At 69.6% G+C, this 57,496-nt stretch carries 47 protein-coding genes (2 of these 47 cut by a window edge); 28 read left to right on the top strand and 19 right to left on the bottom strand.

What is annotated here, in order from left to right:
* Nucleotides 1-2,906: the 3' portion of an NAD-glutamate dehydrogenase gene (locus tag ACIA5H_RS02510; protein WP_397073338.1), read on the top strand. Its footprint begins 2,035 nt before the window's first position; the window shows 2,906 of its 4,941 coding nt (coding positions 2,036-4,941); the start codon falls outside the window, past its left edge; it ends in the stop codon at nt 2,904-2,906.
* A gap of 35 nt (nt 2,907-2,941) precedes the next feature.
* On the opposite strand, the gene ACIA5H_RS02505 is transcribed toward ACIA5H_RS02510, so the two are convergent.
* Nucleotides 2,942-4,006 (bottom strand): SPFH domain-containing protein, encoded by a 1,065-nt coding sequence (locus ACIA5H_RS02505; RefSeq protein ID WP_397073336.1) that lies wholly within the window; start codon nt 4,004-4,006, stop codon nt 2,942-2,944.
* 212 nt (nt 4,007-4,218) lie between these two features.
* Here ACIA5H_RS02505 and ACIA5H_RS02500 point away from each other — a divergent pair, with 212 nt between their 5' ends.
* The gene (locus ACIA5H_RS02500) at nt 4,219-5,751 is read left to right on the top strand and encodes an amino acid permease (protein ID WP_355072213.1); all 1,533 of its coding nucleotides are present in this window, start codon (nt 4,219-4,221) and stop codon (nt 5,749-5,751) included.
* Between the two features lie 258 nt (nt 5,752-6,009).
* The gene (locus tag ACIA5H_RS02495) at nt 6,010-8,313 is read left to right on the top strand and encodes a tetratricopeptide repeat protein (RefSeq protein WP_379254592.1); all 2,304 of its coding nucleotides are present in this window, start codon (nt 6,010-6,012) and stop codon (nt 8,311-8,313) included.
* Between the two features lie 6 nt (nt 8,314-8,319).
* Here ACIA5H_RS02495 and ACIA5H_RS02490 read toward each other — a convergent pair whose 3' ends face one another.
* Nucleotides 8,320-8,676, bottom strand: coding sequence for a DUF1707 domain-containing protein (locus ACIA5H_RS02490; protein WP_379254593.1), 357 nt, complete (start codon nt 8,674-8,676; stop codon nt 8,320-8,322).
* Between the two features lie 204 nt (nt 8,677-8,880).
* Here ACIA5H_RS02490 and ACIA5H_RS02485 point away from each other — a divergent pair, with 204 nt between their 5' ends.
* The 4 genes from ACIA5H_RS02485 (at nt 8,881) to ACIA5H_RS02470 (ending at nt 15,736) form a co-directional block, all read left to right on the top strand.
* Nucleotides 8,881-9,615, top strand: coding sequence for a MerR family transcriptional regulator (locus ACIA5H_RS02485; RefSeq protein ID WP_355072219.1), 735 nt, complete (start codon nt 8,881-8,883; stop codon nt 9,613-9,615).
* A gap of 241 nt (nt 9,616-9,856) precedes the next feature.
* On the top strand, nt 9,857-10,432 hold the full coding sequence (locus tag ACIA5H_RS02480) for a dihydrofolate reductase family protein (protein ID WP_355072221.1): 576 nt from the start codon (nt 9,857-9,859) through the stop codon (nt 10,430-10,432).
* Between the two features lie 115 nt (nt 10,433-10,547).
* Nucleotides 10,548-13,076, top strand: coding sequence for an ATP-binding protein (locus tag ACIA5H_RS02475; RefSeq protein WP_379254594.1), 2,529 nt, complete (start codon nt 10,548-10,550; stop codon nt 13,074-13,076).
* Nucleotides 13,077-13,183: 107 nt separating this feature from the next.
* Nucleotides 13,184-15,736 carry an ATP-binding protein gene (locus ACIA5H_RS02470; protein WP_397073332.1) on the top strand — a complete coding sequence of 851 codons (2,553 nt, stop codon included), beginning with the start codon at nt 13,184-13,186 and terminating at the stop codon, nt 15,734-15,736.
* Nucleotides 15,737-15,782: 46 nt separating this feature from the next.
* Here ACIA5H_RS02470 and ACIA5H_RS02465 read toward each other — a convergent pair whose 3' ends face one another.
* The 5 genes from ACIA5H_RS02465 to ACIA5H_RS02445 all read right to left on the bottom strand — a co-directional run bounded on the left by ACIA5H_RS02465 (nt 15,783) and on the right by ACIA5H_RS02445 (nt 21,845).
* On the bottom strand, nt 15,783-16,325 hold the full coding sequence (locus tag ACIA5H_RS02465) for a hypothetical protein (RefSeq protein WP_379254597.1): 543 nt from the start codon (nt 16,323-16,325) through the stop codon (nt 15,783-15,785).
* A 149-nt stretch (nt 16,326-16,474) separates the two neighbouring features.
* Nucleotides 16,475-16,849 (bottom strand): hypothetical protein, encoded by a 375-nt coding sequence (locus tag ACIA5H_RS02460; protein ID WP_356966534.1) that lies wholly within the window; start codon nt 16,847-16,849, stop codon nt 16,475-16,477.
* A 935-nt stretch (nt 16,850-17,784) separates the two neighbouring features.
* The gene (locus tag ACIA5H_RS02455) at nt 17,785-18,534 is read right to left on the bottom strand and encodes a DUF6008 family protein (protein WP_397073329.1); all 750 of its coding nucleotides are present in this window, start codon (nt 18,532-18,534) and stop codon (nt 17,785-17,787) included.
* A 182-nt stretch (nt 18,535-18,716) separates the two neighbouring features.
* Nucleotides 18,717-19,337 (bottom strand): TetR/AcrR family transcriptional regulator, encoded by a 621-nt coding sequence (locus ACIA5H_RS02450; RefSeq protein WP_379254599.1) that lies wholly within the window; start codon nt 19,335-19,337, stop codon nt 18,717-18,719.
* A 39-nt stretch (nt 19,338-19,376) separates the two neighbouring features.
* Nucleotides 19,377-21,845, bottom strand: coding sequence for a phosphoketolase (locus ACIA5H_RS02445; RefSeq protein ID WP_397073326.1), 2,469 nt, complete (start codon nt 21,843-21,845; stop codon nt 19,377-19,379).
* Nucleotides 21,846-22,053: 208 nt separating this feature from the next.
* On the opposite strand from ACIA5H_RS02445, the gene ACIA5H_RS02440 reads away from it, so the two are divergent.
* The 7 genes from ACIA5H_RS02440 (at nt 22,054) to ACIA5H_RS02410 (ending at nt 28,394) form a co-directional block, all read left to right on the top strand.
* Nucleotides 22,054-22,629, top strand: a complete 576-nt coding sequence (locus tag ACIA5H_RS02440) for an FKBP-type peptidyl-prolyl cis-trans isomerase (protein WP_379254602.1) — start codon at nt 22,054-22,056, stop codon at nt 22,627-22,629.
* A gap of 263 nt (nt 22,630-22,892) precedes the next feature.
* On the top strand, nt 22,893-24,269 hold the full coding sequence (tig, locus tag ACIA5H_RS02435; RefSeq protein ID WP_397073324.1) for a trigger factor: 1,377 nt from the start codon (nt 22,893-22,895) through the stop codon (nt 24,267-24,269).
* Nucleotides 24,270-24,504: 235 nt separating this feature from the next.
* The gene (locus tag ACIA5H_RS02430) at nt 24,505-25,092 is read left to right on the top strand and encodes an ATP-dependent Clp protease proteolytic subunit (RefSeq protein WP_228827310.1); all 588 of its coding nucleotides are present in this window, start codon (nt 24,505-24,507) and stop codon (nt 25,090-25,092) included.
* Between the two features lie 70 nt (nt 25,093-25,162).
* Complete coding sequence (locus ACIA5H_RS02425; RefSeq protein ID WP_397073321.1) at nt 25,163-25,831, top strand: ATP-dependent Clp protease proteolytic subunit; 669 nt, start codon at nt 25,163-25,165, stop codon at nt 25,829-25,831.
* Between the two features lie 429 nt (nt 25,832-26,260).
* Nucleotides 26,261-27,541 (top strand): ATP-dependent Clp protease ATP-binding subunit ClpX, encoded by a 1,281-nt coding sequence (clpX, locus tag ACIA5H_RS02420; RefSeq protein WP_195131826.1) that lies wholly within the window; start codon nt 26,261-26,263, stop codon nt 27,539-27,541.
* Between the two features lie 148 nt (nt 27,542-27,689).
* A complete protein-coding gene (locus ACIA5H_RS02415; RefSeq protein ID WP_379254605.1) occupies nt 27,690-28,100 on the top strand; it encodes an STAS domain-containing protein in 411 nt (136 codons plus the stop codon).
* A 27-nt stretch (nt 28,101-28,127) separates the two neighbouring features.
* Nucleotides 28,128-28,394: a ribosomal protein L7/L12 gene (locus ACIA5H_RS02410; RefSeq protein WP_397073318.1), complete on the top strand. Its 267-nt coding sequence runs from the start codon at nt 28,128-28,130 to the stop codon at nt 28,392-28,394.
* Nucleotides 28,395-28,493: 99 nt separating this feature from the next.
* On the opposite strand, the gene ACIA5H_RS02405 is transcribed toward ACIA5H_RS02410, so the two are convergent.
* The 4 genes from ACIA5H_RS02405 to ACIA5H_RS02390 form a co-directional block, all read right to left on the bottom strand.
* Complete coding sequence (locus ACIA5H_RS02405) at nt 28,494-29,375, bottom strand: hypothetical protein (protein WP_355072249.1); 882 nt, start codon at nt 29,373-29,375, stop codon at nt 28,494-28,496.
* A 218-nt stretch (nt 29,376-29,593) separates the two neighbouring features.
* Nucleotides 29,594-30,163 (bottom strand): carboxymuconolactone decarboxylase family protein, encoded by a 570-nt coding sequence (locus tag ACIA5H_RS02400; protein ID WP_355072251.1) that lies wholly within the window; start codon nt 30,161-30,163, stop codon nt 29,594-29,596.
* A 106-nt stretch (nt 30,164-30,269) separates the two neighbouring features.
* Nucleotides 30,270-30,647: a nuclear transport factor 2 family protein gene (locus ACIA5H_RS02395; protein WP_356966518.1), complete on the bottom strand. Its 378-nt coding sequence runs from the start codon at nt 30,645-30,647 to the stop codon at nt 30,270-30,272.
* A gap of 39 nt (nt 30,648-30,686) precedes the next feature.
* The gene (locus tag ACIA5H_RS02390; RefSeq protein WP_379254608.1) at nt 30,687-31,481 is read right to left on the bottom strand and encodes a helix-turn-helix domain-containing protein; all 795 of its coding nucleotides are present in this window, start codon (nt 31,479-31,481) and stop codon (nt 30,687-30,689) included.
* Between the two features lie 487 nt (nt 31,482-31,968).
* Between ACIA5H_RS02390 and mihF the strand changes: the two genes are divergently transcribed.
* Nucleotides 31,969-32,283 (top strand): integration host factor, actinobacterial type, encoded by a 315-nt coding sequence (mihF, locus tag ACIA5H_RS02385; RefSeq protein WP_039796616.1) that lies wholly within the window; start codon nt 31,969-31,971, stop codon nt 32,281-32,283.
* Between the two features lie 104 nt (nt 32,284-32,387).
* Here the strand turns inward: mihF and ACIA5H_RS02380 are convergent, their stop codons facing one another.
* The 4 genes from ACIA5H_RS02380 to ACIA5H_RS02365 form a co-directional block, all read right to left on the bottom strand.
* A complete protein-coding gene (locus tag ACIA5H_RS02380; RefSeq protein ID WP_379254610.1) occupies nt 32,388-32,927 on the bottom strand; it encodes a hypothetical protein in 540 nt (179 codons plus the stop codon).
* A gap of 80 nt (nt 32,928-33,007) precedes the next feature.
* Nucleotides 33,008-33,847 (bottom strand): formate dehydrogenase accessory sulfurtransferase FdhD, encoded by an 840-nt coding sequence (fdhD, locus tag ACIA5H_RS02375; RefSeq protein ID WP_397073315.1) that lies wholly within the window; start codon nt 33,845-33,847, stop codon nt 33,008-33,010.
* 49 nt (nt 33,848-33,896) lie between these two features.
* Complete coding sequence (locus tag ACIA5H_RS02370) at nt 33,897-36,194, bottom strand: FdhF/YdeP family oxidoreductase (RefSeq protein ID WP_397073312.1); 2,298 nt, start codon at nt 36,192-36,194, stop codon at nt 33,897-33,899.
* Between the two features lie 401 nt (nt 36,195-36,595).
* Nucleotides 36,596-37,852, bottom strand: coding sequence for an FHA domain-containing protein (locus ACIA5H_RS02365; protein ID WP_397073310.1), 1,257 nt, complete (start codon nt 37,850-37,852; stop codon nt 36,596-36,598).
* 337 nt (nt 37,853-38,189) lie between these two features.
* On the opposite strand from ACIA5H_RS02365, the gene ACIA5H_RS02360 reads away from it, so the two are divergent.
* Nucleotides 38,190-38,861 carry a TetR/AcrR family transcriptional regulator gene (locus tag ACIA5H_RS02360; protein WP_379254616.1) on the top strand — a complete coding sequence of 224 codons (672 nt, stop codon included), beginning with the start codon at nt 38,190-38,192 and terminating at the stop codon, nt 38,859-38,861.
* A 43-nt stretch (nt 38,862-38,904) separates the two neighbouring features.
* Nucleotides 38,905-39,423 (top strand): GNAT family N-acetyltransferase, encoded by a 519-nt coding sequence (locus ACIA5H_RS02355; RefSeq protein WP_397073308.1) that lies wholly within the window; start codon nt 38,905-38,907, stop codon nt 39,421-39,423.
* A gap of 22 nt (nt 39,424-39,445) precedes the next feature.
* On the opposite strand, the gene ACIA5H_RS02350 is transcribed toward ACIA5H_RS02355, so the two are convergent.
* Both ACIA5H_RS02350 and ACIA5H_RS02345 read right to left on the bottom strand, forming a co-directional pair.
* Entirely contained in the window at nt 39,446-40,987 is a 1,542-nt protein-coding gene (locus tag ACIA5H_RS02350; RefSeq protein ID WP_397073306.1) for a glycerol-3-phosphate dehydrogenase/oxidase, read from the bottom strand.
* A 42-nt stretch (nt 40,988-41,029) separates the two neighbouring features.
* Nucleotides 41,030-41,665: a helix-turn-helix domain-containing protein gene (locus ACIA5H_RS02345; protein ID WP_356966500.1), complete on the bottom strand. Its 636-nt coding sequence runs from the start codon at nt 41,663-41,665 to the stop codon at nt 41,030-41,032.
* A 179-nt stretch (nt 41,666-41,844) separates the two neighbouring features.
* Between ACIA5H_RS02345 and ACIA5H_RS02340 the strand changes: the two genes are divergently transcribed.
* Complete coding sequence (locus tag ACIA5H_RS02340; protein WP_397073431.1) at nt 41,845-43,422, top strand: FAD-binding oxidoreductase; 1,578 nt, start codon at nt 41,845-41,847, stop codon at nt 43,420-43,422.
* Nucleotides 43,419-44,363, top strand: a complete 945-nt coding sequence (locus ACIA5H_RS02335; protein WP_379254620.1) for a diacylglycerol kinase — start codon at nt 43,419-43,421, stop codon at nt 44,361-44,363. The genes ACIA5H_RS02340 and ACIA5H_RS02335 overlap by 4 nt, the downstream gene beginning before the upstream one ends.
* A gap of 28 nt (nt 44,364-44,391) precedes the next feature.
* Here ACIA5H_RS02335 and ACIA5H_RS02330 read toward each other — a convergent pair whose 3' ends face one another.
* Together ACIA5H_RS02330 and ACIA5H_RS02325 are read right to left on the bottom strand one after the other, a co-directional pair.
* Nucleotides 44,392-45,090, bottom strand: coding sequence for a hypothetical protein (locus tag ACIA5H_RS02330; RefSeq protein ID WP_397073303.1), 699 nt, complete (start codon nt 45,088-45,090; stop codon nt 44,392-44,394).
* Between the two features lie 122 nt (nt 45,091-45,212).
* Complete coding sequence (locus ACIA5H_RS02325) at nt 45,213-45,806, bottom strand: helix-turn-helix domain-containing protein (protein ID WP_397073301.1); 594 nt, start codon at nt 45,804-45,806, stop codon at nt 45,213-45,215.
* A gap of 91 nt (nt 45,807-45,897) precedes the next feature.
* Between ACIA5H_RS02325 and ACIA5H_RS02320 the strand changes: the two genes are divergently transcribed.
* The 9 genes from ACIA5H_RS02320 to obgE form a co-directional block, all read left to right on the top strand.
* Entirely contained in the window at nt 45,898-46,824 is a 927-nt protein-coding gene (locus ACIA5H_RS02320; protein ID WP_397073299.1) for an NAD(P)/FAD-dependent oxidoreductase, read from the top strand.
* 300 nt (nt 46,825-47,124) lie between these two features.
* A complete protein-coding gene (locus ACIA5H_RS02315) occupies nt 47,125-49,803 on the top strand; it encodes a valine--tRNA ligase (RefSeq protein WP_397073296.1) in 2,679 nt (892 codons plus the stop codon).
* A 92-nt stretch (nt 49,804-49,895) separates the two neighbouring features.
* Nucleotides 49,896-51,266, top strand: a complete 1,371-nt coding sequence (locus ACIA5H_RS02310; RefSeq protein ID WP_397073429.1) for a bifunctional folylpolyglutamate synthase/dihydrofolate synthase — start codon at nt 49,896-49,898, stop codon at nt 51,264-51,266.
* A 106-nt stretch (nt 51,267-51,372) separates the two neighbouring features.
* Nucleotides 51,373-51,789: a DUF4233 domain-containing protein gene (locus ACIA5H_RS02305; protein ID WP_379254626.1), complete on the top strand. Its 417-nt coding sequence runs from the start codon at nt 51,373-51,375 to the stop codon at nt 51,787-51,789.
* 130 nt (nt 51,790-51,919) lie between these two features.
* The gene (gene ndk / locus ACIA5H_RS02300) at nt 51,920-52,336 is read left to right on the top strand and encodes a nucleoside-diphosphate kinase (RefSeq protein ID WP_039796656.1); all 417 of its coding nucleotides are present in this window, start codon (nt 51,920-51,922) and stop codon (nt 52,334-52,336) included.
* 469 nt (nt 52,337-52,805) lie between these two features.
* Nucleotides 52,806-56,027: a translation initiation factor IF-2 N-terminal domain-containing protein gene (locus tag ACIA5H_RS02295; protein ID WP_397073294.1), complete on the top strand. Its 3,222-nt coding sequence runs from the start codon at nt 52,806-52,808 to the stop codon at nt 56,025-56,027.
* Between the two features lie 332 nt (nt 56,028-56,359).
* Entirely contained in the window at nt 56,360-56,671 is a 312-nt protein-coding gene (gene rplU, locus ACIA5H_RS02290) for a 50S ribosomal protein L21 (RefSeq protein ID WP_039796660.1), read from the top strand.
* Between the two features lie 22 nt (nt 56,672-56,693).
* The gene (gene rpmA, locus ACIA5H_RS02285) at nt 56,694-56,960 is read left to right on the top strand and encodes a 50S ribosomal protein L27 (protein ID WP_379254628.1); all 267 of its coding nucleotides are present in this window, start codon (nt 56,694-56,696) and stop codon (nt 56,958-56,960) included.
* 122 nt (nt 56,961-57,082) lie between these two features.
* A protein-coding gene (obgE, locus tag ACIA5H_RS02280; protein ID WP_379254629.1) for a GTPase ObgE crosses the window boundary here: on the top strand, nt 57,083-57,496 show its 5' end (the start). Its footprint extends 1,041 nt past the window's final position; the window shows 414 of its 1,455 coding nt (coding positions 1-414); its start codon is at nt 57,083-57,085; its stop codon lies off the right edge, out of view.

Below are 57,496 nucleotides of genomic sequence, written 5' to 3'. Positions count from 1 at the left end.
ACTGGCGTGAGGTGGCCTTGCTGCGGGCCTACGCGAAGTACCTGCAGCAGGCCGGATTCGCCTACACCTTCGGCAACATCACCCGCGTGCTGCTGACCCATCCGGCGACGGCGCGGTCGTGCATCGACCTGTTCGCCGCGTACTTCGACCCGGACGGCGTCGGGACGGAGGCGGACGACCGCGCGGCGGAGATCGCCGCGCGGGTGCAGGCCGAGATCGACGCGGTGGTCAGTCTGGACACCGACCGCATCCTGCGCGCCCTCTTCGGCCTGATCGAGGCGACCCTGCGCACCAACTACTACCGGCGTGACGAGGCCGGAGCCGCGCTGGACTACCTGTCGGTCAAGCTGAATCCGCACGCGATCGCCGAATTGCCCAAGCCGAAGCCGCAGTTCGAGATCTTCGTGTACTCGCCGCGGGTGGAAGGCGTGCACCTGCGCTTCGGCTCGGTCGCGCGTGGCGGTTTGCGGTGGTCGGATCGTTTGGAGGACTTCCGCACCGAAATCTTGGGCCTGGTCAAGGCCCAGGCGGTGAAGAACGCGGTCATCGTGCCCGTCGGCGCGAAGGGTGGCTTCGTGGTCAAGCAACCACCCGCGGCCACCGGCGATCCCGCTGCCGACCGGCAGGCGTTCGGAGCGGAGGGTGTCGCCTGCTATCGCACGTTCATCTCGGGCCTGCTGGACATCACCGACAACGTGGACCGCGCGACGGGCGAAGTCCTTCCGCCTGCACAAGTGGTACGGCGTGACGGTGACGATACCTACCTGGTCGTGGCGGCCGACAAGGGCACCGCGACGTTCTCCGATATCGCCAACGACGTGGCCCAGAGCTACGGTTTCTGGCTCGGTGACGCGTTCGCTTCCGGTGGTTCGGCGGGTTATGACCACAAGGCGATGGGCATCACCGCCAAGGGTGCGTGGGAAAGCGTCAAGCGGCATTTCCGTGAGATGGAGATCGATACCCAGACCCAGGACTTCACGGTGGTCGGTGTCGGTGACATGAGTGGCGACGTGTTCGGCAACGGCATGTTGTTGTCCGAGCACATTCGTCTGGTGGCCGCGTTCGACCACCGCCACATCTTCCTCGACCCGATTCCCGACGCGGCGCGGTCGTACCGGGAGCGGCAGCGGATGTTCGCACTGCCGAGGTCGTCGTGGGCGGATTACGACACGTCACTGATCAGCCCCGGTGGCGGCGTCTACGACCGCTCCGCCAAGGCGATCCCGGTCACGCCCGAGGTGCGCGCGGCACTCGACCTGCCCGCGAGCGTGACCACCCTGTCGCCGCCGGAGATGATCAAGGCCATTCTCCTGGCTCCGGTCGACCTGCTCTGGAACGGCGGTATCGGCACCTACGTCAAGGCGAGCACCGAGACCAACGCCGAGGTGGGCGACAAGTCCAACGACGCGGTCCGGGTGAATGCCGACCAGCTCCGGGTCAAAGTGATCGGCGAGGGCGGCAACCTGGGCGCGACGGCGCTGGGCCGGATCGAGTTCTCGCGCAACGGCGGACGGATGAACACCGACGCGCTGGACAACTCGGCGGGCGTGGACTGCTCCGACCACGAGGTCAACATCAAGATCCTGCTCGACGCCGTGGTCTCCAGCGGTGAACTCGCCGTCGACGAGCGCAACCCGCTGCTGGCCTCCATGACCGACGAGGTCTCCGAGCTCGTGCTGCGCGACAACATCTCGCAGAACTTCCGGCTCGGGATGTCGCGGGCCGACGCGGCGGGCATGTCCGGGGTACACGGCAGGCTGATCAACGACCTGGAGCAGCGCCGCGGTCTGGACCGCGAACTCGAGGCGCTGCCGACCGAGGCGGAACTGGCCCGCCGCGCCGCCGACGGGATCGGGCTCAGCTCGCCCGAGCTGGCGAATCTGATGGCGCACGTCAAACTCTCGCTCAAGGCCGACCTGCTGGCCGGCGATCTGCTCGACAGCGCGGCGTTCGCGTCGGTGCTGCCCGCCTACTTCCCCGCGCCGCTGCGGGAGCGGTTCGCCACGGCGATCGGCAGGCACCCGCTGCGGCGCGAGATCGTGGCCACCGTCGTGATCAACGAGATGGTGGATTACGGCGGCATCACCTACGCCTTCCGGCTCGCGGAAGAGGCCGGGGCGACCACCGACGACGCGGTGCGCGCGTACAAGGCGGCGGTGGAGATCTTCGATCTGCACGCGCTGTGGGAGCGGATCAGGCAGACGCCGATGTCCACGGCGGCGCGCAACGAGCTGGAGGTGGAGACCAAGCGCACGCTGGATCGGGCCGCGCGCTGGTTGCTGTCCAACCGGCCGCAACCGATCGCGATCGGCGCGGACATCGCCAGGTACCGCGACGGCGTGCGCGCCCTCTCCGGCCAGGTGCCCGGGTGGCTGACCGGCTACCTCAGCGATGACCTCGCCGAGCGTTCGCGGCGGTCGATCACCCGCGGCGCGCCGCGGGAACTGGCCGAGGAAGCGTTCGGCTTGATCCACCGCTTCCCGCTGCTGGACGTGATCGACCTGGCCGACATCACCGATCGCGATCCCGCCGAGGTCGCGGTGCTGTACTACGCGCTCAACGAGCACTTCCAGATCGAACGGCTGGTGACCGCGGTGGGCGAGCTGGAGCGCGGCGGGCGCTGGCGGGCGCTGGCCCGGCTGGCGGTCCGCGAGGATCTCTACGATTCGCTGCGGTCGCTGACCCGGGACGTACTGACCGCGACCGAACCGCAGGACAGCACCGCGGAGAAGATCGCGTACTGGGAATCGACCAACCGGTCTCGGCTGTCCCGTGCCGGCGCGGCGCTGGCGCAGATCTTCGCGTCCGAGACGCACGATCTCGCGGCGCTCTCGGTGGCGGCGCGGCAGGTGCGCGGCATGGTCAGCGGCGGTGAGTCGACCGTCGCGCCGACGGTCGCGGGCTGATCTTCCACCCGATGCCCGGAGGCAGGCGCTCGGCGTCAGCCTCCGGGCATCGGCGTTCCGCAGTTGCCGCAGAACTTGGCGCCGGGCGTCGCTTCCGAACCGCAGTTCGGGCAGTGCCGCGGTTGCGGGGCGAGACGCGCCCCGCAGTTCATGCAGAACTTCGCGCCCGGGGGATTCGCGGACTGGCAAGCGGCGCACGACGTCTGGACCGTCTCGGGCGCGGCGGCGGGCAATTGCGGCGCGGGGGAGGGGTTGCCGACGTGATGGCCGATCGCGTTCAAACTCAGCGCCGCGCCGAGGAATCCGCCTTCGACGCCGTGGTGGTGCCCGCGCGCGAAGCCTTGGCTCGCGCCGAGTGCGAGCTCGCCCGCGGCATAGCGCTGGAAATCGCCGGTGAGGTTGATGTACTTGACGTCTTTGGCCAGCCGCTTCAGCCGGTCGGCGTCCTCCGGCGCGAGGCTGATGTCGAAGTTACCCATCCGCGGGATGCGCAGCCCGTATTCGTAGAGCGCGGTGTTGGTCTGGCGCAACACGGCCTGCTCGATGGGTTGCAGCTGTGCCGAGAGGCCCAGCACCGGCCAGTCGCCGCCTGCGACCCCTCTGGTCACCGCCATCTTCATGGATTTGAGCAGCAGGTCGGCGCACCAGTTCTGCACTCGTTCCTGGTCGGTGAGATCGGCCGTGCCCGCGAGCGCGGTGAGCAGTTCGGCCGGATCGCGGACGCTCAGTGCGAATTCGCCGAAGACGCGCAGCGTCACCACCTGCTCGCTGACCGGGTCGAGGATGTCGTCCAGTCGGCCGCCGAAGCGAATCCCCGGAAACTCGCGCGTGGAGACGAAATACAGTTCGGCGCGATAGTAATTGCCGCCGGTGAGGGTGTCGACGAGCGCGCCGAGCACCGGTAGCTCGTCGGCGTCGATGCGGTGGCGTCCCGGGCCCATCGCGCCGACCACGCGCCCGGACTTCAGGAAGAGGGCGATCTGGTCGGCGTTGACCATCGCGCGGCTGTACCGGCGGATGTTGACGTCCGGCCACTTGTAGACCAGTTGGTTCTTGCGGTCCTCGGGGACCGCGATGAATTCCCGCTCGAACCAGGCCATCTGCGCTCCCTCATCCGATTTGTCTCATCTAGCGTACCGATACGCGGTGGCACGATCAACGAATGTCACGGCGATCGTCGCTGCTCGGACGCCCTTTTTTCAAAGTCTTTGATGTCCAGCGTGTTACAAGTCGCGACTCGCTATTGAACGTGCCGCTACATAACGGTACATTGAGCAAAGTTATGATCGCCGTCACGTGAAAGGCCACCGCCATGACCACAGTTCGACCACCCGCGGATGCGCCCGCGCAGGCTGCCGCGCTCGAAGACGAGGACTCGGGCTATCACAAGTCGCTGCGCCCGCGTCAGCTGCAGATGATCGCGATCGGTGGGGCGATCGGCACCGGCCTGTTCCTCGGCGCGGGTGGCCGGCTGGCCAGCGCGGGCCCCGGCCTGTTCCTGGTGTACGCCATCTGTGGCGTGTTCGTGTTCTTCATCCTGCGGGCGCTCGGTGAGCTGGTGCTGCATCGCCCCTCCTCGGGATCGTTCGTCTCCTACGCCCGCGAGTTCTACGGCGAGAAACTGGCGTTCGCGGTCGGGTGGATGTACTTCTTCCACTGGTGCATGACCGGGATCGTAGACATCACCGCGATCGCGACGTATGTCCATTACTGGGGAGCGTTCGAGGCGATACCGCAGTGGACGATCGCCCTGGTCTCGCTCGCGATCGTGGTCAGCATCAATCTCGTCTCGGTGAAGTGGTTCGGCGAGCTCGAGTTCTGGGCCGCGCTGATCAAGGTGGTCGCGCTGGTGACCTTCCTGATCGTCGGCACGGTGTTCCTCGCGGGTCGCTTCAAGATCGACGGCCAGACCACCGGTCCGAGCGTGATCGCCGACCACGGCGGGCTGTTCCCGACCGGGCTCCTCCCGCTGGTCCTGGTCACCACCGGTGTCGTATTCGCCTACGCCGCAGTGGAACTGGTCGGCACCGCGGCCGGTGAGGCGGAGAACCCGGAGAAGATCATGCCGCGCGCGATCAACTCGGTGATCGCCCGGATCGCGCTGTTCTACGTGGGTTCGCTGGTCCTGCTCGCGCTGCTGCTGCCCTACACCGCGTTCAAGAACGGCGAGAGCCCCTTCGTCACCTTCTTCTCGCGGCTCGGCGTGGAGGGCGCGGGCTCCGTGATGAACCTGGTCGTGCTGACCGCGGCGTTCTCCAGCCTGAACGCCGGTCTCTACTCGACCGGCCGCATCCTGCGCTCGATGTCGATGAACGGCAGCGCGCCCACCATCGCGGCGCGGATGTCCAGCGGCGGCGTGCCCTACGTCGGCATCCTCGCCACCGGCGCGGTCGCGCTCATCGGCGTCGGCCTGAACGCGGTGGTGCCGGATCAGGCCTTCGAGATCGTGCTGAACATGTCGGCGCTGGGCACCATCTTCGCGTGGACCGCCATCGTGGTCTGCCAGCTGCAGCTGTGGCGCTGGTCGCGCACCGGCCGCGCGCAGCGTCCGTCGTTCCGGCTGATCGGCGCGCCGTACACGAGCTTCGCGACGCTGGTGTTCCTCGCCGTCGTGGTCGGGCTGATGGCCTTCAGCGACGACCACGTGCAGCGCGGTGCGGTGATCGCGATGGTCGTCATCATGGCCCCCGCGCTGGTGGGCGGCTGGTTCCTCGCCCGAAAGCGGGTGCTGCAGATCGCGGAGATCCGCCAGGGCATCACCGGTCAGTTCCCGGTCCTGGCCGAGCGCCCGCGCCGCGAATCGGGCGATCCGGTGGTGATCCTCGACAAGCCCGACGAAGAGTAAGGCAGTATCCGCCCCGGGCCGTTCGTCCGGGGCGGATCTATTCCCAATGTCGGGAACAAAACCAGCGCGCATCGACAGGCGACGGACCAGAATGAAACCGCGATCACACGGCGGGTCTGAGAGGTTCGTATGCCGGAGCACCCCAGCGCATCCGACCGTCCACTTGCGCACCCTTGGGCGAATCGGCGCATGCGCGGTACCGACGTGCCCCGGCGAACTGCTCACCCCTGGGCAACTCGGCACCTGCTCAAGACCGAAGTGCCTCCTCTACCACCCAATCCGTGGTCGACTCCACGGTATGTCGAGAAACCACGTGCCGTGGCAGTCGACTCGGTTCCGAGCGCCGTCGAACCGGCCGACCGGGACGGCGACGAGCACACCATCGGGACCGCCGAGTTGTTGCTCGGCGCACTCGAGTCCGACCCCGGTTCCGGGCGCAGCGCGCGCTCGCGGCCGAGCGGGCGCAGACTGGGCGGCGGCCTGGTGTCCATGCCCAAGGTGAGCCCGCTCGACCCGCGCACCGCGGTGATGCAGAACCCGGAAGTACCCGAGCACAAACGGTTTTGCTGGAAATGTCAGCAGCCGGTCGGCCGTACCACCGAAGCGCGGCCCGGCGCCGTCGAGGGCGAATGCGGAAGATGCGCTTCGCCGTTCAACTTCCGGCCCCTGCTCCAGCCGGGGGAGATGGTCGCCGACCAGTACGAGGTGCAGGGCTGCCTGGCCCACGGCGGGCTCGGATGGATCTATCTGGCGATCGATCGCAATGTGAGCGACCGCTGGGTGGTGTTGAAAGGGTTGCAGAACCCGCTCGACTTCGAGGCGCACGTGGTGGCCCTCGCCGAACGCCAATTCCTTTCCGAGGTGGCCTATCCCGGCATCGTCAAGATCCACAACTTCGTCAAGCATCGTTCCGGGCGCGACGTGGCCGACGGCTACATCGTCATGGAGTACGTCGGCGGACGCTCGCTGAAGAAGATGCTGGATCTGCGTGCGCCGGAACGTATTCCGGCGTCCGAGGCGATCGCCTTCATGATGGAGATCCTGCCCGCGCTGGACTATCTGCACTCGTTCGGCCTGGCCTACAACGATCTCAAGCCCGACAACATCATGGTCAGCGAGGACGAGGTCAAGCTGATCGACCTCGGCGCGGTGGCCGCGATGGAGTCCTACGGCAGCATCTACGGCACCCCGGGCTATCAGGCGCCCGAGATCACCGAGACCGGCCCGACGGTCGCCTCGGACATCTACACCGTGGGGCGGACGCTGGCCGCGCTGGTGCTGGACATGCCCAAGAACGCCGACGGACACCAACTGCCCGGCGTCCCTTCGCCGGACGATCAGCCACTGCTGCGGGAATATCCGGCGTTGCGCAGGCTGCTGTGCCGGGCGACCGATCCGGATCCGCGGCGCCGCTTCCCGACCGCCTACGCGATGTACGGCCAGCTCGCCGGCGTGCTGCGGATGGTGCTGGCCTACGACACCGGCAAGGAACATCCGCAGGCGTCGCTGGAATTCGGCGCGATGCGGGGCGATTTCGGGATCGAGACGTTGATCGGCCAGACCGACGGCATGACCGACGGGCGGCATCGCCTGCCCGCGCTGGACGCGCCGAGCGTCGTCGCCGCCCTGCCGGTGCCGCTGATCGACAGCGAGGATCCCAGCGCCGATCTGCTGTCCACGCTGCTGCACGGCGATCCGAGGCACGCCCTGGACGCGTTGCGCCGCACCGCCGACCGGATCGTCTCCGGGACCATCCCGGAGCCGGAGACGTTCGAACTGGAGGGCACGCTCACCGCGGTGCGCGCGCACCTCGACCTGGGCGAGGTGGTGCCCGCCTGCGACCGGCTCGCCGATCTGCGGCCCGACTACGGCACCGACTGGCGCATCGAGTGGTACTCGGCCGTCGCCGCCCTGCTGGACGGGCAGTACGAGCGCGCCTACGAGTACTTCGACCTGGTGCACGGCATGCTGCCCGGTGAGATCGCCCCCGCGCTGGCGCTGGCGGCCACCGCCGAGCTCACCCTCCAGCATCTCGGGGATGCCGCGGGCGACCACTGGCATCGGCTCGCCGAGGAGTACTACCGCACGGTCTGGCGGACCAATCACGGCGTGGTGAGCGCGGCGTTCGGCCTGGCCCGCAGGCTCGCCGCCGACGGCGGCCTGCTGGAAGCCGTCGAGGTGCTCGATCAGGTGCCGGAGGCGTCGCGGTATCAGAACGTGGCGCGCATGACCGGGTGTCTGCTGCTGGTCTCGCAACCGATCCCGGAGACCACCGAGGCCGACCTGCTGGAGGCGGCCGCGCGGCTGGACGCCGCGCCGGACGAACCGCGGGCGCTGCAACTGCAGGTGATCGTGGTGGGCGCGGCGCTGGAGTGGGTGCGCGCGGGCGGTCAGGCCGCCACTGCGGAGGCCACCCTGCTCGGTTTCCCGTTCACCCCGCTGGGTCTGCAACGCGGGCTCGAGTCGAGCCTCCGGGCGCTGGCCCGGATCGCCCCGCACCGGCTGCACCGTTACCGCCTGGTCGACCTGGCCAACTACGTGCGGCCGAAGTCGAGGTGGTGAGCGGTCTCAGGTAGTGCGCGCGGTGAGCATGAAAAGCGCTGGCGCGGCCAATATCATCAGCAGCCACAGCCAGTTGCCCGTGGTCACCGCGAGCACCACCGAGAAGACCACGGCCGCGCCGGCCAGCACCACCAGGCGCGGCAGCGGGTTGACCGGGGTGACCTCGGCCGGGGGCGGTGTGCTGCCCGGCAGGTCGGCGAACAGTTCGGCCAGTTGACTCTTGCTGGTCGCGGCCGCGACGGCCGCGCTGAGTTCGTCGAACTCGGCCAGGCTCAACCGTCCGGTGCCCAGGTGGTGGGTCAGCTCGCGCATCGCGCGCTCGCGGTCGGCGAGACTGGCCGGAGGACCCGCGGATTCACCCATGCCGGAAGGATAGGCGCGGCGGCGGAACCGGGCGTCGGATGGATTTCCAGAGGCGGGAAGGACGGCTGGTGGGCGCGCCCTCGGGAGGCCGCGTCGCCGCACTCCAGTGATGTTTGCTGAAATGTCGCTAGAGACCGGTCGGTCGTCCCGGCAATGGCCGCGCACCGGCGGTCGTCACGTGTTGCGATGTGGTTTCCTTGAGGTATGACTGCGGGTGTGGAATACACGATCGACGAGCTGGCGCGGGAGGCCGGTACGACCGTGCGCAGCCTGCGCGTTTACCACGAACGCGGTGTGCTGCCGCCCCCGCAGGTCAAGGGGCGTACCGGGTTCTACGGTGCCGACCACCTCAATCGGGTGCGCACCATCAGCAGGTTGCTCGATCGTGGGATCAAGCTCAACGGCATCAAGGAATTGCTCAACGCCTGGGACCGTGGCGACGACCTGGGGGACATTCTCGGTGTCGGCGAGCCCGGCGCGACCGAGCCGCTCGTCGTGGACGCCGGGGAAACGATCGCGGCGACCGAACTGGCGGAGCGCTATCGCGACGTGCCCAACGGTCTGGCCCGGGTCGTCGCCGCGGGTCTGTACGAGCCCGTCGACGCCGCGACCTACCGGATCGCGGACCGCCGTCTGACCCAGAGCCTCGACCAGATGGCGGCCGCGGGCATCCCGGCCGACGAGGTCCTCGGCGAGTTGGAGAAGCTGCGCGCCGATGCGGAGCGAATCGCCCGCCGCTACGTGGACCTGTTCCGGCGCACGGCGTGGGCGTCGTTCCAGGACTCCGAACGCGGTCCGGCGCAGGTCGCCGAGCTCGCCCAGCGCCTGGCGGCGACCAGGCCGGTCCCGGCGGAGACCACCGCCGAACTCGTGAACCGGCTCGTCGCAAGGTATCTCGACCAGGACGCCGAGCTGGCCGAGGCGCTGCCGGAAGCCTGATCCGACTGCCTGGCGTCGCCGACCGAAGAATTTCTGTTTCAGATTCCCATCATTGGCGATACGTGGCGGTAACGTGCCGTTGATCAACGGTATATTGGCACCATCCGGCGCGCGATCGCGGCGCCCAGTCGCCTGACATCCCCTACTTAGGTATGTCTGCGGGCAACCTACCGATGCGCCGAAGTGTCGCTCCCCCCGACAATCTGAATGTCGCACAAGGGCAGCAGATGGGTGTGGGCACATGGGAAGCGTGACACTGTGGATGCAGATGTCGCTCGACGGCTTCGCGGAAGGGCCGGATCAGGAGGTCCACTGGCCGGTGGTGGACGAGGAACTGTGCGAGTCGTTCCTGGACGAATTGCGCTCGGCCGACTTGTTCCTCTACGGCCGCAAGACCTACGAGATCATGGCGTCGTTCTGGCCGACCGCCGACGTGGATCCGGCGATCTCGGAGTTCTACGTGGACTTCGCGCGGTGCTGGAAAGAGACGCCGAAACTGGTCTTCTCGCGCACCATGGCCTGCGCGGGGTGGAACACCCGCGTGGTCAGGGAGGACCTCGTCGAGGAGGTCACGGCGTTGCGCGCGCAGCCGGGATGCGACATGGTCCTGTTCGGCGGCGCGGAGACGGCGTCGGCGTTCATGAAGCACGACCTGATCGACGAGTACCGGTTGTTCGTGCATCCCATCCTGCTCGGTGGCGGGATTCCGCTGTTCCCGACGCCCGCGGTGGTGTCGGGCTTGCAACTGGTGGACGTGATGACCTTCGACAGCGCGGTGGTCCAGATGCACTACCAGCAGATGGCCTCCGCCAGGTAGGAACCGGCGCGGGAAGCGCGTACCGGACCGGCGACCGCGCGAGCGGACGGCTTCACCGTCGACGTAACCTCTGATTGTCGAGCGCTTTGCCGCGTCGTCGGCTAACTTTCGTTTTATGTCCCTGGTTCAGGCACGTGGCGACGTGCTGCCTGCATCCACCAGTGAATTCGTCGGCCGGGAAACGGAATTGGACCGGCTGGGCACGCTGCTGGACGGCGGCGCCCGCCTGATCACCCTGGTCGGCCCGGGCGGAATCGGCAAAACCCGATTAGCCGCGGAGGCGCTACGCCGTGGCGTCCGCGTGCGGGGCAGGCCGGTGTACTGGGCGCGACTGGCGGGGCTGGAGGCCGACAGCACCGCCACCGCGCAGGACGTGATGCAGTCGGCCGTGTGCGCCGATGCCGGTTCGCCACCGGCCCGCGACGCGCTGGTGCGCACCTTCACCAGCGGAGACCGTCGCACCGAGCGCGCCGTGCTCGTCCTGGACAACTGCGAACACCTGCTCGGCGCGGTGGCGGCGATGATCGCCGAATTGCTGGAAGGCACACCGGGACTGACCATCCTGGCCACCAGCCGCGAACCGATCGGCTGGGCCGACGAGTACATCCTGCCCGTACCGCCGCTGTCGCCGCGGCAGTCGCTCGAATTGTTCCGGCAGCGGGCCGAACTCATCGGACGCGCGATCCCGGACGAGCGCGAGGCGACGGCCGTTGCCGCGCGGATCTGCCGCCGGGTCGACCACAACCCGCTGTTCATCCGACTTGCCGCGGCGCGCCTGCGGCATCAACCGCCGATCATGGTGCTGCACGAACTCACCGGCGACGCGGATGACAAGCGGTTGCACTGGACCCACGGAGCGCGTGCGGGCGCCGAGCGGCGCCACCGCGGCGTCTACGACGTGATCGCGTGGTCGTTCGCGCTGTGCGGGCCCTCCGAGCAGTTGCTGCTCGAGCGGCTGTCGGTCTTCGCCGCCGGGTACGAGACCGACGACGAGTCGCTGCGCGGGGGCATCGACCTCGACGCCGCGATCGCGGTATGCGCCGATGACGACCTGCCCGCCGGTGAGATCGAACATCTGCTGGAGCGGCTCACCGAACAGTCGCTGTTGTCCGCGCACCTCACCGCGACCACGGTCAGCTGGTACCTGGTGGGCAGCGTCCGGGTGTTCGCCAGGGAGCGGCTGTGCCGCCGGGGCCGCGCCGAGCTCGACCGGCTCGCCGGACGGCACCGCCGGTATCTGCGGGACAAGGTGGTCGCCGGACAGGCCCTCTGGCTCGGTCCGCAGGATCAGACCTGGCTGGCATGGGCGCGGTCGGCGTGGAACGACATCGTGCTCGGCATCGAATCCGGGTTGGCGGACCCGGCCGAAGCCGTGGTCGCCCTCGAGATCGCCACCGTCCTGCTCTCGATGAAGGTGCCGTACGTCAAGTCCGGCGCCGGCGCGCTGACCCGGTTGACCGAACGCGCGCTGGAGGCCACCCGCGGCTCCGGCCCCGGCACCTCCGGGCTCGCCGACCTGGCCACCGCTCTGCTCGGCTGGAACTCGCTGTGGCAGGGGCGGACCGATCACATCCCGCAACTGCTCGCCGACCGCGCGGCCCTGCCGTCGGATGCGGGCCCGCGATACACCGACACAGATTTCGGGCTGCCCGCGCCGGTCGAGTGGATGTGGGGCCTCGAACTGATGCTCGTGCGCGGCGACCGGCGCGCGATCACCGTCCTCACCCGGGCCCGCCACAAGTTCGCCGAACAGGGCGATCGCATCGGCGCGGAGCGCAGTGACGTGTTCGTGGTGTTCTGCGCCGCTCTCGTCGGCGACCGGACGCAGGCGCTGGAGCACACCGCGCGGTTCCTGGCGCGGTCGGCATCGTCGGGCTCGACGTTGTCGCGAGCCTGGGCCGAGATCGCGCGCGCGGTGGCGCTGGCCAAGCACGGGTCCGCCGCCGAGGCGCTGACGCTGACCCATGGTGTGCTCACGCGGCACCGCGGTGAACAGGACACTTGGACGGCGAGCTGGGCGGTGGGCGCGCACATCGTCGCGCTGGCCCAGGTCCTGCTCGCGCAGCGCGCCGAGGGCCGCGATCGTGCCGCGTGCACCGACACCGCGACGGAGATCGCGTATCTGGTCGGCAGTTTCAAGACGCGGCAGCGTTCGATGGGCATCTCCGTCGAACGCGTTCCGCTGATCGCCGCCGAACTCCGCGGCGCGGCGGAGGCCGCCCGCGCGGTGCTCGGCGACCGGGCCTATGCCGCCGCCGAGCGCAGAACGCGACTGCGGCCCGAACTGGACGCACTGTGGTGTTCCACCGCGGATCCGGTCCCGGCCTCCCGGCGCCCGGATCGCCCGGCGGCCTCCCGGCCGGTGTCGCGGCGGCCCGCTTCCCGCTGGAACGATCTGTCGGACGCCGAGCGCGATGTCGCCGTCTTCGCGGCGGCCGGCTGGCCCAACAGCGCCATCGCCGGGCGGCGGCGCAGCTCCATCCGCACGGTCGACGCGCAGGTCGCCGCCATCCGGCAGAAGCTGGAGATCGCCTCGCGCGCCGACATCGCGGCCCACATCCCCGATGAACTCGCCGATCGGGTGCGCTACGAATCCGAACGGCGGCCCAGCCGTCGCCGTCGAGGGGGGAGCCGGGATCGATAGACGACTGCCTCCCCGGCGACCGGGCCGGAGGCGTGCGAAACCCTTCCCCCGGCCGCGCCCATTAGGCTGCTCGAGCGGTGATTGTCTGGATCGGTAGGTGCGTCGGCATGTCGGAGGTGAACAGCGGTGGTGACAACGGTCCCGCCGCGCCCGTCGAGTTCGTGGGCAGGCATGCCGAACTGCGGCGGATAGAAGCCCTGCTGAGCTCGTCCAGCGCCCGGTTGATCACCCTGGTCGGGCCCGGCGGCATCGGCAAGACGACGTTGGCGGTGGAAGCCGTACGGCGCTATCGCGGCGCGGCGCGGCACCCGGTGTATTGGACGCGCCTGGCCCGGCTGGTGCCCGGCGCGGAGACCGGGGCGGTCGCCGAGGAGGTGCTGCTGTCCGTCGCGAAGAACGGCATCGCGGGCCGCTCCGCCTGGGACGGTTTGGTGGAGATCTTCGCCGACGGTCTCGCCGATGGCGAGACGCACCGGACCATCCTGGTGCTGGACAACTGCGAACACGTGCTGGCCGGAGTCGGCCCGCTGATCATCGGTCTGCTCCAAGCGGCCCCCGGCTTGACCATCGTCGCGACCAGCCGGGAGCCGATCGGCTGGATCGACGAGCAGCTGGTGGCCGTGCCCCCGCTGTCCAGCGTGCACGCCCTCGAACTGTTCCGGCGGCGAGCCGAGCGCACCGGGCGGCCGATCTCCGAGGATCCGGGCCAGCTCGCCATCGCCACCCGCATCTGCGGGCACGTCGACAACAACCCGCTGTTCATCCGCCTGGCCGCGGCGCGGCTGCTGCACCGGCCACCGGCGATCCTGTTGCGCGAGTTGTCCGGCGACACCGACGATCGCCGCCTGCAGTGGACGCACGGGGCCAGGGGCGGCATCGGCGAACGGCACCGCAGCGTGCGTGACGTGATCGCCTGGTCCTACGGCCTGTGTACCGCGTCCGAGCAGTTGCTGCTGGACCGCTTGTCCGTGTTCGCCACCGGTTGCGACGCCGAGGACGACGAGACGCCTTGCGGCGGGGCCGACGTGGACGCGATCGTCGCGGTGTGCGCGGACGCGACGTTGCCCGCGGAGCGAATCGAGGGGCTGCTCGAGCGCCTGGTGGAACGCTCGCTGCTGTCGGCCCGTATCACCACCTCGACGGTGCGCTACTACCTGTTGGAAAGCGTTCGGGTGTTCGTGCGCGACCGGCTGTCGGCCCGCGGCGATCACCTGGACGAGGCGCGGCTGTTCGCCCGGCATCGGCGGCACTATCGCGACCGCGTGGCCGCGGGCCCGGCCACCTGGTACGGCCCGCGGGAGCAGGAGTGGATCGCCTGGGCCCGGGCGGCCTGGGACAACATCCTCATCGCCGTCGAGACCAGTCTCGCCGATCCGGAGGAGGCCGTGGTCGGGCTGGAGACCGCCGCGACGCTGATGGCGTTGCGGGTGCCGTTCATCACCGGGTCCAACCGCGCCATCACCAGCCTGACCGAACAGGCGCTGGAAGTCACCGCGCAGGTGGAGCCGCCGCCGACCCGGCTGCGGATCAACGCGACCGCGCTGGTGGGCTGGATCGCCATCTGGCAGGGCAGACACGCCTATACCGCGCAGTTGTTGGACGAATGCGCCGCGGAGTGCCTGTCCGACGCGGAACTGCGGCGCGGCTGGCGGGAGACGACGGCGACCGATGTCGGCCTGCCCGCCGCGGTGGAGTTCACCTGGGGACTCGAACTGCTGCTGATCCATCTCGACATCCGGGCGGTGGACGTGCTGGCCAGGGCGCGCAGGAAATTCGCCACCTTGGGCGACCGGGCCGGAGAGCAGCGCAGCGAATTGTTCGAGGCGCTCACGTACGCGAACCTCGGTGACGCGGACGTCGCGCTCGGGGCCGCGCGCAGGCATCTGGACCGGGCCGTCGCTTCCGACGCGGGCTGGGCGACCTCATGGGCGGAGCTGGCCTGGATGATCGCGGTGTCCCGGCACGGCGATCCGCGAGAGGCTGTCACGCTCGGGCGGTCCACCCTGGAACGCCTGCTGATCACGGGGGACACCTGGACGGCGGGTTGGGTCGCGCATTTCATGATGATGGCGCTGACCTACCTGCTGTCCGCCCGGATCGAGGCGGGGGACACCGACAGCGCCGAAGCGATCGCCGCCGCCACCGAGATCGCCCATCTGCAAGGTGGGATCGCCACGCTGCACCGCTCCATGGGCATCGTCGCCGACCGGGTGACCCTGGTGGCCAGGGGCACCGCTCAGGCGGTCGCGGCGGTCACCGCGGTCCTCGGCGCCGAGGCGCACGAGGCGGCGGTCCAGCGCGGCGCCCGCCTGCGTCCCGAACGCGACGAACTGCAATTACTGCTGCTGGGCAGGTTGCCCGCCGATCGGCTGCTGCCTGCGCGGCGGTCGCAGACCAGGTCGACGGCCTCGCGCTGGGACGAGTTGACGCCCGCGGAACGCGAGGTCGCCGTGCTGGCCGCCGCGGGCTGGGCCAACAGCGCCATCGCCGCGCGCAGGGGCAGCTCGATCCGGACGGTCGATGCACAGGTGGCGACCGTATGCAGAAAGCTGATGGCGGCTACCAGAGCCGACATCAGCTGGCACGTACCGGATCACCTCGAGGAGCGGATCCGGCTGGAATCGGAGCGAAGGCCCGCGCGAACGCGAACACGCCCGTAACCGCGGCGGCGGTCACGGGCGTGCCGGTAGGAAGGTCGGTCAGGGGTCAGGTCAGGGAGCCGTCGTAGCACAGGCTCGACGACCGCCAGGAATGCTGCGGCCCGGTGCCGGGATCGAAGGCCCACTGGTCGATCGATCCCGCGGCCTTCCACCACACGGAGCCGCGTCCGTCCGAGACGACCTGGTAGACGTCCTCGGAACCCTCGATGAGCTGGCTTCCGACGCAGTAGTCGTTGTATTCCGTGCCGTACTGGCGGGCGCCGGGGCTGAACAGGCCCGCGGGGTGGGTGTACGCGCCCGGGTTGGGCACGGTGCTGGCCTGCCGCACGTTGTGTCCGCGGTGCCAGTAGGGCGCGCCGACCGCATCGGTGCCGCAGGTGAAGGTCGAGCCTCCCGCGACGACGGTGGTGCCCTGGCCGTAGGCGCCACCGGCCCAGAGGCAGGCAGCGCCCTGAGCCTCGGCGGTGCCCGCGCCGAGGCTCAGGCCGCCCGCCGCCACCGCTGCCGCCGCCAGCAGGGTGAGCGTCCGTGCCGTGCCGCGCTTGTCGTTACACGCGGTCGTCCGGCGAAGCCCGTTAATCTTGATCATTGGTGTTTCTCTTTCGTGCGCTATCCCGGCCGGAGTGGATTTCCGGGATTGGTGATACTTCAAGTAATGTGCCGCTAGACAGCGGTACGATCAGTCCAGAAGGACGTCGCGGAAGGTTGTGGGTGCGAGTGAGTGAGCCGGTCCGGCGATCACTGGCACCAGCGGGCCTGCGGGCGGCACACGGTGTAGCCGCTGCCGTCCGGGCGGGCGACGCGCGACCAGCTGGGGCTGACGGAATTGTTGCCCGTGGTGGTGTCGGCCGGCGCAGGGGTGCTCTGGCGCTGGTGGTAGTCGCGGATGGCGTCGTCGTGCTCGTCCGCGCGGAGCGGGTCGTTGTCGCGGTGGTTGTAGCCCATCGGGTCGATCTGGTGCCAGCCGTTGGTGTCGCCGGTGCCGTTGCGCGGGTCGGAGGGGCCCGAGTGGGACTCGGCGCCCGCGATGCCGACGGCGCCGGCGGTGAGGATGCCGACGATCGCGGTACAGGCGAGCAGTCGCCGTGCGGCGGAGTGGGTCGTGGCGGTCATCGTAAGTCTCCGTTCGGAATTCGAGCCGTGCGCGGCGACACGGTTCGAGCGGCGGCGGTGCGGCGAACGTCGATGGTCGGGGTTGCCGCGCGAGGTGGGGGCGGGGAAGGGATCGGGGCGGCATCCGTCGCGGACGTCTGGTCCGCGGGCCGGTGCCGGTCGGCTCGGTCCCGGTTGTCGGGATGGGAAGAGCCCGGCCTGTCGTCTCCGTGGCGGCCCGGGTCTGCGGGGCGCGGTGCCGCGACGATCGCGTCGGGCCCGGCCAGCGCTTCGGCCGGCGCCGGGGTTTCCGGCGTGGCCGCTATCGCGCTCACGATCAGCGGGCGGACGAGCCAGGTCTGTGTCCGTCGCTGGTGCGGCGTGATGCCGGTCATCGTTCGCGTCCGTTCATCTCGCCACCTCGGGATCGGAGATCGGCCCGGTGTGGTCCGATCGGCGGGTCCCTATCTATCGTGCCGTTGGATAACGTCACATTAATCGACGGGTCGATACCTTGTCGAGTGCTTTCCCATACTTGGGAAGAATTGCGGAGTTTCCGGCGTGGGTCGGCGTCGTGACCAGGGGTAATGTCGACCGCCTGTAACCCCGGGGCTTTGCGAAACCTGCTCGACGCGATGCTTTTTCGGGACGGTGCGGCCTTCAGGCGGCCCGGTAGGGTGCGCGGCAGTGATGCGGCGCTCTCGCCGAAAGTGGCGTGGGTAGCACGACCGGCCGGGGGTACGGGGGCTGTGTCTTCGTTGCACTCACCCCGCCAGGGCCGTGCTGACCGCGGAGGTCGAGCCGGCGTGCGCGCGGGTTGGGGGCGAATGAAGGGCGGCGGCAGTGCCGCGCGGCTCGCCGCTGTGGGCTGATGAACGGGCTGCGACGGAAAGTCCTTCGCGCATACGCGAAAAGGGCGCCTGCCGCGATGGCAGACGCCCTTTAGGGTTGCTGGATCAGGCTTCGGTGACCGCCGCGTATGCCGGGGCCCCTGAACCCGTGGCCGCCGCGGGTGCGCGGCTCGGCTTCGCGGCGGCGGGGTCGCGGAACGGGGCTTCGATCACGGCGCGCTCCTGCCACAGGTAGTACAGCGCCATGGCGAAGATGCTCGTGCCGATCACGTTGGCCAGGAAATGCCACCAGATGCGGTAGGTCGACGCACCGGCTCCCGGGTCGAGCAGGCCGAAGAAGGTCGACAGGCCGATCGCTTTGGTGCCGAACGCGACCGTCAGGGTGAGCGCGAGATGCTCGAGTCCGTGGATGCCCTGCATCAGTACGCCCATGCGGCCCCACTTGCGCGCCTTGCTCTCCAGGGCGTGGTGGGTGACCAGTGCGACACCGACCAGTCCGGCGAGGAAGTGGAAATTGCCGACCAGGTGCAGGATTTCCATCCCGAGCGACGGCTTCATATGGTTGACCTGGCCGAATCCCTTGGCCAAGCCGGTGCCCCACGGCGTCATCCACGCCGGTGAGTTCGGGTGCTGGACCCAGTATCCGACCTGTGCCACGTGCTCCTGGAAGTGACCTATCTGGGCGATGACGCCCAACGCGATCACACCGAGCGCGGTGCGGAACATCCATGGTCGCAACGGTTTGCGCATCGCGATGGCGAGCACGCCGACGGCCGCCCACATGACGACCATCCAGGCCATCATCAAGATCGCACCTAGGATTTCGAACCCGGTCGCCTCGGCTGTGTGGTTCATGGGGAACCGCCCTTCTGCGCGCCCTCCGGCAACGGCGACGGATGGGGGGAGTTGCTTCGGAAACGCGCGGAACGCGTTGTTCGCAAGATACAAGGTCGTGCGGGCTCGTGTCCGAGATTTCCGAATGTCCTGGTATCCCCGACAATTCGATTCGAGTCATACCCAACGCGTATAGCGCGTGTTCACGATGGTCGCAGAAAGCCTTCGACGATGCGGTGGGCGCGGTCGGCGGCCTCCGGATCACCGATCCGCAGCGCGGTATTCGTCGCGCAGAGCACCGCATCGATCTGGAAGGCGACCAGATCGGCGTCCAGTTCGGGGATCTCACCGGCGGACGCCGCCGCGCGCAGCTCCCGCGCCAGCAGCCGAACCCACGCTCCCTGATCGCGGAGCAGGGCGTCGCGCACCGGGCCCGGCTTGCTGTCGTGCTCGGCCATGGTCGCGACGCGGAAGCATCCGCCCGCGAACAGCGGCGTCGTGGCATAGACCATCCAGTGCTCCACCAAGGCCCGCAGACGGGCGACGCCGTGCGGCGCGGACCGTGCGGGGTCGACGACCGCTTCCACGAAGCGGTCGCGTGCGTGATCGATGGTGGCCAGTTGGAGTGCTTCCTTGGTGCGGAAGAGGGTCTGGATTCCGGCCTTGCTCAGACCGGTGTCTTCGGCCAGCCTGCCGAAACTCAGGCCGTCCAATCCGTCGAGCGAGGCGATGTCGACCGCATGCCGCAGCACCGTGGCACGCGTCTTCGCACCGCGCAGCAGGCGCTTGTCGGTGATCTCGGCGGTTCGCTGACCACTTTCCATACGGTCGATCGTACTTTCTGCCGCCGAGTTCGTGGGGGCTCAGCTCCGCTGGTAAGGCCAGTTCCAGTCGGCGACCTCGGGGAGGTCCTCGCCGTGTTCCCTGGTCCACGCACGGGCCGTCCACCGCGCGTCGACCATCTCTTGCCGCAGCCCCGCGGCCCGCTCGCGCAGGGACGGCACCCGATCGATCACGTCCATCACCAAGTGGTAGCGGTCCAGATCGTTCAGCATCACCATGTCGAACGGCGTGGTCGTGGTGCCGCGCTCCCGATAGCCGCGGACGTGCAGTTCGTCGTGGTTGGTGCGCCGATAGGTCAGCCGGTGGATCAGCCACGGATAGCCGTGGAAAGCGAAGATCACCGGCCGGTCCTGGGTGAAGAGCGTGTCGAACTCACTGTCCGGCAGGCCGTGCGGGTGCTCGTCCTGCGTTTGCAGCCGCATCAGGTCGACTACGTTCACCACCCGGACGCGCAGGTCGGGCAGACGTTCGCGCAGGATCGCGGCCGCGGCGAGGGTCTCCAGCGTCGGTATGTCGCCCGCGCAGGCGAGCACCACGTCCGGCATGGCGCCCACCTCGTCGCCGTGGCCCGCCCACGGCCAGATCCCGATCCCGCGTGCGCAGTGCTCGGCGGCCTCGGTCACCGACAACCAGTCGGCCTGCGGCTGCTTGCCCGCGACCACCACGTTCACGTAGTGGCGGGAGCGCAGGCAGTGGTCGTAGGTGGACAGCAGCGTGTTCGCGTCCGGCGGCAGGTACACCCGCACGATCGAGGCCTTCTTGTTCAGCACCACGTCCAGGAATCCGGGGTCCTGGTGGGTGAAGCCGTTGTGGTCCTGGCGCCACACGTGCGAGGACAACAGGTAGTTCAGGCTGGGGATCGGACGCCGCCACGGCACCGCCGAACTGGCGTCGAGCCATTTGGCGTGCTGGTTGAACATGGCGTCCACGATGTGGATGAACGCCTCGTAGCAGGTGAACACGCCGTGCCTGCCGGTCAGCAGATAGCCCTCCAGCAGTCCCTGGCACATGTGCTCGGACAGCACCTCGATCACCCGGCCGCCGCGGTCGAGTTTCTGGTCGCGGCGGTCGATCTCCGCCTGCCAGTTGCGGCCGGTGACCTCGAGGATGTCCTGCAAGCGGTTGCTGGCCAGTTCGTCCGGCGCGAAGGTGAGGAAGTTGTCCGGATTGCGCCTGGTGACCTCACGCAGCCAGCCACCGAGCACCCTGGTGGCCTCGTGCCGGGTCGCGCCCGGCGCGGTGACCTCGACGCCGAAGTCGCGCCAGTCCGGCAGGTCCAGGTCGCGCAGTAGCGTACCGCCGTTGGCGACCGGGTTGGCGCTCATCCGCCGTTCGCCGACGGGTACCTGAGCGGTCAGCTCCGGCACCGGCTTGCCGTCGTCGTCGAACAGTTCCTCCGGACGGTAGGAACGCAGCCACTGTTCCAGCACCGCGCGGTGGTCGGCGTCGGTGCGCGCGCCCGGCAACGGCACCTGGTGCGCGCGGAAGGTGCCCTCGACCTGGTCGCCGTCCACCACCGGCGGACAGGTCCAGCCCTTGGGGGTGCGCAGCACGATCATCGGCCAGCTGGGCCGTGCCCCATCGGCGCCGTCGCGTGCGGCGCCCTGGATCCGCCCGATGCGTTCCATGCTCGTGTCCACCGCCGTGGCCATCGCCTGGTGGACGGTCGCGGGATCGTCGCCGGCGACGACGATCGGCTCGTAACCGTAGCCACGCAGCAGCGACAGCAACTCCGGCTCCGGGATGCGCGCCAGGATGGTCGGATTGGCGATCTTGTACTCGTTCAGGGCCAGGATCGGCAGCACCGCGCCGTCGCGCGCCGGATTGAGGAACTTGTTCGCATGCCAGCTCGTGGCCAGCGGACCCGTTTCCGCCTCGCCGTCGCCGACCACGCAGAACACGGTGAGATCGGGGTTGTCCAGGGCGGCGCCGAACGCGTGCAGCAGCGAATAGCCGAGTTCGCCGCCCTCGTGGAAGGAGCCCGGCGTCTCCGGTGCGCAGTGACTCGGCACCCCGCCGGGAAAGGAGAACTGGCGGAACAGCGCGCCCATGCCCGCGGCGTCCTGCGGAATGTGGCTGTAGACCTCGGAGTACGTCCCCTCCAGCCAGCCGCACGCGTTCGGGCCCGGACCGCCGTGCCCGGGGCCCGCGACGAAGACGGCGTTCAGGCCGCGTTGCCGGATCGCGCGATTGGCATGCACCCACACGAGATTCAGGCCGGGCACCGTGCCGAAGTGCCCGAGCAGCCTGGGTTTGACGTGCTCGGCGCGCAGCGGTTCGCGCAGCAGCGGATTAGCCGTCAGGTAGATCTGGCCGACCGCGAGATAGTTCGCGGCGCGCCACCACGCGTCGATCGCCGCCAGCTCGTCGCGTGCCAGTGGCCCCGGCACGTCCGCCAGCCGGTAGGGACGCGGTGCGACGGTCCGGCCGCCGGTGCTGCCGACGTTGTCCGCCGAAGTATCGCCACCCGCACTCGCCATGTGGGTCATGTGCCGACTCTCCTCACGCTCATGGCATCGGGGACGGCGGCGCCACGACCGGCCGCCGTCGAGGTCCTGCGAAGGTTGCCGATCGGAATCGACAACGCCGGATGGAGAATTCACCGCCAGCCTAGCCGCAGCGGGCCGCGCGGCGGTCCGAGCGTGTCGCGAGAAGCTCGTCCCACCCGGGGCCCGTTCGTGGTCTAGGGTCCGCGGCATGCACATTCTCGGCAGGATCATCGGTATCGGCGCCGTCGCCGCGACCACCATCGCGCTGGCGGCCTGCGGCTCGGACGACGAGTCCGCTCCCGCCGTCTCGACGACGCGGACCACCGCGGCGGCGGGACCTTCCGCGCAGCGCCCGGCTACCCAGAGCAAGGGCCGCGAGTGCACCGCCGACGACATCCGCGTCACCGGAGATTTCGGCGCCGCGCCGAAGATCACCCTCCCCGACGACTGCGACCCGCCCAAGCAGCTGATCGTCAAGGATCTGAAGGAGGGCAGCGGGCCCGGCGCCGCGCCCGGCCAGCAGCTGACCATGAATTACGCGCTGGTCACCTGGTCGGACAAGAAGACGCTGGACAGCTCGTTCCAGCGCGGCAAGCCGTTCCAGCTCACCCTCGGCGGGGGACAGGTCATCCCCGGCTGGGATCAGGGACTCGTCGGCGTCAAGGAGGGCGCGCGCCGCTTGCTGATCGTGCCGCCGGAGCTGGGCTACGGCGCGGGCGGGCGTGGCATCGCCCCGTACGAGACGCTGGTCTTCGTCACCGACGCGGTCTCGGTGGGGAAGTAGCCCGGCCGCTCGCGTCGCCCGCCGGGCACCGCCGGATGCAGGTCCGCTCGGCCGGTCAACTAACCTGGTCGGGATGCGTGGCGTACGCCGCACCCCTCGTCGTCTCGGCCGAGGCCGGGACTCCGGTTCGGATCGGCGCCGGTGGGGGAATGCGGCAGCCGGCGTAGGGCCGCCTCGCCCGCCGTTCCGATCCCGGAATGCCGGGGGCGGGGCGCCGCAAGACGAACGTCAACCAGTACGAACAACGAACAAGGAGCATGTCCGTGAAGAGCACCGTCGAGCAGCTGAGCCCGACCCGGGTCCGGATCAACGTCGAGGTGCCCTTCGAGGAGCTGAAGCCGGATTTCGACCGCGCGTACAAGGCACTGGCCAAGCAGGTCCGCATCCCCGGCTTCCGTCCCGGTAAGGCGCCAGCGAAGCTGCTCGAGGCCCGTCTCGGCCGTGGCGCGATCCTGGAGCAGGTCGTCAACGACGCGCTGCCCGGTCGCTACAGCGAGGCCGTCACCACCTCCGAGGTGAAGGTCATCGGTCAGCCCGAGATCGAGATCACCAAGATCGAGGACGGCCAGGAGCTGGCCTTCACCGCCGAGGTCGACGTGCGGCCGGAGATCACGCTGCCGGACTACGCGAGCATTGCGGTCACCGTCGACGCGTTCACCGTCGGCGACGAGGACATCGAGGAGCAGTTGCAGTCGCTGCGCCAGCGCTTCGGCACCCTGACCGGGGTGGAGCGTCCGGTGCAGGACGGCGACTTCGTCTCCATCGACCTGTCGGCGACCGTGGACGGCCAGGAGGTGGCCGAGGCCGCCACGACCGGCCTGTCCCACGAGGTCGGTTCCGGTCAGCTCATCGAGGGCCTGGACGAGGCGCTGGTCGGATTGTCGGCGGGCGAGTCGAAGGAGTTCACCTCGAAGCTGGTCGCGGGCGAGCACGCGGGCAAGGACGCGGTCATCACCGTGACCGTGCAGACCGTCAAGGAACGTGAGCTGCCCGAGGCCGACGACGAGTTCGCGCAGCTGGCCAGCGAATTCGACACGCTGGAGGAGCTGAAGGACGATCTGCGCGGCCGCGTCGAGCGGGTCAAGAAGGTGCAGCAGGCGGGCGAGATCCGCGACAAGGTGCTGGACACCCTGCTCGAGCAGGTCGAGGTGCCGCTGCCCGAGGCCGTGGTGAAGGCCGAGATCGACGCGGTGACCCACGACGCGGTGCACGGCTTCGACCACGACGAGGCCAAGTTCGCCGAGGCGCTCGAGGCGCAGGGCAGCACCCGCGAGGAGTTCGACGCCGACACCAAGCAGGCCGCGGAGAAGTCGGTCAAGACCCAGCTGCTGCTGGACGCGATCGCCGAGGCGGAGGGCACCCAGGTCGGCCAGGAGGAGCTCACCGAGCGGATCCTGTTCCAGTCGCAGCGCTACGGCCTGTCGCCGGAGCAGTTCATCCAGCAGGTGCAGCAGGCGGGCCAGCTGGGCGCGATCTTCGCCGACGTGCGGCGCGGCAAGGCGCTGGCGGGCGTGGTCGGCCAGGTGACCGTCACCGACTCCGCGGGCAACTCGGTGGACACCACCGAAATGTTCGGTGCCCCCGCCGATTCCGCCGACGAGGACGCGTCCGTCGAGACGGCCCCGGCGGACGCCGAATAATTCCATGGAATGTCGGCGTGATCGACGCCCGCGAGGTGCGCTGATTGCGCTGAGAGCGAAGAAAGGGCGGTACCGGGAGTTCGGTGCCGCCCTGCTTCGTTAATGTTTGTGACGACAAGTTGGATGGCCATGTCCGACCGGGTGCGGCATATCCAACCAGTGATGGCTATGCGGCAATCCGCAACGAGCCGGCGAGAGAAGGCAGGTATCCGTGACAATCAACCAGGCAGGGGTCATGACAACCGCGACTGCTGGTCTCAACCTCAGTGATTCGGTGTACGAGCGCCTGCTGCGTGCGCGCATCATCTTCCTCGGCACCCAGGTCGACGACGACATCGCGAACAAGTTGTGCGCGCAGCTGCTACTGCTGTCGGCCGAGGATCCCACCCAGGACATCGCGCTCTACATCAACTCGCCGGGCGGTTCGGTGACCGCCGGTATGGCCATCTACGACACCATGCAGCTCGTCGAGTGCGACATCGCCACCTACGGCATGGGCCTGGCCGCGTCGATGGGGCAGTTCCTGCTCACCGCGGGCACCAAGGGCAAGCGCTACGCGCTGCCGCACGCGCGCATCATGATGCACCAGCCCTCCGCGGGGATCGGCGGCTCCGCGGCCGACATCGCGATCATGGCCGAGCAGTTCGCGCACACCAAGCGTGAGCTGAACGAACTGCAGGCGCTGCACACCGGCAAGTCGGTCGAGCAGGTCACCGCCGACGCCGACCGCGACCGCTGGTTCACCGCGGCCGAAGCCCTGGAATACGGCTTCATCGACCGCGTGATCAGCCACGCGAACCAGGCCAACGGCGCCAAGAAGTAACGCACCGGATCACCCACAGGCCCCCGGACACCTCGAACGTCCGGCCGCCGCACCGACTTTGGAGACGAAGATGGCCAATTCGATCGACCCGCGCGCCGGCCTGTCCGGCATCGCGCCGCAGAGCCCGCAGGCGCGCTACATCCTGCCGTCGTTCATCGAGCACTCGAGCTTCGGCGTCAAGGAGTCCAACCCGTACAACAAGCTGTTCGAAGAGCGCATCATCTTCCTCGGCGTGCAGGTGGACGACGCCTCGGCGAACGACATCATGGCGCAGCTGCTGGTGCTGGAGTCGCTGGACCCCGACCGCGACATCACCATGTACATCAACTCGCCGGGTGGCTCGTTCACCTCGCTGATGGCCATCTACGACACCATGCAGTACGTGCGCGCCGACGTCGCCACCGTCTGCCTGGGCCAGGCCGCCTCGGCCGCCGCCGTGCTGCTGGCCGCGGGCACCCCGGGCAAGCGCGCCTGCCTGCCCAACGCGCGCGTGCTGATCCACCAGCCCTCGCTGGAGGGCGGCATCCAGGGCCAGGTGTCGGATCTGGAGATCCAGGCCGCCGAGATCGAGCGCATGCGTCGCCTGATGGAGAGCACGCTCGCGCGGCACACCGGCAAGGACGCCGACACCATCCGCAAGGACACCGACCGCGACAAGATCCTGACGGCCGAGGAGGCCAAGGAGTACGGGATCATCGACACGGTGTTCGACTACCGGAAGCTGAGCGCGCAGAAATAGGGCGCGAATCGTCGTTTCCGGCCGGGGCCGGGACGGCGGGGCGAATTGCCGATCCCGGGGCTGTTCGCTCTAAATTGCTTCGTGACAGGGAATTCCGGCCGGGAAGTACGCAATGGGGCATACCGCCCGGCCGGGCCGCCCTCGCGCCGCCGCGGTTCGAGAATTTGTTCGAACCGACGGCGCCGCGCGGCGGGCGGTGCGGAGGTATGGCTCGTGACGACTCGCACAACCCGCGCGAGAAACATGCGCGAGTTGTCGACCTCCATCCCGAACACCGGGTACGGTCAACCTAGGGACCTTTGCTCCCGGTTGACGGCACTGCCCCACCGGCCACGAGATCAGCCGATGCGTTTGCGGCTGCGAAAGTGGTGGACAGCTGGCAACCTGGACGGACGGTTGCACGCGGACAAGGAAGTAGGGACCCACGAGATGGCGCGCATCGGAGATGGCGGCGATCTGCTGAAGTGCTCGTTCTGCGGAAAGAGCCAGAAGCAGGTCAAGAAGCTCATTGCGGGACCAGGGGTGTACATCTGCGACGAGTGCATCGATCTCTGCAACGAGATCATCGAGGAGGAACTCGCCGAGTCCAGCGAGGTCAAGCTCGATGAGCTGCCCAAGCCCGCCGAGATCCGTGATTTCCTGGAGAACTACGTGATCGGCCAGGACACCGCCAAGCGCACTCTCGCGGTGGCCGTCTACAACCACTACAAGCGCATCCAGGCCGGTGACAAGGGTCGGGACAGCCGCGGCGAGACCGTCGAGCTGGCCAAGTCCAACATCCTGATGCTCGGTCCTACCGGTTGCGGCAAGACCTACCTCGCCCAGACCCTGGCGAAGATGCTGAACGTCCCGTTCGCCATCGCCGACGCCACCGCGCTGACCGAGGCCGGGTACGTCGGCGAGGACGTCGAGAACATCCTGCTGAAGCTGATCCAGGCGGCCGACTACGACGTCAAGCGCGCCGAGACCGGCATCATCTACATCGACGAGGTCGACAAGATCGCCCGCAAGAGCGAGAACCCGTCGATCACCCGTGACGTGTCCGGCGAGGGCGTGCAGCAGGCCCTGCTGAAGATCCTGGAGGGCACTCAGGCGAGCGTGCCGCCGCAGGGCGGGCGCAAGCACCCGCACCAGGAGTTCATCCAGATCGACACCACCAACGTGCTGTTCATCGTGGCGGGCGCCTTCGCCGGTCTGGAGAAGATCATCTCCGACCGCACCGGCCACCGCGGCATCGGTTTCGGCGCCGAGGTGCGGTCGAAGGCCGAGATCGACACCACCGATCACTTCGCGGAGGTCATGCCAGAGGACTTGATCAAGTTCGGCCTGATCCCCGAGTTCATCGGCCGCCTGCCCGTGGTCGCCTCGGTGACGAACCTGGACAAGGAATCGCTGGTCAAGATCCTCTCCGAACCGAAGAACGCGCTGGTCAAGCAGTACGTCCGGCTGTTCGAGATGGACGGGGTCGACCTCGAGTTCACCGACGACGCGCTGGAGGCGGTCGCCGACCAGGCGATTCTGCGCGGCACCGGCGCGCGTGGCCTGCGGGCGATCATGGAGGAAGTCCTGCAGCCCGCGATGTACGACATCCCCAGCCGCGACGACGTCGCCAAGGTCGTCGTCAACGCGGATACAGTCAACGACAACGTCCTGCCCACCATCGTGCCGCGCAAGGCGCAGCGGCCGGAGCGCCGGGAGAAGTCGGCGTAATTCGGGTGTGGCGACCCGTCGTAAGGGGTACTCCCTCCGTGAGGGTTGAGCAGACAGCCTAGTTCCGGCGCTTTTCTCCGGGGCGCATCATTACCCGCGAGCAAGCCCGTTTCCGAGATTGCTCGCGGGCGACTGGACCGAGGTCCTCATGTCGACAGGCTTGGCCAACCCCACGTACGTTCTCACCGCCGCTCGCAATGCCGATCACCCCGCCGAGCGGCTCAAGATCTCCGTCACAGTGCCGAGCGACTCGGTCACGCTGTGCGCGCTCGCGGGCGAAGTCGATCATTACACCGTCGAAGTGTTTCGACGCAGGCTGATCGGCTCGCTGGGCACGGCGGCGCCTTTGGTGGTCGTAGATCTGTCGAAGGTTACGTTTTTCGGCGTCGCCGGGTTGCACGTTCTGGTCGACGCGCGGTCCATGCTGGTACAGACCGGCCGTAGGATGCGCTTGGTGACCGGACCCCGGTGTGTGGACCGGCTGCTGGAGCTGGCGGGAGATCTGGCGCGCTTCGAGACGATGTCGAGTCTCGCCGACGCCGTGCTCGACGCGGCCTGACGCGGCCGGGGTCGATACCATCGGGGCATGTTCGCCAACCGGCGCTTGGAGCGCAAGGTCGACGCCCTGCACGCCAAGCTCGACCTGATCATGACCCATCTGGGCATCGAGGCGCAGGCAGCGGCCGTGTCGCCGCGTGCCGTGCCTGCGGTCCCGCGCGGTGACGGCATGGCCGAGATCGATGCGCTTCTGGCGCAGGGCAAGAAGATTCACGCGATCAAGCGGTATCGCGAACTCACCGGGTGCGGCCTGAAAGAGGCCAAGGAAGCGGTCGAACGCCGGTATCCGTACTGATCACCGGGGCGCGAGCACAGGGCTCGACGGCTCACGCGCCGGCGCGGACGTAGAACGGGCATTCTTCGACGACTTGCCCCGCACCGCAGGCTGATAGGTCTAGCTGTGTGCGCCCTGCACCACGGGGGTGTGCAGATCCACTGGGAAGTCAGCGTCCGCGCTGGACAGGCTGTCCGCCGCGGAGCGTTCCGGCAAGGGGTCGTGCCCGGTCGGGTCGGGCAAGCTCCGCACCTGCTCGGTGGCATAGCCGATCGCGCGTCCGTATCGCGCGCTCGCGGCGTCGTGGATGAGCAGGGCGACGCCGATCATCACCGGGGCGACACCGTGCACGGCGGCGTCGAACCATCGCCCGGCGCTCACGTACGGGTAGGTGTTCAGTCCGACGGTGAGCGCGAGCAGGGCCATTTCCGCCGCCGCCACTTGGCTCCGGTTGTCCAGCACGCCCCATTCGGTGACCTTGTTCGTGCCGATCATGATGATGATCAGCGACACGCTGATCATCGCCTCGAGCAGGTAGCTGAACCAGTACAGCGGGTCGTCCGGGCCACCCGGCGCGATGTTGTGCTGAACGTTGACCGCCGACCACAGCATTCCGGCGGCGACCACGCCGGCCAGCGCGCCGAGCGACCAGGAACGGTGCCGGTACAGCGACGCCAACCTGGCGTGCGGGCTGGACGCGCGCCGCTGCGCGGCAATCGCCTTGCGCGCCAACAGCAGGTCCCTGATCTCGGCCTTCTCGATGGCCTCCGCGGTGTGCCGCGCCCGGTCGGAGGCCGCGGCGCCCGCCTCGGCGTGCTTCCAGCGCTGTTCGCGGTCCTGGGTCCGGATCCGTTCGGCCAGTTCGCGTTCAGCGAGCAGTTCCTCCTCCGACAGCGCGCCGGTCAGAGCCGGGTCGAACTGGTAGGCGAGACGGCCGCGGGCCTTCTCGACTCGTCTCGCCAGCCGTGCGACGTCGTCGTCCGGGGTCTGTTCGTCGAGCATGCGGCTCCAAACGGTCGGGCGGAGGGGAACTCGAGAAACCGAAGACGCCGTTACCCCGCACCGAAACTCGCGAAGGTAGCCCGCCGGCCGCGGCACGGCCAGGCGACGTCAACACCTCTTATTCTTAGTGCATTCCGGGCCGTAACGACAGTCCCGGGCGAACGCGGCGCCGAAGTACCAGGTCGGATCGAGCCATTCCCGCAGCGCCGCGGCCCTTTTCACGACCAGGGCACCCGGCACGAATCGGTGCTGAAACCCTGCGCCGTGATCCCGAGCGCCGAATTGAACCGGGCGCGTGAGTTTTCCAGCGCGATCTGATAGCTGAGCTCCACCACACCCGCTCGGCCGAAGCGCCGCTCCAGGTCGGCGACCTGTTCGTCGGTGACCGTGGTCGGCGTTGCGGTCATCGCGTCGGCGTAGGCGATGGCGGCGCGCTCGTCGTCGGAGTACAGCGGCGAGGTCGCGTAGTCGGCGATGTGTTCCAGCCGCGCGACGTCCAGCTCGCCCAGGCGCATGAGCATGGCGCCGAAGTCGACGCACCACGAACAGCCGATCGTCCACGCCGTGCGATACACCGCGATCTCGCGGATGACGGCGGGCAGGGCGGTGCTGGCCTTGCCGACCATGGTCTCGTGGACCGCGCTGGCCCTCAGCAATTTCGGATGGTTGGCGGTGACGGCGAAGGGCTCCGGCACTTCGCGGAAGCGGCGCTTGGCCAGCCGGTAGAGCAGCTTGGTCGTCGGTCCCGCGTGTTGCGGGGTGACGGCGGCGATACGGGTGGCGCTCATGTCGATCTCCTTCGATCAGCGGATGTGGTTCCTACTTCTCGGACGAGAGACCGTGCCGGAATGTGATGGGGCCGCGATGTGACCTGGCGCACCCGGCCGCCGCGCTCTACTCGGGCTCGACCCGCATGTCCTCCTGGCTCCAGTAGGCGCGCATCCCGGTGATCCGGCCTTCTTCGTCGAACTCCATCACATCGATCGGTGACAGGACGAAGCGCTGCCCGCCGACCTTGGTGACGATGGTGAACGGGAACGCGGCCTGATTGCCCGCGATTCTCACGTCCTCCGGCCGCAGCTCGGTCTCCCGATCCAGTGCGGCGATCACCTCGTAGAACTCGCGGATGGCCTCGTGGCCGCGCTTGGGTGGAGTGCCGACGGGATCCTCCACGATCGCGTCGGGCGCGTACAGGGCGACGATGTCCTCGGTCGGCCCCGAGCCGACCAGCTTGACGTATTGCTCCACCACGTCGCGAATCTGTTTGGCCATCGAGCCTCCTCCGAAATGAAACGTGTTCTAGTTTGTAGCCTAGCGCGTTCGGTCGCCCGATTCGATCCCTTCCGCTTCGTCCAGCACGACGATCCGTACTCCGGTGGCGAGCAGTGTGGTGGCCGACAAGCCGAACAGGGTGCGGAAAGCGTCGCTGAAGTGTGAGGGGCTGGCGAAGCCCGCGTCGGCCGACGCGGCGGTGAGGTTCGCGCCCTCGGCGAGCGCGCGGCCGACGCCGAGCATCCTGGCCCACAGGCGGTACCGCCGGAACGAGGTGCCCGCCTGGGCGGCGAACAGATGCAGGAAGCGCGACTCCGACAGGTGCGCGGCCGCGGCGAACCGGGCGGCGGTGAACTCCCGCGCGGGATGGGCGAGGAGGGTCGCCATCGCCTCGGCTACCCGGTCGTCCGGCGTGGGGACCGGCCTGGCGCCGACGAGTTCGGCCAGCGAGCGCGGATCGGGGCACGTGCCGCTCGCAGCCGTGGCGAGGGCGGCTTCCGCCCGATGGCCGAGTCCGAATTCGGCGTGCCACCGGATCATCCGGTCCCGGCAGGCTCGGGCGCCCCGCGACCCCGGATCCAGATAACAGAACATCATCTGGTCGCCGCCCGCGACGACGCGGTGCACCCGGCGCGGCGGGATCAGCGCGCTGCGCACGGTGTGCGTGACGGCATCGGTCGCGAGTGTGAACGGCGCGTCCAACCCGACGGCCAGGCAGTTCACCGCGGTGGAATGCGCGTCCGGACGCAGGGACGGTCCGCGATAGATCGCCTGCCCGGGCCACAGCCACAGAATCGCGGACGCAGTCGTCCCCGGCGGAGTGCTCGGCTCCATGCCGTCATGCTGTCACGGGCCGTGCGAACCGCGATATTTTCTGTTGTCCGGGGGTGAAGGCTCCGCTCGGTGTGACCCGAGCGGGCTCGGGGGATCGCCGTTGATCCCCCTTGGTTCGCCGTTGAACCAGACCCGCGTTCGGTATTTGCTGACTCTGTCGGTAACGGCTCATCCCGCGTTACCGCGCGGCGACGGCCGCTTCGGAGTAGTCGCCGTCGCGGCGCACCGCTTCTGCTCCGGGGTTCTCGGTACGCGTCGTCCGACGCGACGATCCGGGCGAGGGACAGCTTCGTGACGTGGTGTTCCTTTCGTCCTTTTCGTCTGTAGCCCGTCGGCCGTCCACTGATTCCGACGGCGCGGACCAGGGAAATTCATCGTCATTTCCGCAGTTCGTGCCCCGGTGTGTCGAGCTTGCGCTCCCGGTGCCGTGCTGTTTACTCGGTCCGGTCAACCAGATGTTCGAGTGACGAGTGGAAGCGGAGGAGACATGGCACTGCCTACCATGACCGCAGAGCAGCGCACCGAGGCCTTGGCCAAGGCGGCTGCGGTCCGCAAGGCACGCTCCGAACTGATCGGCAAGGTGAAGGCGGGCAAGGTTTCGGTCGCGGATCTGCTGAAGAAGGCAGACTCCGACGAGTTGGTGAAGAAGACCAAGGTGGCCGCGGTGATCAAGGCCCTGCCCGGTGTCGGGCCGGTGAAGGCCGCGAAGTTGATGGACCAGGCGGAGATCCCGGAGGATCGCCGGATCGGCGGGCTCGGTGCGCGTCAGCGCGCGGCACTGCTCGAAGCGCTGAAGGACTGACGGTCGGGGAATTCGCCAAGTCGCGGCGTCATCCGCGGATCCACCGGATCACGCCCGTGGTGATCTCCCACGGGCGTCCCGGACTCTGCTGCCGGGTTCGCCGATCAGCGGACGGCGCGCGGACGGCGGCGCGGGAAACGCAGCGTCACCGGTTGCGGGTCCGAGAGGGGCAACTCGCCTCGCGGCGGCAGGAAGAGGCAGGCCGCTCCGCCGATCACGAGCAGCAACGCCGCGATCAGGCTGGCCGTGAAGCTCGCCGCGCCCATCTCCGCGGGCTTGTGGAAGAGGTGGTAAAGGGAATGGGGGACACCGAAGGTGAGCCAGCCGACGCCCGCGATCCGGGCCGCCGTGGTTCGGTTGACCACGAGCGCGGCGATCGTCACCGCTGTCAGCGCCAGGAAGAAGGCACCCACGTCGGCCGCCAGATGGTGGTTGTACGGGCCGTCCGCCGCCACCCACTGGGCGCCGAACCCCGGAAAACTGGTGTACCAGGAGTGCGGCGCGAACGTGGCCCAAAGGCCGACGATCGCTCCTTGTACCGCCAAGACGGCCAGCACGATCCGCGTCAGCAGCAGGCGGCGGTACTGCTCGAACCGCATCCGCACCCGCAGGCCCTCGGAGTTCCCCTCCACCGATATCCGCATCGGCCGCTCCGTTCTCGCCGAATCCGTTCCGGCTCCGTGCAGTCACGGTAGAACGGGCGTCCGGCGCGGGCAATAGTGAGTCAGGCCAACAACGAGTCGGCGCCCGGATCGGTGCGCAGCCGCTCGGGGACGGTGTAGACGTTCATCGTGTCGCCGCGGAGGAAGCCGATCAGACTCAGTCCGGCGTCGGCGGCGAGATCGACCGCCAGCGAACTCGGCGCCGAGACCGCGCCGAGCATCGGGATTCCGGCCATGACGGCCTTCTGCACCAGTTCGAACGACGCGCGCCCGCTCACGATCAGTACCAGATCATGGGCAGGCACCCTGGATTCGCGCAGTGCCCAGCCGATCACCTTGTCCACCGCGTTGTGCCTGCCGATGTCCTCGCGCACCGCCAGCGCCTGCCCGTCGGTGGTGAACAGGCCCGCCGCATGCAAGCCGCCGGTGGCTTCGAACACCGATTGGCGGTCGCGCAGCATGCCGGGCATCGCGGCCAGTACCCGGGTGTCCACCACCGGGCCTGCGGCGGACAGGGGGAATCGGGTGCGCTTGCGGACCTCGTCCAGGGCGGTCTTTCCGCACAGTCCGCAGGCTCCGGTGGTGAGGAAGGAGCGGGTCTGCACCGGGACGGGGGTGCGCAGGCTGACGTCGAGGACGTTGTAGGTGTTGCGGCCCTGGTCGTCGGTGCCCGCGCAGTAGCGGGCCGCCACGATGTCCTCGGCGGAACCGATGACGTCTTCGCTCAGCAAGAATCCGTGCACCAGGTCGATGTCGCTGCCGGGGGTGCGCATGGTGACCGTCAGCGACTGCCCGTCGATGCGGATCTCGAGCGGTTCTTCGACGGCCAAGGTGTCCGGGCGCTGGATCTGCCCGCTGGGCGAGATCCGGCGCATCCGGCGGCGAGCGGTGACGCGGCTCATGCCGTGTTCCCTTCGGCGCGAGCACTGTCCTGCGGCCGGACCCGGCTGGTCATGCCTTGCTCGCCTCGAAACGAATGGTGACCGCTTTGGAGACTGGCGTGTTCGATCGTTTCGCGACGTGGTCCAGTGGCACCAGGGGATTGGTCTCGGGGTAGTAGGCGGCGGCGTTGCCGCGCGGTGTGGGGTAGGAGACCAGGCGGAAGCCTTCGACGCGGCGTTCGGTGCCGTCGGTCCACTCGGAGACGATGTCGACCAGATCGCCGTCGCGGAAACCGAACGCCGTGATGTCCTCGGGATGGACCAGCACCACTTTGCGGCCGTTGTGGATGCCGCGGTAGCGGTCGTCCAGGCCGTAGATAGTGGTGTTGTACTGGTCGTGACTGCGCAGGGTTTGCAGGATCAGTCTGCCCGCGGGGACCGGCAGCCAGGTCAGCTCGTTGACCGCGAAGTTGGCCTTGCCGGTGGCGGTGCGGAATTCGCGGGCGTCGCGCGGCGGATGCGGTAGCTGGAAGCCGCCCCGGCCGCGAACTTTCGCGTTGTAGTCCGCGCAGCCGGGCACGACGCGGGCGATGGCGTCGCGGATGCTGTCGTAGTCACGGGCGAAGCGGGCCCACGGCACCGGGTGGTCGGGGCCAAGGACTGCCTGGGCGAGTTCGCAGACGATGGCGACTTCACTGCGCAGCTGGTCGCTGACCGGCCGCAACCGTCCGGTGGACAGGTGCACCATCGACATCGAGTCCTCCACGGAGACTTGATTCTTGGCGCCGTCCGGGGCCAGGTCGAGGTCGGTGCGCCCGAGCGTCGGCAGGATGAGCGCGGTACGGCCGTGCACGACGTGGCTGCGGTTGAGTTTGGTGGAGACCTGCACGGTGAGCGCGCAGTCGCGCAGCGCGGCTTCGGTCACGGCGGTGTCGGGGGTGGCGGAGACGAAGTTGCCGCCCATGCCGATGAAGACTTTCGCCTGTCCGTCGCGCATGGCGCGGATGGCGGCGACGGTGTCGAGGCCGTGCTCGCGCGGGCTGCTGATGCCGAATTCGCGGTCGAGGGCGTCGAGGAAGGCGTCGGGCATCTTCTCCCAGATGCCCATGGTGCGGTCGCCCTGCACATTCGAGTGACCGCGCACGGGGCACACACCCGCGCCCGGTTTGCCGATCATGCCGCGCAACAGCAGCAGATTGGTGGCCTCCTCGATGGTGGCCACGGCATGGGCCTGCTGGGTCAGGCCCATCGCCCAGCACAGGATGATGTTGCGCGAGCGGGCGAACAGCTCGGCGGTGTGCTCGAGTTCGGCCGCGGTGAGACCCGTCGCTTCCAGTACGGTGTCGAGATCGACCGTGCGCGCGTGCTTTTCGTATTCGGCGTAGCCCGCGCAGTGGGCGTCGACGAACGCCCGGTCGACCACCGTGCCCGGTGCGCGGTCCTCCGCTTCCAGCAGCAGACGGCCGAGCGCCTGGAACAGGGCCAGGTCACCGCCGAGGCGGATCTGCAGGAAGTCGTCGGCGATCGGCACGCCGGTGGTGACGCCCTTGATCGTCTGCGGGTCGCGGAAGCCGAGCAGCCCGGTCTCGGGCAGGGGGTTCACCGCGACGATCCGGGTGCCGTTCGCCTTGGCCGCGGCCAGCGCGCTGAGCATCCGGGGATGATTGGTGCCCGGATTCTGTCCCGCGACGATGATCAGGTCGGCCTTGGCGAAGTCATCGATGGAGACCGAGCCCTTGCCGATCCCGATCGAGCTCGACAGCGCCGCGCCGGAGGACTCGTGGCACATGTTGGAGCAGTCCGGCAGATTGTTGGTGCCGTAGCTGCGCACCAGCAGCTGATAGAGGAACGCGGTCTCGTTGCTGGTGCGGCCGGAGGTGTAGAACACCGCCTCGTCCGGGGAGTCCAGCCCGCGTAGCGTGTCGGCGATCAGACGGTAGGCGTCGTCCCAGGCGATCGGCCGGTAGTGGGTGTCTCCGGGACGCAGCACCATCGGGTGGGTCAGCCTGCCCTGCTGGCCGAGCCAATAGCCGGATTTGTCGCTCAGGTCCGCCACCGAGTGGGTGGCGAAGAACTCGGGAGTAACCGTGCGCAGCGTGGCTTCCTCGGCGACGGCCTTCGCGCCGTTCTCGCAGAACTCGGCGGGCCTGCGATGGCCGCTCGGCTCCGGCCAGGCGCAGCCCGGGCAGTCGAAGCCGTGCACCTGATTGACCCGGGCCAGGGTGCGCGCCGTGCGGATGACGCCCATCTCCTCGATCGAGCGTTTCAACGCCACCGCCACGGCGGTGACGCCCGCGGCCTGCTCTTCGGGCGGGGTCACCGTCAGCTCGGACTCGTCGATGTCGCGGCTCGGTCCGTTTCGGTGCATGCCGCCATTGTGCTCCCCGCGCGATCCGGGCTCGACTCGACCGGTTGATCGGCCGTCCCCGGCGCGAGGCCGGTGAGCCGGGCGCGAAGCCGTCCGGTACACGGCCATGGCGCGGCCTGGCCTCGGCCGTGCGAGGGGCCGACCCGGAGCCCGGTTCCGCGAGCGCGGCGGCTCGGCGAGCCGTTCACGCTGTGCGGCGCCCTGGTGCGAGGCAGCCGCGAGCGCCGGCGTCATGACATGCTCGAACGGAGTCCACCTCGCACTGCGGCTCCGTGGTCGGCGCCGGTCCGGGCGCCCGATGCCGTGCGTGTGCGGGCGCGGCGACGCTGTTCGAGTACGCGGGCGCCGGTGCTGGCAGGCGAGCTCGTCACCGCGGCCACTTTGCCAGGCGCCCTCGGCGGCTACGAACGGCGGCGCGCTCCCGCGATATCCGCCGTGCCCGTGCGCTGCTCGTCGCCTCGGTAGGTGAGGACCCGCTCGCTGATGCGGACCCGCCAGCCGGGCGGGAGCTCGGTCGGGGACGTGCTGATCCTGGTCCACTGGTCGGTGCCGGGACCGGCGATGAAGGTGCCGGAGGTAGCGGCGGCGTCCCGGATGTACACCTTGCCGCCGTCCACCGACACATAGGCGTGGACCCGCGAGACATGCCGATCGCGCTGGATGACGATCGGCGTGGCGGCGGCGGTGCGGACCGCCTCGTCCACCTGCGGTCCGCGCCCGATGACGTAGGCGCGGTCCAACGGGTAGGCCGCCCCTTCTTCCGTGACCAGCGCACCGACGGCGTCTCCGGACAGCGCCGCCGGGCTCATGGCTCGCGTTCCGCCGTTCTCGGGCGCTTTGCGCAGGGCGACCGGTTCGCGCGCGGGCTGCACCTGGGACCACGCCGGCGGTCGGTCCGGGACCGGCCGGGGCGGACGCGGTTTGGCGAAGGGGCGGACCGACTCGGTCGGCCTGGGTGTCGCTGGTGCGAGGGCGTCGGCGGCGCTGGTCTGCCGAGGGATCGGCGTTGCCTGTGCGACGGCGTCGGACGCGCCGGTCGGTCGCGGAGCGGGCGATGCTTGCGCGACGGCGTCGGACGCGCCGGTCGGTTCCGGCATCGCCGCGAAACCGGCCGCCGCCGTCGCCTCGGGCTCGGCCTGCGCGGAAGGCTCGGACGTGCGTGGTTCGGCGGCTTTTCCGGTGCGTCGTACCGCGGCGTGCAGCACGAAGCCGCCGCCGGGGACCACGCCGGCGCGCAGGTCGGTGCGGGGCAGGGCGGTCGGCGGCTCGCCGGTGTCCGCGCCGATCGTGATGCGGCGCACCGGTTCGCGCACGATCTCGTCCACCCAAGTGAACGCACGCCCGCCGTCGAGGCGGCGGGTGCCCTCCGCGCCTTGGATCTCCGCGATCACCGGTCCGCGCAACAGGATCAGCACGCCGTCCGCGGTGGGGGCGACCACACCGAACGGCGGCGGTTGAACGGTGCTGCCGAAGATCACCGCGGCCAAGCGTTGCGCCAGCGCGGCGCCGGGATGCTCGCCTTCGGCCACGGCTTCGATGGTGCCGAGTATTCGGTCCGTGGAGGTCGTTTCGGCCCCGAGGTAGGCGACGACCGCACCGCACCGGGCGACGAGTCCGTCGCCCGGTGCGACACCCACGGTGGACGGTTTTCTGCGCACCCGCGCCCTCCTTCCCGGCGCACTACCGGCATACCGAAGCCAGCATAGAGCGTCGGCGACCACCGAACCGGGGTCTGCGCGCATCGCGAAGCGGACAGTGCGAACGTCTCGCCGTGTCATCGGATTCTCGAATCACGCTCTGTCGGGCGGGTTCTCGTGAGCGGTCGCCGCCAACCTTCGCAAAGGCTGTGAGCTGCATGTTGTGGTGTTTTCCGCAACAAGCGGCGTTCGGCGGCCTGCTCCGTCCCGCCGGATCGGCCTCTTCGCGGCAGCTCCGGACGAGCATGGACTTGCGCCGCTCACCCGAACGGCGTTCGTCCCTCGTTATGCTCGGCTCATGAGCGCAGCAGCCGTCAGCCGCAGGGCCCGCCCGGCCAAAGCTCCGCTGAGCCGCGAGGTGATCGTCGAGACCGGCCTGCGCATCCTGGACCGGGATGGAGCGGCGGCGCTGACCATGCGCCGGGTCGCACAGGACTTGGACACCGGCGCCGCCTCGCTGTACGTATACGTCGCCAATCGCGACGATCTGATGGCCGCCATGCTCGACCATGTCCTCGGTTCCGTCCCCGAGCCCGCCGGGGCGAGCTGGCGGGAGCGGCTCACCGAGCTGGTCGATGCCACGGTGGCGGCGATGAGCAGGCACGAAGGGCTGGCGCTCGTCGCGCTCGGCGTGATTCCGAGCAGTCCGAACGCCCTGCGGCTGGTGGAGCTGATGCTCGGTGCGCTCACCGAGGCGGGACTGGACGAGCTGACCGCGTCGTGGGCGGTGGACCTGCTGTTCCTGCACATCACCGCGTCGGCGTCCGAACAGAGTGCGCACCGCGTCGGGGGCGGCAGCGAGCAGGAGTACCTCGCCACGATCGAGCGGCGCTTCGCCGAACTGCCCGCCGACCGCTATCCGACCGTCGTGGCCATGCGGGAGGCTCTGCTGGCGGGCGGCGGTGCCGCGCGCGCGGCCTGGGCCGTGCAAGTGCTGCTCAACGGCATCCTCGCCACGCGGGCGCAGTGAAATTCGCTGGCTCATGTCGTGGGGGCGGACTGACAATGGGCCGGTGATCCGACCCGCGACATCCCGAGACCTCCCCGTGCTCCAGGACATCGAGCGCGCGGCGGGTGAGCCGTTCGCGCGAATCGGGATGACGACCGTGGCCGACGACGAACCGCCCTCGCTGGCGACTCTGCGACAGTTCCAGCAGGCCGGGCGGGCCTGGGTGTGGACCGACGACGACCTGCCGATCGGCTACCTCGTCGCGGCAGTGGTCGACGGGAACGCCCACATCGAGCAGGTCTCGGTGCGCCCGGATCACGCCCGGCGCCGGATCGGCAAGCGCTTGCTCGACCAGGCCGCCCGATGGGCCGCCGTCGCGGGCCTACCCGCGATGACGCTGACGACGTTCACCGAGGTGCCGTGGAACGGGCCGTATTACGAGCGGCTCGGCTTCCGGTACCTGTCGGCGGGGGAGGAGACGTCGGGGTTGGTCGCGCTGCGCGCCGCCGAGCAGGCCCACGGCCTCGACCGCTGGCCGCGCGCGTGCATGCGCGCGGAACTGTCCGCATGGTCGATGGACTGAGCCGCCTGGACGCGTCGTGCCGTCAGGCGAGGGCGCGTACGGCCGCGGGCGCCGCGGCGGCCCGATCTTCGGCGATCAGGCCGATGCGCGTGCGCCGATCGAGCAGGTCGTCGGCCTCCAGCGCGCCCTCGTGGGACACCGCGAACGCGAATTCGGCTCCGAGTACGTCGATTCCGGGCGCGACCGGCTCGGCGAGGGCAGGATCACGGCGCGCCGCGGCCAGCACGGCGTCCGCCTCACCGCCGTAACGTTCGATCAGCACCGGCGGCGCGTCGATGCGGTCGCGCGCCGCTCCGGAGACCGCGCCTACCAGTGGTAGCCGCCGGGTGCGGCACGGTGCCGCGGCGAGACCGTTGTGCGTGACGGCGGCGTCGATCACGTCCTCGGCCATCTTGCGGTAGGTGGTGAGTTTGCCTCCCACGATGGTGACGATCCCGCTCGGGGAACGCAGCACCGCGTGTTTGCGCGAGATGTCGGCGGTGCTGTCGTCGGCGGTCTCCAGCAGTGGGCGCAACCCGGCGTAGGAGCCGCGAATATCGGCGCGGGTCAGCGGCTCGCGCAGGGCGGGATTGATGGTGTCGAGCAGGAAATCGATCTCGCCGTCGGTGGCCTTCGGCTCGTCGGGAACCGGGCCCGGCGCGTCCTCGTCGGTCAACCCCAGGTAGACCCGGCCGTGCGCGGCGGGGAAGGCGAAGACGAAGCGGCCGATGCTGCCGGGCACCGGTACGGTGAGCGCCGCGGACAGGCCGCCGAAGGACGCGGCGGAGAACACCAGGTGGGTGCCGCGGCTCGGGCGCAGCCGGATACTCGGATCCACCTGATCGGCCCAGACTCCGGTGGCGTTCACCACGGCGCGCGGCCGCACCGCCAAGGTCTCGCCGGTGCGCGTGTCACGCAGGGTCGCCGAATTCCCGGTCACGTCGAGCGCTTCGACGCGGGTCAGAATGCGCGCGCCGTTGGCCGCCGCGGTGCGCGCCAGTGCGACGACCAAGCGCGCGTCGTCGACCAGCTGTCCGTCCCATGCCTGCAGCCCGCCGCGCAGGTCCGCGCGGCGCACGGTCGGTGCGAGCCGTACCGCCTCCGCGGCGGCGACGTGCCGGGACCGGGGCAGCAGCGCCGCGGGGGTGCCCGCACCACGCCGCAACAGATCACCCGCCAGGAAGCCGGCGCGCACCAATGCGGCTTGCGTCGTGCCGATATTCGGCAGCAGCGGGACCAGTTGGGGCAGCGGGCGCACCAGATGTGGCGCCGTGGTGCGCATGAGAATGCCTCGCTCCGAGGCGCTTTCGTGGGCGATGCCGACGCGGCCGCTCGCGAGATAGCGCAGGCCGCCGTGCACCAGCTTGGAACTCCAGCGGCTGGTGCCGAAGGCCAGGTCGTGGCGTTCCACCAGCACGGTGCGCAGCCCGCGGGCCGCGGCGTCCAGCGCCGCGCCCGCGCCGGTGACGCCACCGCCGATCACCAGCACGTCGACCTCGGCGCCGTCGCCGAGCCGCGACAGATCCGCCGCACGGCGGGCGGCGTTCAACGCGGACTCCCCGGTGTGCCCCGGATCAGTGCTCATCACAATGCCTTTCGGTTACGGCGAGAGGGGGTCGAAGACGGCTCATCGCGCTTGTCTCCGGTCGGTGTCCTCGGTGGTCTCCCGGGCGTGGTCGTCCAGGTACCCGTCGATCGCGCGACGTAGTTCGGCGTCGAGATGCTCGCCCGCCAGCAGCGGCGCGACGGTGCCCGCCGACTGCACCGCGGATTGGGCGATCAGCAGCAGCATCGTGGCCATCCGTTCCGGGTCGCCCCCGCGAATGGAGCCGTCCCGGTGGCCGTCGCGGATACCCGCCGCGAACAGCTCGATCAGAGCGCGCTGGTTGCGTCCCAGCCTGCCGAAGACGTAGGTGAGCATCAGATCGGTGTCGGTACGGAAGATCTTGCCGAACAGAGGATTCGACCGTACCGTCGCCGCTCCCGCGACCACGCCCTCGACCAGCCTGACGCGCGCGCTGCCCGCCGACGGCATGGTCGCCGCCACGATCCCGCGCAGCTCGCGGACCAGCAGCTCGGCCACCAGCGCGCCGGTGTCCGGCCAGCGGCGGTAGACGGTCGGCCTGCTGACGCCCGCTCGCCGCGCCACTTCGGTGAGGGTGGTGCGGCGCACGCCGAATTCCTCCACGCACGCGCGAGCGGCGTCGAGGATCGCCAGGTCGGTCGCCGAGAGGCGCTCGGCGGAGTCGTCAGGAGCGGTCAAGGTGTCACCACCGGGGGTTGATCGGCCGACGGCCGGCGTCGACCAAGGGGAATGGTCCGAACCTTCGTTACTGCTTGACAGTCTATGTCAAACTGTAACGCATGGTGGAGACACGGCAGCACGCCGAGGGCGATTCGGCTTCCGCGGCAAAGACCGGCGTGAGCGGGTCGGCGGCGAGTATGGTCTGGGATGCCTGGGGAATCCCGGCTGGGCACCAGCCACTTTCGGAGCGAATCCGTGGTCTGCTGACGCAGGTGTTCGGGGTGTCCGGCGATCCGGTGGCGCGCCGCGATGAGGGCGACGTGCCACTGCGCGAATCGGCGTTGACGCCCGCGCGGCGAGCCGGGTTGGTCGAGGTGGTCGGTTCCGGGAACGTGTCGGCCGACCACCGCGATCGGTTGCGGCACGCAGGGGGGAAGAGCACACCCGATCTGCTGCGCCGCCGGGCCGAGGGACCGCAGGACGCGCCGGACGCCGTCGTCTTCCCCGCCGACCACGACGAGGTGCTCGCCGTGCTCGCCTACTGCGCGGCGAACGCCGTCGCGGTGGTGCCGTTCGGCGGCGGCACCAGCGTGGTCGGCGGCGTCGAACCCGTGCGCGGTCGCTTCGACGCCGTGATCGCCCTCGATCTGCGCAGGCTGGACACGATCACCGCGATCGATCCGATCAGCGGCACCGCCACACTGGGCGCGGGACTCACCGGCCCGCGCGCGGAGGAACTGCTCGGCGGGCACGGCTTGTCCCTCGGGCACTTCCCGCAGAGCTTCGAGTTCGCCACCATCGGCGGCTTCGCGGCGACGCGATCCTCTGGCCAGGCTTCGGCGGGCTATGGCCGTTTCGACGACATGGTGCAGCGGCTGAAGATCGCGACGCCCAGTGGCACGCTCGTCCTCGGGCGCGCCCCCGCCTCGGCGGCGGGGCCGGATCTGCGTGAGCTGTTCGTCGGATCGGAGGGCACGCTCGGCGTGATCACCGCGGTCACCTTGCGCGTGCACCCGGTCCCGGAAACCGTCGCCTACCAGGCGTGGTCGTTTCCCGATTTCGCGACCGGCGCCGCAGCGTTGCGCGCGGTGGTGCAGGAGGGTGCGGCGCCGACCGTGCTCCGGCTGTCCGACGAGGCGGAGACCGGGATCAACCTCGCCCGCTCCGGCGATATCGGCGGCAACCCGGTGGCCGGATGTCTGGCCGTCACCACCTACGAGGGCAGTGCCGCGCACGTCGCCGCGCGCAGCGCCGAAGCGGGTGCGCTGCTGGCCGCGGCGGGCGGCTCGGCCCTGGGCGAGGCAGCGGCCAGGGAATGGGAGCACGGTCGTTTCGCCGCGCCGTACCTGCGCGACGCGCTCCTGGATGTCGGGGTGCTCTGTGAAACGCTGGAAACCGCCACCACTTGGTCGAATCTGAGCGCGCTGAAGGAGAAGGTGACCGGGGCGCTGACCGATTCGCTCAGTGCGCAGGGGACGCCCCCGCTGGTCATGTGCCACATCTCGCACACCTACCCGACCGGTGCGTCGCTGTACTTCACCGTCGTCGCCAAGCAGTTGGACGACCCGCTGGCGCAGTGGCAGGCCGCCAAACGCGCCGCGGGCGACGCCATCGTCGCGGCGGGCGGCACCATCACCCACCACCACGCGGTGGGCATCGACCACCGCCCCTGGGTGCCGGACGAAGTGGGTGACCTCGGCGTGCGCGTCCTGCGCGCGGTGAAGGCCGAACTCGATCCGGCCGGCATCCTCAATCCGGGAAAGTTGGTGCCGTGACCGAATATTCGCCGGTACGCAAGGTCACCGTGGTGACCAACCCGCGGTCCGGGCACGGCAAGAGCGGCGCGGCGGCGAGCGCCGCGGTCGCCCGTCTCCGCGCGGGCGGCGCCGAGGTCGCCGAGGTGTGCGCGCCCTCGGCCGTCGAAACGGTTCGGCAGGTGCGAGATGTCATCGCGGGCGACGCGCCGCCCGACGCCGTGGTCTGCGTCGGCGGCGACGGCCTGATCAACCTGACCCTTCAGGCCGTGGCGGAGACCGGCGTCCCGCTCGGCATGGTTCCCGCGGGCACCGGCAACGACCTGGCCAGGGAACTCGGTGTGCCGACCGACGACCCGCTCGCCGCCGCCGCGCTCGTGCTGCGCGGGCGGACCAGGACGATCGATCTCGGCCGGATCGAGTCGCCCGGCGCGCCGATGTGGTTCGCCACGGTGACCGGCACCGGATTCGACGCGCGAGTCACGCTGCGCGCCAATGAGATGCGCTGGCCGAAAGGCAGGCTGCGCTATACCGTCGCCGCGCTGGCCGAGATCTCCGGGCGCTTCACCGTTCCCTACCGCGTCGAGTTGGTGGACGCGGTGACCGACGGGCTCACCAACCCCGGCACGGGCTCGCTGCTGGAGACCGAGGCGGTCATGGTCGCGGTCGGCAACACCCGCACCTACGGCGGCGGCATGTTGATCTGCCCGGACGCGATCATGGACGACGGACTGCTCGACTTGACCGTGGTCGGCGCGCTGTCGCGGCGGGAGATGCTGCGCTTGCTGCCCGCGCTGTCGGCGGGGAAACGCCAGAATCACCCGGAGGTCAAGCAGTTCCGCGCCGCGGCCGTCACGTTGACCGCCGCGGGCGCGCCCGCCACGGCCGACGGCGAACCGGCGGGCACCCTGCCGCTCACCATCAGGGCCGTCCCGGCGGCACTGACCGTCCTGGTGCCCTGAGGCGCACCGAGGCGGCGGTTTTCGCCGGTCAGGCGAAGGTCACGCACCCAAGGCGGTCGACGGCCGCGCGGTCGACGATGACGACCGACCGGGAACCGCGGGCCGTGGGTTCCGTCGCCACCACGCTCATCAATCGCCGCCAGCCGCGCACGTGTAGCCGGAAGGCCAGGTGATTGATCCGCCGTCCGCGGCTGTGCTGGCCCGCCCTGGCCACCGGCGCGGGCACATCGAGCAGGAGCAGGTGCAATTCGCGTCCCGCCGCCCAGCGCGCGATCAGAACGCGCGCCCATCGGAAGGTGGCGCAGTCGTGGATGACGACCGGGCCGTCGACCTCACGCAACGCGGCGCGAACAGCGACGAAGTGCGCCACGTGCACCACCGGACGCCACAGCAGGTAGGGCAGCCACCAGAGTTTGGGCCGCCAGCGATTGCGCGCCTGCATCGAGTCGAGCACCAGCACCCCGGCGGGACTGTGCGATGGTGCGGTGGCCGCCGCGTCGGCGTCGAAGAATTTGCGCAAGGCGGTGCTCTTACCCGCGCCGGGGACGCCCGCGACGATCAGCGCCGCCGCGGCGGGGTATCGAATCTCCGCGACCGCGCGACCGCGTAGATCGTGCAGCGCGTCCGGGACCAGGATCGGCGGTCGCGGTTCGGGGGCGTGCCCAGGCGCGACTTCCAGCGGGGGGTTCACCTCTCCCAGCGTCCGCAGCCGAGAAGGCTTCGGCATCCGGGAAAACCCCCGTTTTTCTTGGTGATTCGCCGAGTGGGGTGCGCCTGGAGTGTTCACCCTTCCCAGAGTCCCGAGGTTTCGCCTTTTCGGCAATACTGGACATTTCGGACATTATCGGTTCATGTGGGTTTCCGGCCCGCCGACCGCGCGCGAAGATGCATTCGTTCACCCTGGGACCCGAAAAGGCTGAGAATTTCCACCGGTCCCCGGCCCGCGCTACCGAACCAATGCGGTTGGCGGGTGTCGAATTCCGCGGCCTCGCCGGGGCCGAGCACCAGATCGTGTTCACCCAGCACCAGCCGGAGCCGTCCGGACAGGACGTAGAGCCACTCGAAACCCTCGTGCACCTTGGGGTCGGGCTCGCCACGATCGGGCGGGATGATGATCTTGAACGCTTGCAGCGGCCCCGGCTGCCGGGTCAGCGGAAGAATGCTGAGCCCGTTCATCTTCCGTGCCGTCGTGTGGACCCGGGGGTCGGCGATCCGCGGTGCGGCCACCAGTTCGTCCAACGGCACCTGGTGGGCCATCGCGATCGGCAGCAGCAGCTCCAGGCTGGCTTTTCGCTGGCCGGACTCGAGCCGCGACAGCGTGCTCTTGGAGATCCCGGTGTTTTCCGCCAGCGCGGTGAGCGTGACGTTGCGTCGAGTCCGCAGCGCTTTGAGTCGCGGACCGATGTCGGCGAGGGCTTGGGCGACGCCCGGTGGTGTGGACATGTCACCAGTGCACCGCGTCGTCCCGGATTTGGCAACAATAGTTGCCGATACGCGCCGAGCGGCGGCACTGTGTCGGTGGAGGTGATCGCGGATGAGCGAGACATATGACGTGGTGATCGTGGGTGACGGTGCGGCGGGGTTGTCCGCGGCGTTGGTCCTGGCCCGGGCGCGGCGGCGGGTCGCGGTGGTCGGCGGCGGCGCGCCGCGCAACGCGCCCGCCGAGCACATGCACGGGTTCCTGTCCCGCGACGGGATGCCGCCCGCGCAGTTGCTGGCGGCCGGAGCCGAGGAGGCGGCGGGCTACGGCGCGGAGGTGATCTCCGACGTCGTCGTCGGCGCGGAACGGGTGGGTGAGTCGGAGTTCGTGCTGCGGCTGCGGGGCGGTGCGGCGCTGCGGGCGCGCCGCCTGCTGGTCGCGACCGGGCTGCGCGACGAACTACCGCGGCTGCCCGGAGTGCGCGAACGATGGGGGCGCGACGTGCTGCACTGCCCTTATTGCCACGGCTACGAGGTGCGTGACCAGCCGCTCGGCGTGCTCGGTGGGCGGGAACCCGGCGCATCGGCGCGGGCGGTGCACTTGGCCCTGCTGCTGCCGCAGTGGTCGGACGACGTCATCTTCTTCCCGAACACGATGCCCCTGTCCGACGACGACCGCGCTCGCTTGGACGCGCGCGGCGTGCGGGTGCTCGACGGCGAGGTCGCCCGGTTCGTGGTGCAGGACCGGCTGCGCGGTGTGGAGCTGGCCGACGGGCGAGCGGTGCCGAGGACGGCGATGTTCGTCGCGCCGACCTTCCGCGCCAACGACGACGTGCTGGTGGCGCTCGGCTGTGCGTTCGACGACAGCGGCTGGGTGGTGACGGACGCCACCGGGCGCACCAGCGTGGCGGGCGTTTGGGCCGCCGGTAATGTGAGCGATCCGGCTGCGCAGGTGATCTCCGCGGCGGGCGCGGGCTCGACCGCCGCGATCGCGATCAACGGCGACTTGGTGTCGGCCGACGTCACCGTGCCGGCCCGATAAGGGGAATATCCGGGGTAGAAAATGCCGGAAGCTGAGAATTGCTTATGGATTCCGAGTCCGGCCTCGGATCGCCGGTAAGCTACTGGCATAGGCGGAGTGTTCGGTGTCCCTCATCCACCGAAGACTCCGCCTTTCTTTGTCTCCGTCGTGAAATACCGCTCCGCGCGATTCGTCCGGAGCGCCCGCGGGCCGATATCCCGCCCGATTTCCACAGCGCTGCCGCCCGGCGGATCCGCGGGTAGCGGCGGGCCGGGTCGACCGACCCGAAGTCGGCGCGGCGACGCGCTCTAGAATCGCGGGGTGACCAGCGCAGCCCCTGACAACACGCGTAATCGTGCCGATGCCCTCCCCAAGAGCTGGACTCCCAGCGAGGTGGAGGCCGAGATGTACGAGCGCTGGGTAGCCGCTGGCTATTTCACCGCCGACACCGGCAGCGGCAAACCGCCCTACTCGATCGTGCTGCCGCCGCCGAACGTCACCGGCACGCTGCACATGGGCCACGCGCTCGACCACACCCTGATGGACACGCTGTCGCGCCGCAAGCGGATGCAGGGGTACGAGGTGCTCTGGCTGCCCGGCATGGACCACGCGGGCATCGCCACCCAGACCGTGGTGGAGAAGCAACTCGCGGTGGACGGCAAGACGAAGGAAGACTTCGGCCGCGAACTGTTCGTGCAGAAGGTCTGGGATTGGAAGCGGGAATCCGGCGGCGCCATCCAGTGGCAGATGCGCGCGCTCGGTGACGGCGTCGACTGGAGCCGGGACCGCTTCACGATGGACGAAGGCCTGTCGCGCGCCGTGCAGACGATGTTCAAGCGGCTCTACGACGCGGGCCTGATCTACCGCGCCGAGCGGCTGGTGAACTGGTCGCCCGAACTGCGCACCGCGATCTCCGACATCGAGGTCAAGTACGAGGACGTGGAAGGCGAGCTGGTCTCGCTGCGCTACGGCTCGCTCCGCGACGACGAACCGCACGTCGTCGTCGCCACCACCCGGGTGGAGACCATGCTCGGCGACACGGCGGTGGCCGTGCATCCGGGGGACCCGCGCTACCGGGCGCTGATCGGCACGACCCTGGAGCATCCGATCACCGGACGGCAGATCCCGATCATCGCCGACGACTACGTCGATCCCGAATTCGGCTCCGGCGCGGTGAAGATCACACCGGCGCACGACCCCAACGACTTCGAGATGGGTCTGCGGCACGGGTTGCCGATGCCGACGATCATGGACGAGCGCGGCCGGATCACCGGCACCGGAACCGAATTCGACGGCATGGACCGCTTCGAGGCCCGCGTCAAGGTGCGCGAGCGGCTCGCGCGAGAAGGCCGCGTGGTCGCCGAGAAGCGGCCGTACCTGCACTCCGTGGGGCACTCCGAGCGCACCGGCGAGCCGATCGAGCCGCGCCTGTCCATGCAGTGGTGGGTGAAGGTCGAGTCGCTGGCCAAGGCCGCAGGCGACGCCGTGCGCAGCGGCGACACCGTGATCCACCCCAAGAGCCAGGAGCCGCGCTGGTTCGGCTGGGTCGACGACATGCACGACTGGTGCATCTCGCGTCAGCTGTGGTGGGGCCACCGCATCCCGATCTGGTACGGCCCCGAGGGCGAAGTGGTGTGCGTCGGGCCCGACGAGCAGGCGCCCGAGGGCTGGGTGCAGGACCCGGACGTCCTCGACACCTGGTTCTCCTCCGGCCTGTGGCCGTTCTCCACGATGGGCTGGCCGCACGCCACCGCCGAACTCGAGAAGTTCTATCCCACAAGCGTGCTCGTCACCGGCTACGACATCCTGTTCTTCTGGGTGGCGCGGATGATGATGTTCGGCACCTACGTCGCCGAGGACGCCGTGCTGACCACGGGCAAGGGCGGCGCGCGGCAGGTGCCGTTCAAGGACGTGTTCCTGCACGGCCTGATCCGCGACCAGTTCGGCAAGAAGATGTCCAAGTCGCGTGGCAACGGCATCGACCCGCTGGACTGGATCAACGCCTTCGGCGCCGACGCCACGCGCTTCACCCTCGCGCGCGGCGCGCAGCCCGGCGGCGACCTCTCGGTCGGCGAGCCGCACGTGCTCGCCTCGCGCAGTTTCGTGACGAAGGTGTTCAACGCGACCAAGTTCGCGCTGATGAACGGCGCGCGGGTGGGCGACCTGCCTGATCGCGCACAGCTCACCGACGCCGATCGCTGGATCCTGGACCGGCTGGACGCGGTGCGCGCCGAAGCGGACGCCGCGTTCGACGCCTACGAGTTCGGCAAGGCGTGTGAAGCGCTCTACCACTTCGCCTGGGACGAGCTGTGCGACTGGTACCTCGAGCTGGCCAAGGTGCAGTTCGCCGCCGACGGCGCGCGCGCGGAAGCGACCCGGTTGGTGCTCGGTACCGTGCTCGCCGCGGTGCTGCGCCTGCTGCACCCGGTCGTGCCGTTCGTCACCGAGGCGTTGTGGCAGGCGCTGACCGGCGGCGAGTCGATCGTGATCGCGCCGTGGCCGCAGGCCTCCGGGGTGCCCGTGGACCAGGAGGCGGCGCAACGCATCTCCGACACCCAGCGGTTGATCACGGAGATCCGGCGGTTCCGCAGCGACCAGGGCTTGGCGGACAAGCAGAAGGTCGCGGCCAAGCTGATCGGGGTCGGCGAGGCGGGGCTCGGCGAGCAGGCGGCGTCGGTCGCCAACCTGGCGCGGCTCACCGAGCCGGACGCGGGCTTCGCCGCGACCGCGTCGGTGGAGGTCCGCCTGAGCGCCGGGACGGTCACCGTGGAGCTGGACACCTCGGGCGCGGTCGACCTGGACGCCGAGCGCCGCAGGCTGGAGAAGGATCTGGCCGCCGCGCAGAAGGAACTCCATGGCACCGCCGCCAAGCTCGGCAACGAGGCGTTCCTGGCCAAGGCGCCCGACCACGTGGTCGAGAAGATCCGCGGCAGGCAGCAGGTCGCCGCGGACGAGGTCGCGCGCATCGGGGCCCGACTGGCGGAGTTGAGCGGCAAGTGAACCACGAGCCGGAACCGCAATACGGCGACGACGAGGGCCGTGGCGGCGGAGCGCGGCTCGGCTCCGGTCCCTCGCCGGTGGAACTGGCCGAGATGGCGCTGGTCGAGGCGGAACTCGACCAGCGCTGGCCGGAGACCAAGATCGAGCCGTCGCTCACCAGGATCGCCACGCTGATGGACCTGCTCGGCTCGCCGCAGCAGAACTATCCGGCGATCCACATCGCTGGCACCAACGGCAAGACCTCGGTGACCAGGATGATCGACGCGCTGCTCACCGCACTGCATCGGCGCACCGGCCGGATCACCAGTCCGCATCTGCAGCTGGCCACCGAGCGGATCAGCATCGACAACGCGCCGATCACCCCGGCGAAGTATGTGGAGATCTATCGCGAACTGCTGCCCTTCGTCGAGATGATCGACAAGCAGTCGGCGGCCGCGGGCGGGCCCGCGATGAGCAAGTTCGAGGTGCTCACCGGCATGGCCTACGCCGCATTCGCCGAGGCGCCGGTCGATGTCGCGGTCGTCGAGACGGGAATGGGCGGCACCTGGGACGCCACCAACGTCATCGACGGGCAGGTGGCGGTGATCACGCCGATCGGCCTGGACCACACCGATTACCTGGGTCCGGACCTGGCCTCGATCGCGGGGGAGAAGGCGGGGATCATCAAGCGCGCCCCGGAGAGCCTGGTGCCGCGCGACAACGTCGCGGTGATCGCGCAGCAGGAACCCGAGGCGATGGAGGTGCTGCTGCGCCGCGCCGTCGAGGTGGACGCCGCGGTCGCGCGCGAGGGCTCGGAGTTCCGCGTGCTCGCGCGGCAGATCGCGGTGGGCGGGCAGCAACTCGAGTTGCAGGGCCTGGGCGGGGTGTACGACGAGATCTTCCTGCCGTTGCACGGCGAGCATCAAGCGCGCAACGCGGTGCTCGCGCTCGCGGCGGTGGAGGCTTTCTTCGGTGCCGGCGCGCAGCGCAGGCTCGACATCGACGCCGTCCGCGCGGGCTTCGCGAGCGTCACCAGTCCCGGGCGGATGGAGCGGATGCGCAGCGCGCCCACCATCTTCATCGACGCCGCGCACAATCCGGCGGGCGCGCGGGCGCTGGCCGCGACGGTGACCGACGAATTCGACTTCCGCAAGTTGGTCGGCGTGGTCGCGGTGCTCGGTGACAAGGACGCCGACGGCATCCTCACCGCGCTGGAGCCGGTGTTCGACGAGATCGTCGTCACCAGCAACGGGTCGCCCCGCGCGCTGGACGTGGAGACCCTCGCCGACCTCGCGGTCCAGCGGTTCGGCGACGAGCGCGTGGTTTCCGCCGCCACCCTGCCCGACGCGCTGGAGACCGCGATCGCGATCGCCGAGGAAGTGGGCGACGCGGGCGAGATGGTGTCCGGCGCGGGCGTGATCATCACGGGATCGGTCGTCACGGCGGGCGCGGCTCGCGCGCTGTTCGGAAAGGACCCGGCGTGAGCGCCGGGTGCGTGCACCGCGGCCCCCTCGACCATCGCGGGACCGGGAACCACTGCATGAGCGCCGGTCACCGCACGAGCCCGGCGGATGCCGAGGAGGGCACAGCATGAGCGAACCGGCCGAACGAGACGAGCAGTCGGTGCCCGCGCCCGCGACCGACCCGTGGAAGGGCTTCCGCGGGGTGATGGCGGGCACGCTGGTGCTCGAGGCGATCGTGGTGTTGCTCGCGTTGCCGGTGGTTGCCGACGTCGGCGGCGGCGTGACCTGGTTGTCCGGCACCTATCTCGTAGCGCTCGCGGTGGTGATGTTCCTCGGGGCCGGGTTGCAGCGGCGGTCCTGGGCGCTGCCGTTCAACCTCGGGTTGCAGGTCCTGGTGCTGCTCGGCGCGTTCATCCATGTGTCCATCGGCGTCATCGGTGTGGTGTTCGCCGTGGTCTGGGGCTTCATCCTGGTGCTGCGCGCCGACGTGCGCGGCCGGATGGAGAAAGGGCTGCTGCCGAGCCAGCGCATCCAGCGGTCGTAGCCGCAGGGCCGCCCAGGATGCTGCCGGTCGCACTTTTTCCGGCGGAGGTCTCCCTTGCCGAGTGCACGGGAAGCCGATCAGCCCGACCGCTGATGCGGTGCCCGGAAGTATGCCGGATAGGCTGTGCGCCGTGACTGAGCAGACGTTGGTACTCATCAAGCCGGACGGTGTGGCCCGTGGCCTTGTCGGCGAGGTGCTGGCACGGATCGAGCGCAAGGGCCTGAAGATCGCCGCCCTGGAGCTGAAGCACGTGTCGGAGGAACTGGCCAAGGGCCACTACGCCGAGCACGCCGAGAAGCCGTTCTTCGGGTCCCTGATCGAGTTCATCACCTCGGGCCCGGTCGTCGCGGCCATCTTGGAGGGCCCGCGCGCCATCGCCGCGTTCCGCCAGATCGCGGGCGGCACCGACCCGGTCGAAAAGGCCGTGCCCGGCAGCATTCGCGGAGACTTCGCTCTGGAGACCCAGGAGAACCTGGTCCACGGCTCCGATTCACCCGAATCGGCCAAGCGGGAGATCGCCCTCTGGTTCCCCGAACTGCCCGCCTGACCGAGTCTCGATCGTCGTGCCCGCGCCGCCGCGACACCCGCGTTCGCGCCGCGGGCGGGACCGAGTCGAGCGCCGATGGCGAACGCCCGGCGCGCGGTATGGGATACTGGCATCGGCTGCTTTCGACGCCGACTGTTCGTGCAGGTGCGCGAACGAAACGTGACGAGGGCAGCCGGATGACACCACGGTTCGATGCCGATCATCGCTGCCATGGACAAACGGCCTGGTCACAGGTCCGCTGTTCGTGTAGGCACGCTGGATGAGCGCTCGCGCCGCGGAGTTCAGCCATACAGCCAGGCGCCGCGTGACCAGTTAGCCCGACCGACGCACAACCGAGGAGATAACCGGGCACGCGGGGCGAGACCACTTGATCTCGCGCCCACAGGGTGCGAGTCGAACGGACAGCGCCCCCGCGTCGGCCGCGTCACTCCCGCCGGGAGGGACGCGCCCGGGGGCCCGAGGAGACTTCGTGGCCGATCAAGAGCCGCTGGAAACAACATCACAGGATGCCGAACAATTGCCGGAGCGAATCCGAGTTCACGCACTCGCCAAGCTGCTGGGGGTAACGAGCAAGCGCATCCTGGCCAAGCTCACCGAGATGGGGGCGGACGCGCGCAGCGCCCAGTCGAACGTCGACCGAGCCGTCGCGGAGTCCGTGCGCGACGCCTTGGTGACGGTCGAGGCGGACGCCGCGGCCGAGCAGCCCGCCGCCGGGCCGGGAGACGCCCCCGTACCGGCGCAGCCGGAGGAAGGCGCGCCCACGCGGGCGCCCGTGGCCGAGCAACCGGCGCCGGAACAGCCGACGCCCGCGGCCGAACGACCCGCGCCTGCCACGGAACCACCGGCACCCGCCGGTGACGTTCCGTTCTCCGGTGCGGGCGTCATCTTCTCCGCGCCGGACACGGTGTCCACCGCGCAGCCGCCGCTCAGCGCGCCGGCCAACCACACGCACCTGTTCACGCACTCGGTGCGGCCCGAACCGGAGCCGGTGGCTCCCGCGGTGTTCGAGTCCGCCGCCGTCGTGCAGGCGCCGCTGTTCCTGTCGCCGGACGCCGCGGCCGCCGAGGAGGCGCGCAAGCAGCGCCGCGCCGAGCGTGCGGGCCGCCGCACCGACGAGCAGGCACCTGAGCCCGTCGAGGACGAGACCGAGGACACCGAGGACGAGCGCGAGTCGTCCGATCAGCACGTCGACGCCGAAGGCCAGCCGCGGCGCCGTCGCCGTGGCCGCCGGGGGCGCGGTCGCGGCCGGGGCGAGCAGCAGTCCGATGGCGACGGCGAGGGCGAGGACACCGAGACCGACGACGAGTCGGCTCCCGCGACCGCCGAGTCCGCCGAAGCCACCGACGCGGCGGAATCCCCCGAGACCGCCGAGGGCGAGGGTGAGGACGAGGACGGCGTGCCGGAAGGCTCGAGCCGCCGTCGCCGTCGCCGCCGTCGTCGCAAGGTGGCCGGTGAGTCGGGCGAGAACGAGCCCGCCGACGACGATCCGCCGAACACGGTCGTGCACGAGCGCGAGCCGCGCAACAAGAGCCGCGGCCGCGTCGCGGTCGACGAGGTCCAGGGCATCACCGGCTCCACCCGGCTGGAAGCCAAGCGGCAGCGCCGTCGCGACGGGCGCGAGGCGGGCCGTCGCCGCCCGCCGATCCTGACCGAGTCGGAGTTCCTGGCCCGGCGCGAAGCGGTGGACCGCGTGATGGTCGTGCGCGAGAAGTCCTTCCCGGATCACCCCACCGCGACGCAGGTGGCCGTGCTCGAGGACAACGTCCTGGTCGAGCACTTCGTGACGAGCACAGGTTCCGCGTCCATGGTGGGCAACGTCTACCTGGGCAAGGTGCAGAACGTGCTGCCCAGCATGGAGGCCGCGTTCGTCGACATCGGCCGCGGCCGCAACGGCGTGCTGTACGCCGGTGAGGTCAACTGGGAGGCCGCCGGGCTCGGCGGCAAGGAACGCAAGATCGAGCAGGCGCTCAAGCCGGGCGATCAGGTGCTGGTCCAGGTGAGCAAGGACCCGGTCGGCCACAAGGGCGCCCGGCTGACCACGCAGATCAGCCTGGCCGGGCGCTTCCTGGTGTACGTGCCCGGCGGCACCTCCACCGGGATCAGCCGCAAGCTGCCGGACACCGAGCGCAAGCGCCTCAAGGAGATCCTGCGCGACATCGTGCCGGCCGACGCCGGTGTCATCATCCGCACCGCCTCCGAAGGCGTCAGCGAGACCGAACTGGCCCGCGACGTGGAGCGGCTGCAGGCGACCTGGCGCACCATCCAGGAGCAGACCGGCAAGGACGGCAACGCGCCCAAGACGCTCTACGAAGAGCCCGACCTGTTGGTCAAGGTCATCCGCGACCTGTTCAACGAGGACTTCTCCAAGCTGGTCATCGAGGGTGACCGGGCCTGGAGGACGGTGGAGAAGTACATCGGCACCGTCGCGCCGGACCTGCTCGCCAGGGTCTCCCGGCATGAGAACAACGGCGTCGACGTGTTCGAGACCTACCGGATCGACGAACAGCTGTCCAAGGCGCTCGATCGCAAGGTGTGGCTGCCGTCGGGCGGCACCTTGGTGATCGACCGCACCGAGGCCATGACGGTGATCGACGTGAACACCGGCAAATTCACCGGCGCGGGCGGCAGCAACCTGGAGGAGACGGTCACCAGGAACAACCTGGAGGCGGCCGAGGAGATCGTGCGCCAGATGCGGCTGCGCGACATCGGCGGCATGATCGTCGTCGACTTCATCGACATGGTGCTGGAGTCCAACCGCGATCTGGTGCTGCGCCGCCTGACCGAGGCGCTGGGCCGGGACCGCACCCGCCACCAGGTCTCCGAGGTCACCTCGCTGGGCCTGGTCCAGATGACCCGCAAGAAGCTGGGCACCGGCCTGGTCGAGGCGTTCTCCACCACCTGCGAGCACTGCCACGGACGCGGCATCCTCGTGCACAGCTACCCGGTGGAGCCCGGCTCCGGTGAAGAGCCCGCCGCGCGCACCCGCGAGAGCGGTTCGCGCAGGCGTCGAGGCCGGGACAAGGGTGCCGCGGCGGCTCCCCAGCCTGCCAACGGGTCCGGACCCGCGGCCGAACCCACCGAGGACGACGCGGCCGTCAAACGGGCGCATCCGGTGGCGCTGGCGATGGCCGCGCACCAGTCCGAGGAGGGCACGGAAGCGACTGCGGACACGTTCGCCGAGCCGCAGGTCGCGGACACGGACGAGGCCGCCGAAGAGCGCGTCGGCACGGAGACCGTCGAGGCCGCGGTCGCGGTGCCCGCCGAGGAGCCGGAGACCGAGCCCGCCGAAGTGGTCGAGGTCGTCGAGCAAGTCGAAAAGGTCGAGTCGGTACCGGCGGACGAGCCCGTCTCCGAGCCCGTCGGTGCGTCCGTCTCGGATGCCGCGCCGCAGCCGGTCGCCGACACCGTCGCGGCTGCCGAGCCCGTCGCGACGACCGAGAACGGTGCCGCCGCCAACGGGGTCGCCGAGCCGGGCCCGAGCCGTCCGGCTCGTCGCCGGCGGGTTGCCCGTTCGGCCGCCGCGCCCGCCGCGGACAGCTCCGGAGCGGTGTTCGTGCTGCCCACCGGAGACCAGGCGCCCGCACCCGCGGTCGACTACTCCCATCCCGAGCCGGTCGAAGTGCCGCAGCGCAACCGGCCGCGCAGGCGGTCGGTCGGTCGCCCGGCAGGCGCGCCGGACGCCGCGAACTGAGTTCTCGCCGACACCACTGTGGCCCCCGCCGGTCCTTCCGGTCGGGGGCCACAGGCGTTCCGGCAGCGAACGCGCGGCAGGGCCGCGGTGCGCGGGCGAACGCCGGTTTGGTCGTCGCGGTAGCCGTCCTGTAATCTTGGACAGTCGCTGCCCGGTGACAACATGTTTTGTCTTCGTGGCCCGGTTCTCGACAGTTCGATACCGAGAGCCACCAGGTGCCGAGGCGGTGGCGATTACCAGACCAGTCGTGTGGCGGTTTCCGGTGGATTCAGACCGGAGGTGTCGCCGCGTGAACGAGTGCCGAGCACTATAGGAAGAAGGGCAGCCGACCGATGGCAACGTACGCGATCGTCAAGACCGGCGGAAAGCAGTACAAGGTCGCGGTCGGTGACCTGGTGAAGGTCGAGAAGATCGAGGGTGCGCCGGGTACCGCCGTGGCGCTGGATCCGGTTCTCGTCGTCGATGGCGCCGAGCTGACCACCGACGCCGACAAGCTGGCCAAGGTTTCCGTGGCCGCCGAGGTGGTCGAGCAGACCAAGGGCCCGAAGATCCGCATCCACAAGTTCAAGAACAAGACCGGCTACCACAAGCGCCAGGGACACCGTCAGCCGCTGACGGTCCTGAAGGTCACCGGCATCAAGTAAGACATCCCGAGGAGAACCAGCTATGGCACACAAGAAGGGTGCGTCCAGCTCCCGGAACGGACGCGATTCCAACGCCCAGCGACTCGGCGTCAAGCGCTTCGGCGGCCAGTCGGTCAAGGCGGGCGAGATCCTGGTGCGTCAGCGCGGCACCCACTTCCACCCCGGCGTGAACGTCGGCCGTGGCGGTGACGACACCCTGTTCGCCCTGGCGGCGGGCGCGGTGGAGTTCGGCAGCAAGCGTGGACGCAAGACCGTCAACATCGTGACCCCGGAGCCGGTTCAGGCCTGACCGCCGAACCACCTCCGGATATACAGCGAGCGGGTCAGGGTCTCGGAACCCTGGCCCGTTTTTCGTGTTCGCGAACGAACAGCCCTCAGTACGACCAGTCCCGAAGGAGGATGATTCGGCGTATGTCCAAGTTCATCGACCGTGTCGTACTGCATGTGCGTGCGGGTAAAGGCGGCCACGGATGCGCCTCGGTGCACCGCGAGAAGTTCAAGCCGCTCGGCGGGCCGGACGGCGGTAACGGCGGCAACGGCGGAGACGTCATCCTCGAGGTCGACTCCAACGTGCACACCCTGCTGGACTTCCACTTCCACCCGCACGCGAAGGCGGGCAACGGCAAGCCGGGCGAAGGCGGCAACCGCGACGGCAAGCAGGGCGTCGACTTGGTGCTGAAGGTGCCCGACGGCACCGTGGTGCTCGACGACGACGGCAAAGTGCTCGTCGACCTGGTCGGAGCTGGCAACCGCTTCATCGTCGCCCGCGGCGGCCGCGGCGGACTCGGCAACGCCTCGCTGGCGTCGAAGGCCCGCAAAGCGCCG

Source organism: Nocardia sp. NPDC051900 (assembly GCF_044452545.1).
Taxonomy (GTDB): Bacteria; Actinomycetota; Actinomycetes; order Mycobacteriales; family Mycobacteriaceae; genus Nocardia; species Nocardia sichangensis.
This window is presented reverse-complemented; position numbering and strand designations above follow the sequence as displayed.

Excerpts from the sequence above, each read along its gene's own strand:
- ACIA5H_RS02505 (WP_397073336.1), bottom strand. The coding sequence starts at position 4,006 with ATGGCCTGGTTCGAGCGGGAATTCATCGCGGTCCCCGAGGACCGCAAG.
- ACIA5H_RS02500 (WP_355072213.1), top strand. The coding sequence starts at position 4,219 with ATGACCACAGTTCGACCACCCGCGGATGCGCCCGCGCAGGCTGCCGCG.
- ACIA5H_RS02490 (WP_379254593.1), bottom strand. The coding sequence starts at position 8,676 with ATGGGTGAATCCGCGGGTCCTCCGGCCAGTCTCGCCGACCGCGAGCGC.
- ACIA5H_RS02485 (WP_355072219.1), top strand. The coding sequence starts at position 8,881 with ATGACTGCGGGTGTGGAATACACGATCGACGAGCTGGCGCGGGAGGCC.
- ACIA5H_RS02480 (WP_355072221.1), top strand. The coding sequence starts at position 9,857 with ATGGGAAGCGTGACACTGTGGATGCAGATGTCGCTCGACGGCTTCGCG.
- ACIA5H_RS02475 (WP_379254594.1), top strand. The coding sequence starts at position 10,548 with ATGTCCCTGGTTCAGGCACGTGGCGACGTGCTGCCTGCATCCACCAGT.
- ACIA5H_RS02470 (WP_397073332.1), top strand. The coding sequence starts at position 13,184 with ATGTCGGAGGTGAACAGCGGTGGTGACAACGGTCCCGCCGCGCCCGTC.
- ACIA5H_RS02465 (WP_379254597.1), bottom strand. The coding sequence starts at position 16,325 with ATGATCAAGATTAACGGGCTTCGCCGGACGACCGCGTGTAACGACAAG.
- ACIA5H_RS02460 (WP_356966534.1), bottom strand. The coding sequence starts at position 16,849 with ATGACCGCCACGACCCACTCCGCCGCACGGCGACTGCTCGCCTGTACC.
- ACIA5H_RS02455 (WP_397073329.1), bottom strand. The coding sequence starts at position 18,534 with ATGAACCACACAGCCGAGGCGACCGGGTTCGAAATCCTAGGTGCGATC.
- ACIA5H_RS02450 (WP_379254599.1), bottom strand. The coding sequence starts at position 19,337 with ATGGAAAGTGGTCAGCGAACCGCCGAGATCACCGACAAGCGCCTGCTG.
- ACIA5H_RS02445 (WP_397073326.1), bottom strand. The coding sequence starts at position 21,845 with ATGACCCACATGGCGAGTGCGGGTGGCGATACTTCGGCGGACAACGTC.
- ACIA5H_RS02440 (WP_379254602.1), top strand. The coding sequence starts at position 22,054 with ATGCACATTCTCGGCAGGATCATCGGTATCGGCGCCGTCGCCGCGACC.
- ACIA5H_RS02430 (WP_228827310.1), top strand. The coding sequence starts at position 24,505 with ATGACAACCGCGACTGCTGGTCTCAACCTCAGTGATTCGGTGTACGAG.
- ACIA5H_RS02425 (WP_397073321.1), top strand. The coding sequence starts at position 25,163 with ATGGCCAATTCGATCGACCCGCGCGCCGGCCTGTCCGGCATCGCGCCG.
- clpX (WP_195131826.1), top strand. The coding sequence starts at position 26,261 with ATGGCGCGCATCGGAGATGGCGGCGATCTGCTGAAGTGCTCGTTCTGC.
- ACIA5H_RS02415 (WP_379254605.1), top strand. The coding sequence starts at position 27,690 with ATGTCGACAGGCTTGGCCAACCCCACGTACGTTCTCACCGCCGCTCGC.
- ACIA5H_RS02410 (WP_397073318.1), top strand. The coding sequence starts at position 28,128 with ATGTTCGCCAACCGGCGCTTGGAGCGCAAGGTCGACGCCCTGCACGCC.
- ACIA5H_RS02405 (WP_355072249.1), bottom strand. The coding sequence starts at position 29,375 with ATGCTCGACGAACAGACCCCGGACGACGACGTCGCACGGCTGGCGAGA.
- ACIA5H_RS02400 (WP_355072251.1), bottom strand. The coding sequence starts at position 30,163 with ATGAGCGCCACCCGTATCGCCGCCGTCACCCCGCAACACGCGGGACCG.
- ACIA5H_RS02395 (WP_356966518.1), bottom strand. The coding sequence starts at position 30,647 with ATGGCCAAACAGATTCGCGACGTGGTGGAGCAATACGTCAAGCTGGTC.
- ACIA5H_RS02390 (WP_379254608.1), bottom strand. The coding sequence starts at position 31,481 with ATGGAGCCGAGCACTCCGCCGGGGACGACTGCGTCCGCGATTCTGTGG.
- mihF (WP_039796616.1), top strand. The coding sequence starts at position 31,969 with ATGGCACTGCCTACCATGACCGCAGAGCAGCGCACCGAGGCCTTGGCC.
- ACIA5H_RS02380 (WP_379254610.1), bottom strand. The coding sequence starts at position 32,927 with ATGCGGATATCGGTGGAGGGGAACTCCGAGGGCCTGCGGGTGCGGATG.
- fdhD (WP_397073315.1), bottom strand. The coding sequence starts at position 33,847 with ATGAGCCGCGTCACCGCTCGCCGCCGGATGCGCCGGATCTCGCCCAGC.
- ACIA5H_RS02370 (WP_397073312.1), bottom strand. The coding sequence starts at position 36,194 with ATGCACCGAAACGGACCGAGCCGCGACATCGACGAGTCCGAGCTGACG.
- ACIA5H_RS02360 (WP_379254616.1), top strand. The coding sequence starts at position 38,190 with ATGAGCGCAGCAGCCGTCAGCCGCAGGGCCCGCCCGGCCAAAGCTCCG.
- ACIA5H_RS02350 (WP_397073306.1), bottom strand. The coding sequence starts at position 40,987 with ATGAGCACTGATCCGGGGCACACCGGGGAGTCCGCGTTGAACGCCGCC.
- ACIA5H_RS02340 (WP_397073431.1), top strand. The coding sequence starts at position 41,845 with ATGGTCTGGGATGCCTGGGGAATCCCGGCTGGGCACCAGCCACTTTCG.
- ACIA5H_RS02330 (WP_397073303.1), bottom strand. The coding sequence starts at position 45,090 with ATGCCGAAGCCTTCTCGGCTGCGGACGCTGGGAGAGGTGAACCCCCCG.
- ACIA5H_RS02325 (WP_397073301.1), bottom strand. The coding sequence starts at position 45,806 with ATGTCCACACCACCGGGCGTCGCCCAAGCCCTCGCCGACATCGGTCCG.
- ACIA5H_RS02320 (WP_397073299.1), top strand. The coding sequence starts at position 45,898 with ATGAGCGAGACATATGACGTGGTGATCGTGGGTGACGGTGCGGCGGGG.
- ACIA5H_RS02310 (WP_397073429.1), top strand. The coding sequence starts at position 49,896 with ATGGCGCTGGTCGAGGCGGAACTCGACCAGCGCTGGCCGGAGACCAAG.
- ACIA5H_RS02305 (WP_379254626.1), top strand. The coding sequence starts at position 51,373 with ATGAGCGAACCGGCCGAACGAGACGAGCAGTCGGTGCCCGCGCCCGCG.
- rplU (WP_039796660.1), top strand. The coding sequence starts at position 56,360 with ATGGCAACGTACGCGATCGTCAAGACCGGCGGAAAGCAGTACAAGGTC.
- rpmA (WP_379254628.1), top strand. The coding sequence starts at position 56,694 with ATGGCACACAAGAAGGGTGCGTCCAGCTCCCGGAACGGACGCGATTCC.